This is a genomic window from Microbacterium testaceum (assembly GCF_006539145.1).
Taxonomy (GTDB): Bacteria; Actinomycetota; Actinomycetes; order Actinomycetales; family Microbacteriaceae; genus Microbacterium; species Microbacterium testaceum.
Genome location: NZ_BJML01000013.1, coordinates 1 through 53,263 on the forward strand (window position 1 = coordinate 1; position 53,263 = coordinate 53,263).

A 53,263-nucleotide genomic window follows, 5' to 3' on the forward strand; every position below is an offset into this window, starting at 1 on the left:
TCACGATCCCGTTCAGCGTGGCCACCAGTCCGTTCCAGCCGGCGCCGAGGCCGTCGCCGAAGCCGGCGGGGTCGGCGGCGACGGCGGGGGAACGCTCGACGAGTTGCACGCTCAGAGACGACATCGCGACCTGCGACTCCACCGACTGCAGCACCTGGCGGTCGGAGTCGAGCTGCGCCTGCCGCTCGGCGAGAGCGGACTCGGCGGTGATCAGGTCCGACACCGACCCGGCCTGCGCCAACAGCTGCGTCAAGCGCGCCACCGAGGCCTCGCCGGCCGCGACGCGAGCGCGCAGATCGACCGTCTGCTCGGTCACGTCGGAGCGGCTGACCGTCGTGGCGGTGACCTCACCGACCTGGCGCAGGTCGTCCATCGTGCTCGTGAGGGCGGCCGCCGGAACGCGCACGGTGATCCATCCCGAGGATGCCGTGGGGCCCGTCACCGCGCCCTCGTACGGCACCGCGCCGCTCGCGCCGCCCAGCTGCGAAGACTCGACGTACCCACCCGCCCCGGTCGCGGAGGCGCCGATCGCGGCGATCGCCGCAGCGATGTCGTCCACCTCGACGGTGCTCGACGCGGTGGCGACGATGTCTCGGGTCGCCGTGTCGCGCGCCGCTGCATTACCCGCAGCGGCCTCGGAAGACGAGGCTGACCCCCCGGCACCCTGACCCGGGTCCACCGGTACGAGGGGTGGGTTCTGGGCGGCTCCGCTCGAGTGCTGCTCGCTGGCCCCGACGATGGCGCTCGATCCGCTGGACCCCGGGGTGGCGGCCAGCGAGGGGCCCACGAACGCGGCGACCGCGACCACGGCGGCCGCGGCCCCGGCGCCCGTCCAGATCCCGCGACGACGGCGGCGCGTACGCTCGCGCTCGTCGGCGATCCTCCCGAAGACCGCGGCCTCGATGGCATCCATCCGATCGGCGGGGAGAGGGGGAAGAGTGTGCGCGGTCATGGGGTCTCCGTCTCGATCGCTGTGGCGCGCACCCGGGAGCGGATGCGCGAGAGCCGGTTGCGGACGGTGCCGTGCGAGACGCCCAGCGAGACGGCGGCGGCTTCGTATCCGTAGCCCTCGGCGGCGCACAGGCGGAAGATCTCGCGGTCGAGGTCGCTCAGGCGGTCGACCTCGGCGAGGATCGCCGACACCGTGTGCGCCTGCACGACCTGGGCTTCGACGTCGACGGCTGACGGGATCGCATCGCTCAGCGCGGCGTGCGAGCTGTGACGGCGGCGAGCGCGCAGACGGTTCTGCGCCTGCAGACGGCAGACGGTCGCGAGCCAGGGCAGCAGGGACTCGCCCTCGAGCCGCAGCGACGGGATCTTGCGCCAGGCGACCACGAAGGTCTCCTGCACCACGTCCTCGGCATCCGCGGGATTGCCGACCAGACCGAAGGCGATCCAGTAGACCGGCCGCGCGTACGCCCGATACAGCTCGCGATACGCGACCTCCGACCCGCCGGCGGCGCGCGCCACGAGGGCCCTGTCGTCGATGACTCCGTGAGTCATGGCATCCGTTCCGCCTTCCGGGTGAGCCCCGGAAAAGCACTCTCTCACTCAGGGGTGTCCGGGCGCGCCGGATCGTCTCACGGATGTACGCACGCAATGAGCTCTACGTGCACAAGCCCCTGTGCGAACGGGGCCGACGGATAAACTCGAGCGTTTCCCCCGATGAAAGGCCCCGCGATGGAGCTGCAGCTCGACCCCCTTTTCCAGACGATCACGCTCGTCGTGCTCGTGCTGATCCTGGTCGCCGACCTGCTGATCATCCTCAAGCGCCCGCACATCCCTGCGGCGAGGGAGTCGACGCTCTGGGTCGTGTTCTACGTGACGCTGGCGTTGATCTTCGCGGGTGTGCTGTGGATCGTCGCCGGGGGAGAGGTCGCCGGGCAGTTCGTCGCGGGCTGGCTGACCGAGTACAGCCTGTCGATCGACAACCTCTTCGTGTTCGTGCTGATCATGGGGCAGTTCGCGGTGCCGCGCCGGTACCAGCAGGAGGTGTTGATGGTGGGCATCATCATCGCGCTCATCCTGCGTGGCGCTTTCATCCTGGTCGGCGCGACCATCATCGAGAACTTCAGTCCGATCTTCTACCTCTTCGGCGCGTTCCTCGTCTACACGGCGATCCGCCAGGCGTTCCCGGGCGACGACCACGACGACGATTCGCAGAAAGAGAACCTCATCGTGCGGACACTGCGTCGGGTGCTGCCGATGAGCGATGCGTACGACGGCAAGAAGGTCATCACGCGAATCGGCGGGAAGAAGCTCTTCACCCCGATGATCATCGTGTTCGTCGCGATCGGTGTGACCGACCTGCTGTTCGCGATCGACTCGATTCCCGCGATCTTCGGCATCACGCAGAGCCCGTTCATCGTCTTCACGGCGAACCTGTTCGCGCTCATGGGTCTGCGTCAGCTGTATTTCCTGCTGGGCGACCTGCTCGACCGCTTGAAGTTCCTGCACTACGGGATCGCCTTCATCCTCGCCTTCATCGGCGTGAAGCTCATCCTGCACGCGATGCACGTCAACGAGTTGCCGTTCATCAACGGCGGCGAGCCGATCGAGTGGGCTCCCGAGATCTCGACGTGGGTGTCGCTCGCCGTGATCGTGCTGTCGATGGCGGTCGCGACGATGGCGAGCCTCATCGCCGCGCGCCGGGAGCCCGCGTCCGTCGAAGGCCCCCAGGATGCCGCGGCCGATGTCGCCGACGAGAAGGGGACGCCGCGCACGGTCGATCAGCCGAAGGGCGACTGACGCGTCGCCGCACACTCCGCTTGTCCCGGTGGATGCGCTGCGTGTCCCAGAAGTGGTTGCCTGTGCGGCCTGCGGACGACCATAAGTGGGACATGGCCGTCGTCTCGCCGCGCGACACCGCCCCTGTCCCGGTGGATGCGCTGCGTGTCCCAGAAGTGGTTGCCCGAGCAGCCCCGAGACAACCACGATTGGGACATGGGGGTGATCCGGCGTCGAGCCGTCTGCGCCGACCCCGGCATCCGGGAGCTAGAACGCGCGCAGGTTCGCCTGCAGACCGCCGTCGACGAACTCCTCGCGGAGGATTCCGCGTCGGCGGAGAATCGGCACGAGGTCGTCGAGCACGCGGTGCACGGTGACCGGGTGCAGGTCTCCCCACAGAAGGACGCCGTCGTTGCCCCACTCGCCCAGTTCCTCGATGCGGTCGGCGAACTCGTCCGCCGTGCCGACGAAGCCCGAGCCGTCGCGGAGGCGCCCCACGCGCGCGTGCGCGCCCAGAAGCGTCCGTAGCGGAGCGTCGGCGTCGTGCTTTCCGACGAGGCGGTTGATGCTGCCCTCCGACACGTGCTCGCCGAAGATCGACCGGTCGAGAGGCTTGTCGAGGTCGAGGCCGGTGAGATCGGTCTCGAGATCGCTCGACTGCTTGCGGGCGATGGCGACGAGCGCGTCCTCGGAGGGGTTGACGGATGCCGCGACCAGGCGATCGGCTTCTTCCGGGGAAGACACGAGCACGGGCTGGATCGCGAAGAGGATCTTGATGTCGGACGCGGCGCGTCCCGCGGCCTCGGCTGCCGCGTGGATGCGTGCGCGATAAGCCCGGATGCTCTGCTCGTCGAGAGGCGCGAGGGCCAACTGCACGTCGGAGTTGTGTCCCGCGAACGACAGGCCGCGACCGGATCCGCCGGGGGAGACGATCGCGGGCGCGCCGTCGGTGAAGGGGACCGCGTTCAGCGGCCCGTCGAAGCCGAAGTGCTCACCCCGGTGCTGTACCGCCTCGAGCTTCGTCCCGTCGGCGTAGATCCCCGTCTCTTCGTCGGCGACGAGGGCGCCCTCGCCCCAGCTGTCCCAGAGCTTCCGGATGCCGTCGAGCCACTCCTCGGCCCGGTCGTAGGCCGCGTCGTGCCCGAGCTGCGGCGCGGTCGAGAAGTGGCGCGCGCTGCCGGTGTCGGTCACGACGTTCAGGCCGAGACGGTGGCCGCTCAGGTGCTGCAGCGTCGCGAACTGCCGCGCCGCCGTGTACGGCAGGTAGGCGGCCGGGTTGACCGTCGGCACCACGCCCAGGTGCTGCGTCGCCGCGAACAGGTACGGCGCCAGCAGCAGCGGGTCGTGCTTGGGTCCGCCGAAGGCGTGACGAACCCGCAGGTCGATCGTGTCGGCGCTGCCGAGCGAGGGCGCGTCCTCGATGATCAGCAGGTCGAAGCCGGCCTGCTCGAGCGTCCGCGCCGAGTCCTGATAGAGCCCCGGCTCGGTCCAGCGGTGGTTCCAGCGCAGGTAGGGGTGCCCCCATCCGTGCGGACCGAAGCCGCGCGCGAGGAACCAGCCGAAGTGCTGCAGACGGCTCACAGCACGACCGTCTCGCGCTCGACGACGGGGACGCCCACGAGCGCCTGCTCGAGGTCGGCGAGCAGATCGTCGATGTCCTCGATCCCGATCGACAGCCGGATCGTGCCGGGGAACACCCCCGCCCTCTCGCGCTCGTCGACGGTCCGCGCGGAATGCGAGGTGCTCTGCGGGTGAAGCACGAGCGAACGCACATCGCCGAGGTGGGTCATGTGCGTGATCACCTCGACCGACTGCACGACGTGGCGCGCCGCCTCGAGGCCGCCGCGCAGGGTCACGGTGAACACCGACCCGGTGCCGCGCGTGAGGTACCGCCGCCCGAGGTCGAAGTCCGGGTGCGACTCGAGACCCACGTGGTCGACGCGCTCGACCTCGGGGCGCTGCTCGAGCCACCGAGCGACGGTGAGGGCGTTCTGCGACTGGCGTTCCACACGAAGGCTCAGCGTCTCGATGCCCTGACCGATGAGAAAGGCGTTCAGGGGCGACGGCGACGGGCCGAACCGCGGCGCGACGCTTTCGCGGATGTACGCCCCGCGGGCGCGCGGCCCGTGCTTCTCGGCGTAGCTCGCCCCGCCCAGACGGTCGGTCTGCACGAGATGCGGGAAGAGATGACCGGATGCCGCGGCGTCGAAGCGACCGTCGTCTACGATCACCCCGCCGAGCACTGCACCCTGCCCCGCGAGGAACTTGCTCGCCGAGTGCACGACGACGGCGGCACCGTGCTCGATCGGGCGAAGCAGGTAGGGCGTGGTGAAGGTGCTGTCGACGACGAGAGGAATCCCTCGCTCTCTGCCGATCGCCGAGACGGCGGCGATGTCGAGGACGTCGTTGCGGGCGTTCGAGAGCGTCTCGGCGAACAGGGCACGGGTGCGCGGGGTGATGGCATCCCTCCAGGCGTCGAGATCCCCCGTGGGCACGAAGGTGGCCTCGATGCCGAGCCGCGCGAGGTTGTCGAGGAGCAGGCCGCGCGTGCCCTCGTAGATGTGCTCCGAGACGACGACGTGGTCACCCGCCCCGGCGAGGGCCAGCAGAGCCACGGTCACGGCGGCCTGGCCGCTCGACACGAGGACGGCCTGGTCGCCGCCCTCGAGAGAGGCGAGACGCTCTTCGACGGCCTGGATCGTGGGGTTGCCCGTTCGGGTGTAGCCGAAACCGGCGCCGGTGCCGAAATGCGCTGCCGAGGCGTCGAGGTCGTCGAAGGTGAAACCCGCCGTGAGGTAGATGGGCATGGCCCGCGGCGAGGCGTGCGCGGTGGCCGAGCCCGCATGTACCTGGCGGGTGGAGAATCCGGTGTCGGCGTTCGCGGCCATGGGTCACGCTCCGTTTCGCGGGGGCGGGGCGGGCTCGCGGGGCGCGGGCCCGGTCCGAGGGGTGTTCGGGATCGGGCCAGGCTCGCACGGGGGAGTCGTCGACGACGAAATGTGCGGCGCTCTGTTACGGGCGGCACCCGCGTCGCGGACGCCGTGGCGCGGCTGGCACGGGCGTGCCCGGTGGTATCGTGACCGGGTGCGGATCGCTCGCCTCCTCCTTAGCGGCCGCGACGAGACCTTGTCCTAGGCCTTTCTCGTCGCGGAGTTCGTCGCGGGCCTCACACCCCTTCCGAGGAGAAACGCAAACATGAGCACCACCCCGATCGACGGCATCCGGATCCCGGACCGTCCGCGCACCCTGGCCGAGAAGGTCTGGGACGACCACCTCGTGGTCAAGGGTGACAACGGTCAGCCCGATCTCATCTACATCGACCTGCACCTCGTGCACGAGGTCACCAGCCCCCAGGCCTTCGACGGCCTTCGCGCCGAGGGGCGCCCCGTGCGGCGACTCGATCTGACGATCGCCACCGAAGATCACAACACCCCCACGCTCGACATCGACAAGCCGATCGCCGATCTGACCAGCCGCACGCAGATCGACACCCTGCGCCGCAACGCCGAGGAGTTCGGCGTGCGCATCCACTCACTCGGCGATAAGGAGCAGGGCATCGTCCACGTCGTGGGCCCGCAGCTCGGACTCACCATGCCGGGGATCACGGTGGTGTGCGGAGACTCGCACACCTCGACCCACGGTGCGTTCGGTGCGATGGCTTTCGGTATCGGCACGAGCGAGGTCGAGCACGTGCTCGCCACGCAGACTCTGCCGCTCAAGCCCTTCAAGACGATGGCGATCACGGTCGAGGGAGACCTCAAGCCCGGCGTCACCGCGAAGGACATCATCCTGGCGATCATCGCCAAGATCGGCGCGAACGGCGGACAGGGCTACGTGCTCGAGTTCCGCGGCAGCGCGATCCGCTCCCTCTCGATGGAGGGGCGCATGACGATGTGCAACATGTCGATCGAGGCGGGCGCCCGAGCCGGGATGATCGCCCCCGACGAGACCACCTTCGCGTACGTCAAAGACAAGCCGCACGCCCCGCAGGGCCAGGACTGGGACGACGCGGTCGCCTACTGGCGCACGCTGCCCAGCGACGAGGGCGCCGTCTACGACGCCGAGGTGTTCCTGGATGCCGCCGAGCTCGAGCCCTTCGTCACCTGGGGCACGAACCCCGGACAGGGCGTCTCGCTGTCCGACGTCGTTCCGACCCCGGCCGAGATCGCCGACCCCAACGAGCGCGCCGCCGCCGAACGCGCACTCGAGTACATGGACCTCCAGGCCGGTACGCCGATGAAGGACATCCCCGTGGATGCCGTCTTCATGGGCTCGTGCACGAACAGTCGCATCGAAGACCTCCGCGCCTTCGCCTCGGTCATCCAGGGCCGCACCAAGGCCGAGAACGTGCGGGTCATGGTCGTTCCCGGTTCGGCGCGCGTCCGGCTCGAGGCCGAGGCCGAGGGCCTCGACAAGGTCTTCACCGACTTCGGCGCGGAGTGGCGATTCGCCGGCTGCTCGATGTGCCTGGGGATGAACCCCGACCAGCTGGCTCCGGGAGAGCGCTGCGCCTCGACCTCGAACCGCAACTTCGAAGGGCGGCAGGGCAAGGGCGGACGCACGCACCTCGTGTCGCCTCTCGTCGCCGCGGCCACCGCCGTGCGGGGGACGCTCTCGAGTCCGGCCGACCTCGGCCCTGTCCCCGCAGAGTCCGTTTCGACCGGGGCGGAGGCCTGACATGGAGAAGTTCACGACGCACACCGGTGTCGCCGCGCCCTTGAAGCGCTCGGCGGTCGACACCGATCAGATCATCCCGGCCGTCTATCTGAAGCGCGTCACCAAGACCGGTTTCGACGACGCGCTGTTCGCCAACTGGCGCCAGGATCCGGACTTCGTCTTGAACCAGGACGCCTACCGCTCGGCATCCGTCCTCGTCGCCGGTCCCGACTTCGGAACGGGGTCGAGCCGCGAGCACGCCGTGTGGGCGCTGCGCGACTACGGCTTCCAGGTGGTGCTGAGCCCCAAGTTCGCCGACATCTTCCGCGGCAACTCCGGCAAGCAGGGCCTGGTCACGGGCGTGATCACCGAAGACCAGGTCGAGCAGATCTGGGCGGTGATCGAGGCGAATCCGGGCATCGAGATGACCGTGGACCTTACCGCGAAGACCGCCACGGTGGGCGACCTCCAGGTCTCGTTCGAGATCGACGATTACACTAGGTGGCGGCTTCTCGAAGGGCTCGACGACATCGGGCTCACGCTGCGTGACGAAGACAAGATCACGCAGTTCGAGGCGCGCCGCGAGGCATGGCGGCCGCAGACCCTTCCGGTCCGCTGAGCCCGATCGACCCGATCGGGTCGATCTGCCGCCCCTCGTCCACGAAGTGAGGTCCACCCCCCATGAGCACACTCGTCACCGACTCCGGAGACCAGAACCCCGGACAGCCCGATTGGGAGGCGGCAGAGACCCTCGCGATTCGCGGCGGTCGGCCCCTCCGAGGGACCGTCGAGGTCAAGGGCGCCAAGAACCTGGTGACCAAGGCCATGGTGGCGGCGCTCCTGGGCGAGACCACGAGCACGCTGCGCGACGTACCGATGATCAGCGATGTGAAGGTCGTTCGCTCGCTCCTCGAGGTGCACGGCGTCACCGTGACCGAGGGCGACGAGGAAGGCACGCTCCACCTCGACCCCTCGGGCGCGGTCGCCGCGCACTTCGAAGAGATCGACGCGCACGCCGGCGCGTCGCGCATCCCGATCCTGTTCTGCGGGCCGCTGCTGCACCTGCTGGGCGAGGCGCTCATCCCCGACCTGGGCGGATGCCGCATCGGCGACCGCCCGATCAACTTCCACATGGACGCGCTGCGCGCGTTCGGCGCCGTCGTCGACAAGAGCTACGAGGGCATTCGCATCACGGCCCCCAACGGCCTGCACGGCGCCAACATCACGCTGCCGTATCCGAGCGTCGGTGCGACCGAGCAGGTGCTGCTCACCGCTGTGCGCGCGAAGGGCGTCACCGAGCTGCGCAACGCCGCGATCGAGCCCGAGATCATGGACCTCATCGCGGTGCTGCAGAAGATGGGCGCGATCATCTCGTACGAGCCGAACCGCGTCATCTTCATCGAGGGCGTCGACAAGCTCGTCGGCTACGACCACCGCGCGATCTTCGACCGCAACGAGGCCGCCTCCTGGGCGTGCGCGGCCCTGGCCACCGACGGCGAGATCTTCGCCAAGGGCGCCCGTCAGCAGGACATGCTGACCTTCCTCAACGTGTTCCGGAAGGCCGGCGGATGGTTCGACGTCCGAGAGGACGGCATCCTGTTCCGTCGCGGTGAGGCCCTCAAGCCCGTGATGGTCGAGACGGACGTGCACCCGGGCTTCATGACCGACTGGCAGCAGCCGCTCATCGTCGCTCTCACGCAGGCTCCCGGCACCTCGACCGTGCACGAGACCGTGTACGAGAACCGCCTGGGCTTCACCGAGGCGTTGAACAAGATGGGGGCCGACATCGTCGTGCACCCGAAGGGCATCTCGAGCCCCGACCGCCGCGTTCCTCGACGCGACCTCGAGCAGGCTGCCGTCATCAACGGACCGACGCCGCTGCACGGCGCGGACGTCGAAGTGCCCGACCTCCGCGGCGGCTACAGCTACGTGATCGCGGCTCTCGCGGCCGAGGGCGAATCGACGGTGCGCAACATCGGCATCATCCGTCGCGGGTACGAGAAGTTCCTCGAGAAGCTCACCGCTCTCGACGCCGACTTCGACGTCGTGGGCTGACGCCGGTGGTCTCGAATCCCGAGAAGAGCCGCCCGAGCGCCTTCTGGCCGCTCGCGGCGATCATCGTCCCCCTCACGGGACTCTTCGCCCGGATCGAGATCCGCGGCGCCGAGAACCTCCCGCGCGAGGGAGCGTACGTGCTGGCGCCGAACCACAACTCGGAGTTCGATCCGGTGATCGTCGCGGTCGCCGTCTGGCGGCTGGGCCGCGCCCCCCGGTTCATGGCGAAGGAGAGCCTGTTCAAGGTTCCCGTGCTCGGGGCCGCGCTCCGCGCGACCGGAATGGTTCCGGTACCCCGAGCCTCGACGAGCGCGAACCAGTCGATGAAGGCCGCCGAGCAGATCGCGCGCGACGGGCGCGGCGTCATCGTCTATGCCGAGGGCACCCTCACACGCGACCCCGAGCTCTGGCCGATGCGCGGCAAGACGGGCGCGGTGCGCCTGGCCCTGGCCGCAGACCTGCCGCTCATCCCCATGGCGCAGTGGGGCGTCCAGCAGATCCTGCCGCGCTACGGGAAGCTGAGGTTCCCCCGCCGCTCGCACGTGATCGTCGAGTTCGGCCCCGCGATGGACATGAGCGCCTACGCGGCGACGCCCACGCAACCGGCCACACTGACGAAAGCGACCGACGCGATGATGAACGAGGTCACGGCGATGCTCTCCGGCATCCGGGGCCTTCCTGCCCCCGCAGAGCGCTGGAACCCGTCGCAGCACGGGCAGAACGAGACGGGCCGCCTTGAGCCGTAAGAGCGCCCTGCCCGTCGCCGGCCCCAGAGTCGCCGTCGTCGGCGCCGGAAGCTGGGGGACGACCTTCGGCAAGATCCTGGCCGACGGCGGTGCGTCGGTCGTCATGTGGGCGCGCCGCCCGGAGCTCGCGGCCGAGATCACCGAGTCCAAGCGCAACAGCCGGTACCTCTCGGGTATCAACCTCCCACGCACGATGACCGCGACGACGGATCTGGCCCAGGCGCTGAACGGTGCGGAGCAGATCTACCTCTCGGTGCCGAGCCAGTCTCTCCGAGAGAACCTCGCCGCCATCAAGCCGCTCGTCGAGCGCACCGACGTGCCGATCGTGTCGCTCATGAAAGGCGTCGAGAAGTCGACGGGCCTGCGCATGAGCCAGGTCATCGAGCAGGTGCTGCAGTGCGATCCTGCGCGCATCGCGGTGGCATCCGGCCCGAACCTCGCCCTCGAGATCGCGCGCGAGCAGCCGACCGCAGCCGTCATCAGCTCGCTCAGCCCCGAGACCGCCGAGGCCGTGGCCCGTCGCGCGCGCAACCGGTACTTCCGCTCGTTCGTGAACACCGACGTGATCGGCACCGAGTTCGGTGGAGTGCTGAAGAACCTCATCGCGGTGGCCATCGGCATCGTCGACGGCGTCGGGTACGGCGAGAACACGAAGGCCTCGATCATCACCCGTGGCCTCGTCGAGATGACCGACTTCGCGGTCGCGCAGGGCGCGCAGCCCGAGACGCTCCAGGGCCTCGCGGGACTCGGCGATCTCATCGCGACGTGCCAGTCGCCGCTCAGCCGCAACAACACCGCGGGGCGCCTGCTCGGACAGGGCTACGGCTACAAGGAGGTCGTCGCTCAGATGCAGCAGACCGCCGAGGGGCTGGCATCCGTGGCTCCCGTTCTTCAGCTCGCGAAGCAGGTCGGCGTCGACATGCCGATCGTGCAGCAGGTGAAGATGGTGCTCGACGGGACGATGGACCCGCGCGACATCGCACCGCACCTGACGACAGACGACGACCAGCCGCAGGGCGAGAGGACGCAGAATGACCAAACCGGTGGTGGTGGTGCTCTTCGGCGGGCGCTCCAGCGAGCATTCGATCAGTTCCGCCACGGCGGGCGGGGTGCTGCGGGCGATCGACCGTGACCGCTTCCGGGTCATCCCGGTCGGCATCACCCGCGACGGCGCTTTCGTTCTCGAAGACGACGATCCCGACAAGTTCGCGCTGATCCCCGACGCACTGCCCGAGGTGCGCGACAACGGCACGCGCGTTCGCCTGCCCGACTCGACGCTCTCACGCGAGTGGACGGTGACGGATGCCGAGGGCACTCGGTCGCTCGGCGACGTCGACGTCGTGCTGCCGATCCTGCACGGACGATTCGGTGAGGACGGTACGGTGCAGGGGCTGCTCGAGCTGCTCGGCATCCCGTACGCCGGCGGCGGTGTGCTCATGTCGGCGATCGGCATGAACAAGCACGTGACCAAGCAGGTGCTCCGCGCCGCGAACGTGCCCGTGGTGCCGTGGGTCGCGGTGACCCGCGCCGACCTCGCGCGCGACCGCTCGCTGTGGGAGCGCCGCATCCGAGCGCTCGACCTGCCCGTGTTCGTCAAGCCGAACGAGGCCGGCTCCAGCGTCGGCGTCACGAAGGTGTCGCAGTGGGATGACCTCGACGCCGCTCTCGACACCGCGTTCGCCGAAGACGGGCTGGTGCTGGTCGAGAAGGCGATCGTCGGCCGCGAGGTGGAGTGCGGCGTGCTGCCCGGGCGCGATGGCGGACCGGTGCGTGTCAGCGTCGCCGGCGAGATCGTCGTGACGGGGCGCGAGTTCTACGACTTCGAGGCCAAGTACCTGGGAGCCGCGGGCGTCGACCTCGTGTGCCCCGCCGACCTGCGCGAGGGCGAGCTGGGGGAGATGCAGCGCATCGCCGCCCAGGCGTTCGAAGCGATCGGCGGTCAGGGCCTTGCCCGCGTGGACTTCTTCTACACCGGCACCGAGTTCTATGTGAACGAAGTCAACACGATGCCCGGGTTCACCCCGATCTCGATGTTCCCCACCTGCTGGATCGCCTCGGGGCTGTCGTATCCCGACCTCATCACCGACCTGCTCGACGCGGGGCTCGCGAAGGCCTGAGTCACGGCTCGGTCCGTCGTGCACACCGGCGGGCCGGGTCGGCGGCGCGCCGTGGCCGGGGCCGGTGACGCCGGTGCGTCGGGGATCGTCCCGCGGCTGTGCACGCGGGGGTCGGACGCGGCGCGCGCTACGGCGTCGGACTCGGCGAGGGCGTGGCGTCGGATGCCGAGGTGCACACGGCGCCCGTCGACGGCAGGTATTGGCTGATCAGCGGTCCGAGGGCCTGCGCCACATCGGCGCTGCTGGCCTCCTTGTAATCCAGGTAGACCTGGACCGCGGGGCTGCGCCCGAACGTCGTCAGCGTGTACCGGTTCTCGGCTGCCTGCGACTCGTCGACAAGCCAGTCCACGCCGTTGAACGGGCGACACGGCAGGGTGGACGGGCCGGGGGTCTCGAGCCCGCACGTCATGAGGATCGCGGTGGGATCTCCCCACGCACCGGTCGACTGCGCATCGGTCCAGCGACGGTTCTGCCCCGAGATCGTCTGGGGCAGTCGCGAGGTGATCTCGGCGCACGCCGGGTCGTTCGCGTTCTTGGCCGGCTGCATCGCGACCGTGGTGCTGCACGCCGCGAGCCCGGGGAGGAGGGTGGCGGCGGCGAGGAGCGCGAGGAGGCGGGAGGAGCGGGGCACCCCTCCAGGCTAATAGCGTGGGGGAGTGACCGACGCCGAGACCACCCGTGCAACCACTGTGGGCGACCTGAGCGAGGGGCAGATCCTGCGCGGCATCCTGGACCGTCTTCCGCCGTCGACCGCCCCGGTCGGGCCCGGTGACGATGCCGCTGTGCTGTCTGTCCCGGACGGGCGGGTCGTGGCGACGACCGACACGCTCGTGCACGGGCCCGACTTCCGGCTGGCGTGGTCGTCGCCGTTCGATCTCGGCTTCAAGTCCGCGGCGGTGAACCTCGCCGATGTCGCCGCCATGGGTGCGCGCCCGATCGCTCTGCTCGTCGCGCTCGCGATGCCCGACGACACGCCGATCTCCTTCGTCCGCGGGTTCGCCGACGGTCTCGCCGCCGCCTGCGCGGAGCTCGCCCCCGACTGCGCGGTTGAGGGCGGCGATCTCACCGTCTCGAACACCCTGACGATCGCCGTGACGGCCCTGGGGAGCCTCGACGGGCGCGAGCCCGTGCGTCGCTCCGGTGCCCGCGTCGGAGACGGCGTCTACGTGATCGGCGAGCTCGGCGAAGCCGCGAGGGGACTCGAGGTGCTGTTCGGGCGGTTCCGGGATGCCGACGGCACTCCCCTCGTGATCACGCCCGAGGCCCGGGCGGCGCTCGGTGCCGACGACGCGCGCGGGCTGGCTCGCCAGCTCACGCCGCGACCGCCGATCGCGGAGGCGTTGCGCGCCGCGGACGCGGGGGCCACCGCGATGATGGACATCTCCGATGGTCTCGTCCTCGACGCAACACGCATGGCCGATGCCTCGGGGGTCACGATCGCCCTCGACTCCGCGACCCTCGGCGACGACCCCGACCGGGCGCTCGGCGGGGGAGAGGACCACGGGTTCCTCGTGACGTTCGCCGCCGAGGCGCGCCCGCTGGGCCGTCGCGTGGGAACGGTCGTGGCACGCAGGAGCGAAGCCGTCACCGTCGACGATCGGCGCTGGTCGGGCCGGGGCGGTTGGGATCCGTACCGCGACTGGGACGCCGGTCGCGGCTGAGGGATCAGACGCTCTGCGGTCGCCCCCACCACATCGTGGTGTCGCCGTAGGCGCGATCGCGCTCGGCCTCGAGTCCCGCGGCGGCCCACTCGGGAGCGGCGGATCGTTTCGCCCGCTCGACGATCACCGTGGCGTCGGGGTGCAGGCGCGGCGCGAGCGCGACGAGCGCTTTCGTGAGCTCGTCGTCGGCGAGGTCGTAGGGCGGATCGAGGAAGACGAGGTCCCATTCGAGGACGGATGCCGAGAGGAACGTCGTGACGTTCGCCTTGTGCACGCGCGCGGGGGCGGTGACGCCGGCCGTCTTCACCCGTTCGGCGTTCTTGCGGATGAGGGCCGCGGCGGGCGCCGACAGTTCGACGAGGTCCGCAGAGGCGGCGCCGCGACTGAGGCTCTCGAGCCCCAGGGCGCCGGAGCCCGCGAAGAGATCGGCCACGCGCGCGTCGTCGAGCAGGCCCGCGGATTCGAGAGCTCCGAAGAGCGACTCGCGGACGCGGTCGCTCGTGGGACGGGTGCCCTTGGGTGGGACGTCGAGGACCGTGCCTCCGGCCCGGCCCGAGATGATGCGCGTCACCTCTCCAGCCTAGGGTCCTCGGCGCGGCGGTCCCGTGCGCGCGCGCGAACGGCGATGTCCGAGGGCCTGCCTAGACTCGGAGCATGCCCGGATTCTCGCTCGCGTCGCGCCTGGACGGCGCCATCGGCGGCAAGACCGCGACGGCATTCGAGAAGGCGTTCGGCGTGAAGACGGTGGGCGAGCTGCTCGAGCACTACCCCCGGCGCTATGCCCGTCGGGGTGAGCTCACGCCCATCGATTCCCTCCCGCTCGGGGAGCCGGTCACGATCGTCGCCGAGGTGGTCAGCGCGAACGAGCGTCGCATGCAGAACCGCCGCGGCTCCCTGCTCGAAGTCGTCATCAGCGACGGAGACGGGCGCATGTCGCTGACCTTCTTCAATCAGCCCTGGCGCTTGAAAGACCTCACTCCGGGGCGCCGCGGCATCTTCTCGGGCAAGGTCGGCGAGTACCGCCGCCAGACGCAGCTGACGAACCCCGACTATGAGCTGTTCGACGACATCGCCGAGGCTCGTGCCGAGGCCGAGGTGACGGCGAAGCGGCCCATCCCGATCTATCCCGCGACGAGCTCGATCCCGAGCACGCTCGTGCAGAAGACCATCTCTCTCGTGCTCGACGGACTCGGAGAGGTCGAAGACCCTCTGCCCGACGACCTGCGAGCCCGCCGCGGTCTCCTCCCCGCGCGCGCGGCGCTCGAGCAGATCCATCGCCCCGAGACCGACGACGACATCCCGCCCGCGGTCGCGACCCTGCGCATGCATGAGGCTTTCGTTCTGCAGACAGCCCTGCTCCAGCAGCGGCAGTTCGTGCGGGCTCTGTCGGCGACGAAGCGGCCGGCGGAGGCCGGTGGTCTGCTCGAGCGGTTCGATGCCATCCTTCCGTTCGAATTGACCGCCGACCAGCAGAGCGTGGGAGCTCAGCTCGAGGCCGACCTCGTGGCCGATTGGCCCATGAACCGTCTCGTTCAGGGTGAGGTGGGTTCGGGCAAGACGCTCGTGGCGCTTCGCGCGATGCTGCAGGTCGCCGAGTCCGGCGGGCAGTCCGCCCTCATCGCCCCCACCGAGGTGCTGGCCGGTCAACACTTGCGCTCGATCGCCCGCATGCTCGGCCCCGAGCTCGCGCCCGAGATCATGCCGACGCTGCTCACCGGGCAGATGCCCGCCGCCGAACGACGCAAGGCGGCTCTGCGCGTCGCGTCGGGTCAGGCGCGGATCGTCGTGGGGACCCACGCGCTGCTGAGTGCGAGCACCACCTTCGCGGACCTCGGCTTCGTCGTCGTCGACGAGCAGCACCGATTCGGGGTCGACCAGCGCGAGGCGCTGCGCTCCAAGGGAAGCTCCCCGCACACGCTCGTGCTGACGGCCACTCCGATTCCGCGCACGGTGGCGATGACGGTGTTCGGTGACCTCGACGTCTCGACCATTCGCACCATGCCGGCCGGGCGTGCCGGCATCCAGTCCTTCGTCGCGCCGCTGGCCGAGAAACCCGCGTGGTTCGCCCGTGTGTGGGATCGCGTCGCCGAAGAGGTCGCGTTGGGCCGCCAGGCCTTCGTCGTGTGCGCCGCCATCGACTCCGACCAGCTCACCGCCGACGAGAAGACCGACGAACCCGCCGATGTGCCCGCTGCCGCGGCCGAGGGAGCGCGCACCCGGTGGGGTGTCGTTCAGGTCGAGGCGCTTCTGTCACGGTTGCCCACGTTCGACGGCATCCGCGTGCAGATCCTGCACGGCAAGATGCCCTCCGACGAGAAAGACTCCGTCATGCAGGCCTTCGCGCGCGGCGACATCGACGTGCTGGTCGCCACCACCGTGATCGAGGTCGGGGTCGATGTGCCGAACGCGTCGACCATGGTCATCCTCGAGGCTGACCGCTTCGGCGTCTCGCAGCTGCATCAGCTGCGCGGGCGCGTCGGCCGGGGCGGCCTCCCGGGCCTGTGCCTGCTGGTGACCGAGGCCGCGCCGGGTACGTCGGCGCGCTCTCGCGTCGAAGCCGTGGCTGCGACGCTCGACGGGTTCGCCCTCGCCGAGGTCGACCTCGAGCTGCGCGGAGAGGGAGACGTGCTCGGCGGCGCGCAGTCGGGGGCCCGTTCGTCGCTGCGTCTGTTGCGCGTCGTCACCGACGCCGATCTCATCACCGAGGCCCGCGCCGAGGGTGAGAGGCTTCTCGCCGACGATCCGGCTCTGCTTCGGCATCCCGGCCTCGCCGCAGCACTCGAACGGCGCGTGGGTGTCGAGGAGCGCGCCGCTCTGGCGAAGTCCTGACCGTCGGGTCGTTCCGAGGGTCGCATCGGTAGGCTGGCCGCATGGACCCCCGGATCGCCGTCGTTCCCGGCTCATTCGACCCGCCCACCCTCGGCCACCTCGACGTCATCCGCCGCGCGGCCGGGCTCTTCGACCAGCTGCACGTGCTCGTGGTCCACAACCCGGGCAAAGAAGCGATGCTCCCCATCGCCCAGCGGCAGAGCCTGCTCGAGCGGTCGATCGCCGAGGCCGGCGTCGAGGGCGACGTCATCGTCGCCGCGTGGAGCATGGGCTTGCTCGTCGATTACTGCACCGAGGTGGGGGCGAAGGTGCTGGTGAAGGGCATCCGTTCTCAGGTGGACGTGGCCTACGAGACGCCGATGGCGATCGTGAACCGCGACCTCGCGCACGTCGAGACGGTGTTCCTGCTGCCCGACCCCTCGCACGCGCTCGTCTCGAGCTCGCTCGTACGTCAGGTGGCCGGACTCGGCGGCGACGTGTCGCCCTACGTCCCGCCCGCCGTCGCGCGCTTCCTCGATACCGGCGCCCGCGGCATCTGACGCGCGCCGTCCCCCCACGCATAAACGCGCTCCTCGCGTTTGTGAGCGCTGAGAGCGCTTATGCGTGATGTGGGCTCTGCGAGTGCGGCACCGGCGCGTCCGCCCGGCCCTTGCTCAGGGGCGCACGGGTAGCATTGACCACCGTGAGAACTCGCCGACCCGGACCCTTCCAGCTCCCCGTACGCGACATCGAGCGCCACCCGGGCGAGATGCGCGAACACACCCTCGACATCCCGACCCCCGAGAAATGGGGGGAGGGCCTGCTCTCCGTCCCCGAGGCCGAGATGCTCGAACTCGATGTGCGTCTCGAGTCCGTCCACGAGGGGATCCTCGTGTCGGGCACGGTCGACACCAGCGCCACGGGGGTGTGCGGACGCTGCCTCATCGACATCGTCGAGCCTGTCGAAGTCGAGTTCCAGGAACTTTTCGCGTATCCTGGGGACGAAGCGAGTGACTTCGACGTTCAAGACGACCACGTGGATCTTGAAAATCTGGTCCGGGATGCCATTGTCCTGTCGCTTCCGTTCCAGCCGGTGTGTCAGCCGGACTGCCCCGGGCTCGACCCGAACACGGGCGAGAGGCTGACGGAAAGCCCCGGCACCACGGAGCAGGAGCCTGTCGATCCTCGATGGGCTGCGCTCCAGCAGTACACCCCAGACGACGGCGATGCGCTCCGCGCCGCCCCCAAGACAGAGAAGAGCTAGTCATGGCAGGTAACCCCCCGAAGCGGAAGGTCTCCCGCTCGAACACCCGCTCGCGTCGTGCGCAGTGGAAGGCTGAAGCCCCCGCGCTGGTCAAGACCATCGAGAACGGCAAGGTCGTCTACAGCCGTCCCCACCAGGCGAAGGTCGTCACCGACTCGCAGGGCACCGAGCTCTTCCTCGAGTACAAGGGCCGCAAGGTCGCCGACGTCTGATCGGCGATTCGTGACGCGTAAGAACGTCGAGCGCACAGCGCTCACCGAGAAGCTCGGGGTCGAGATCGACCCCGAGCTTCTTTCTCTTGCTTTGACGCACCGCTCGTTCGCCTACGAGAACGGCGGCATTCCGCACAACGAGCGTCTCGAGTTCCTCGGCGACTCGGTGCTCGGCCAGGCCGTCACGGTCCGGCTGTTCACACGGCATCCCGACCTCGACGAAGGAAGCCTCGCGAAACGTCGCGCGAGCGTCGTGTCGACGGTGGCGTTGGCTGAGGTCGCCCGCACGATCGGTCTCGGCGACCACGTGCGACTGGGTCGGGGCGAGATCCTCACCGGTGGGCGCGACAAGGATTCGATCCTCGCCGACACCATGGAAGCCCTCATCGGGGCGACGTTCTTGTCGGCCGGCCCCGATGCGGCGACCGACATGGTGCTTCGCCTGGTCGAACCGCTTCTCGCTGACCCGGAGCGCTACGGCGCGGCGATGGACCCGAAGACGAGCCTGCAAGAGATCGCTGCCCGCCTGGGACTGGCGGCACCCGCGTACGTGGTCGAGGCCACCGGCCCCGACCACGACCGGCGGTTCACCGCCACCGTCACGACGGGCGACGTCGTCACCACGGGCGTCGGCTCGAGCAAGAAGCACGCCGAGATGGCAGCGGCGCTGACCGCGTGGCGCGAGCTCGACGCACGTGCCTGAGCTTCCCGAGGTCGAGGTCGTCCGCGCCGGGCTCGAGCCCGCCGTGACGGGGGCCCTCATCGCGTCGGTCGACGTCCGTGACGAGCGTGCCCTGACCCGCCACACGGGGGGAGCTGCGCATTTCGAAGCGGAGCTCACCGGGAGGCGCATCTCGTCGGCCGTGCGGCGGGGCAAGTTCCTGTGGATGCCGGTGGCCGACGACGAGGCCATCGTCACCCACCTCGGCATGAGCGGGCAGATGCTGCTGCGTTCCCCCGGGGCGCCGGAGGAGCGGCATGAGCGCATCCGCATCGAGTTGGAGCATCCGGTGCACGGGTCGCTTTCGGTCGTCTTCGCCGACCAGCGCACCTTCGGCTCGCTCGCCGTTGACCGGCTCGTCGATACGCCCGATGGAGCAGCGGGCGGCCGCGGCTCGGAGCTCGCCCGCGTGCCGACGCAGGTCGCGCACATCGGTCGAGATCCCCTCGACCCTGCGTTCGATGTCGCGCGATTCCGCGCGCGAGTGGCGCGGACCTCCTCGGGGATCAAGCGCGTGCTGCTGGATCAGACAGTGGCGAGCGGTATCGGCAACATCTACGCCGACGAGTCGCTGTGGGCCGCGCGTATCCACCCCGAGACCGCAGCATCCGATCTCTCGACGCGCGCCGTCAACCGTCTGCTCGGTGAGATCCAGGCGGTGCTCGAAAAGGCCCTCGCTGAGGGCGGGACGAGCTTCGACGCGCAGTACGTGAACGTCAACGGTCAGGCCGGCTACTTCGCCCACTCGCTGAACGCCTACGGGCGCACCGGCCAGCCGTGTCCGCGGTGCGGGCGACCGATCGTGCGGGTGTCGTTCATGAACCGGTCGAGCCACTTCTGCCCGCACTGCCAGAAGCGGCGCTGAAAGGACCATGGGCCGCGCGCTCCAGAGCGGCTGATTCGTCGGGTGATTTCTGTCGTCGTGCTCGTCGGTAACGTTGCGTAATCGGTACAGTGTTGGCGATGAACGAGTGGTCGGTGGATCCGGAAGGACTGCGTTTCGCGGCTTCGGTCGTCCGGTACGCCGTACAGATCACTGAGCCGGAGACGGCAACGGCGGCGACCGCACGTGTCGGCGATGCTGAGCTCGCCGCGGCCTTGTCGGCGTTCATGCAGGCTCTGACAGGTGGGTGGATGCAGCGGGTGTCCGCGACCGAGGGTGTGTGTCAGACATTGGCGGCCTCGGCGACGTTGTATGAAACAGCCGATGAAGAAGGTGTTCGTGACGTGCGCCAGGCGGATAATTTCTGATGGCGGAACTGGGGCAGACCTCCGATCCGATTTCCTTGGTGCCGGGCTCGGTCGGAGACGTCCAGGCAATCGTCGAGCTGTGCGCCCGGCGCTCGCGTGTCGCACGGCAGGCCGCCGAGACGGTCGGCAGGAAGAAGAACATCGACGACTGGGTGGGGCAGTCCGCCGACGCCTACACCGCCCGCGTGACCCGGGTGGCGACCGCGTGGTCCGACGCGGACGAGGCGCTGGCCCGTGTCGGCGCCGCGATGCGCGCATACGCTTCGGCGTTGGCGGGGGCACAGGCGAGAGCTGCGACCGCGATCGAGGGTTGGGATTATGCGCGGTCCCTTCAACGCACGGAGCAGACGGCCGGTGCGGAGTTGCCGGGCTTCGTCGAGCCGTTCTCCGGCGCGTGGCCCCTCGTGTTCGCCGGGGGCGCCGACACGACTCCGCCGCGCACGAGTGCGGAGGCGTTCGCAACGGCTGACAGCTGGCTTGCCGAGGGGCGGAGATGGGTAGCCGATGCGGCACGCACCGCAACCGCGGCTGTGGCTGTTGCGACCGCGGTGCTCCGAGCCGACAGCGGATCCGTGTGGGCGTCGTCGAGCGCAGCCCTCGGAAGCGGGCCGGTGACGTCGGCGACGGCGCTCTCGGTCCTGAAGTCGTTGCGCGGCGACGACCTCACGTCGCTGCTGTCGGCGCGTCCCGACCTTGCCGCTCTTCTCTCGCAGGCGTCGCCCGCCGATGTCGCGAGCTGGTGGTCGGGTCTCGACGGTGGCCAGCAGGAAGCGCTGGTCCACGCTGCCCCCGCCGTCATCGGCAACCTCGGCGGAGTGGCCTACCGCGCGCGTGATGAGGCCAATCGCATCGTGCTCGACCAAGCGATCGCGGATGCCAAGCGCAGCCCCCTCGACAAGTCGGAGCAGATCGCGGCGCTAGAGGCGTTGAAGAAGTCGGCCCAGAGTCACACGTTGGTGTCGGTTGTGCTTGACGAACCTCCGCTCGCGCAGGTCGCCGTCGGCGACCTGGATGCCGCGAGGAATGTGTCGTTCATCGTGCCGGGGATGAACTCGAACGTGGCGGGTGACATGGCGACTTACGTCGATGCTGCGAAGCAACTCCAGTACGCGCAGCGCCGTGCGGGCGGCGGAGAGCTCGGCGACTACGCCGTTATCGCGTGGCTGGGCTACCACCCCCCGACGAACGATATGCCGGTGGACGTGGCATTCAACGGGAAAGCCGAGGCGGGCGCACCCGCCTTATCGAAAGACCTCACGTCGATGGCTGCTGTTCACGAAGCATCGGGCATCCCTGCCTCGGTTTCTGTCATCGCCCACTCTTATGGCACCAATGTCGCGGCACTCGCACTCACCGACGCTCACGCGGACCACGTCGTCCTGCTCGGCTCGGCCGGTGTAGACAATCAAGTAGACAACGTCGCGGACCTGAATGTGCCTCCCGGACAGGTGTTCGCATCTCAAGCCCGTCACGACGGCTGGGCGCCTGTCGGGCAGATCACCTCGTACGTCGTCCTAGACGGACGCGTCGACCCGACAGCGACATCGTTCGGGGCGCGCGAGTTCTCCTCGGAAGCGGGCATCGCCCCCGGCGGCGAGACGCTGCGCGCGGTTGACAAACACGGACCGTTCGGCGATGGCTCGGAGACATTCAGCTACTTCGATGCGAACACGACCGCGCAGTTCAACACGGCGTTGGCAACGACGGGCCGCGGGGACGAGGTCATCGTCGACAAACCGCTGACAGAATCAGACCTCATCGGGCCGCATCACTCGAGCGGATCGAATGAGTACCCGGTCGGGTGGAACGGCATTCGTTGACTATGAACAGACGCACTTACATCGCAGTCAGCGCGCTGCTCGTCGTCCTGCTCACCGCTTGCTCACCCGGTGGCGACCAGAACTCGAAGGGACCCGACGTGACCCCAGAAGATGTCAAGGCGCAGATCCTCGATCTCTACGAGGCGAGCGCAGCCGCGGTCGCGGCTGAGGGCTGGAAAGTAGATGACGCCTCGTGGCTAGCTTGCGCCGACGACTCTGCGGGACCGCGCGTGAAGTTGTCGTTTGCCGCGTCCCGCTCCGAGCCATTGCCGAGCGCTGCCGCTGATCTCATCGCAAACGCGCAGAAAGTGTGGCAGGAGCGAGGACACGACGTGACGGTCGAGCGCGACACGAACCTGACTCCGCCACGGTGGATTCTTTCTGATCCGCCTTACCTCACGGGCACCGAACCGGATGGCAGCTACTATCTGCTGGACGTCAGCGATCGCGCTGTATACTTCCAGGCCACCAGTGCCTGCGTACCCGGCGACATCTTCGAACTCACGAGCCCCACGCCGACCCCATGACCCTCAGATTCGATCCCCAGCGGCACGCGGAGACGATCGCCGCTTTGCGACGGGTGATCGCTGGCATCCAGGATCAGCTGGACGGCCTCGATCGGGAGGTCACCGTACTGCGTGGGCAGTGGTCGGGTGCCGCGCAGGCTGCGTACGAGCGTACTCACCGAGAATGGGCGGACTCCATCGGTCGCTTGCATTCCGCGCTGGGTGATGCGACGGGAGCGGCGCAGCACGCCGGTGACCGTCTCACCCAGACCGAGTCAGATGTGACCGCACTGTGGTCGTGACGCGAGAGGGGGACGGGACGCTAGACCCGTCCCCCTCTCGGGTCACAGCACCTTCTTCCACACTCCCTCGTACGAGATCGGGGCGAAGCCGATGGCTTCGTTGATCGAGAGCATGGGGCGGTTCTCTTCGGCGTTGTAGGTCAGCACGCGGGGTGACTCCGGTGCGACGTCGTGCCACGCGAGGAGTCCCGCGCACTTCACGAGCATGCCGAGCCGGTGGCCGCGGTGGGCGGCGACGACGAGGGTGTCCTCCTGGCTGGTGGCAGCGGTGCGGTCCTTGCCGATGACGAGCTCGTTGAAGGCCGCAAGCTCACCAGTGTCGACGTGCTGGGCGGCGGTGACGAGCATGTGCCGTCCGGCGTCGATGTAGCCGGCTTCGTAGCGGCGCACCCGACCGGCATCCCACACCTCCTCGTCGAACTCGAGGTCCGCCGAGGGGGCGTCGGTCACCATACGCGACTTCATCCACGCGAACGCATCGACGAACTCGTCGGGCGTGGGCAGAGTCCACTGCACGATCCGGTAGCCCGAGGCCGCCTGTTCGGCGTCCGCGAGCAGTTGATCAAGACGTGGTCGTGCCCCGGCGAGATCGAGCGAGCTGACGCGCACGATCTGTTCGAGCGAGAATCCGGATGCCAGGAGGAACCGCGCCGCGTGATCCCGCGGGATCGAGCCGAATCCCGTCGGCGCGTCGAGGCGCGGTCCGTCCGCGGCGGGATGCTCGGCCCACGACTGCAGGACGGTACGTCCGTGCTCGCGCGCCGTGCTCTCGATGAGCGCATAGGCGGCGCGTCCGATGCCGTGGCCCCACGCGGAGCGGCGCAGTTCGATGAGCCAGAATCCGGTGCGGGCGCCTTCTTCCTGCGGGAAGTCGAGGCCCACCCGCCCGACGACCTCGCCGTGGAAGACGGCGATCCACGCGTACCGCTTCATCTCGGGCTGGGGTTGGTACAGGGGGAGGAGCTCGTCGGCGGGCATGAACGAATCGTCGTGCCCCGAGATCTCGGCGTAGACCAGGTTGCGGAGGCGGACCATCTCGCGGAAGTCCGCGGCATCCGGATCGTCGATGCGGGCGGGGATGTGAAGCGGGCGCAGCTCGAGGCCGGCGGGGAAGGAAGTCATTCGAAGGTCTTTCGTCGGATGAGACGGGGGAGGGGCGGGGCCGGCCGAGAGGCCGACCCCACCGGGATCAGAACGGCGGGCGGCTGAATGCTGCGGTGCTCTGCCAGGCCCGCTCGCGGCGGTCCCGCTCGGCGGCCGCGTCGCGAGCTCGCAGGGCTTCGACCGCGCGGTGGTCGAGGGCGCGCGCCCGGTTGGCATGGCGGTTCAGCAGCCACAGCCCCAGGCGCAGCGACAGCCGGTCGAAGAGGCCGAGAGGTCGGTACGCCGTCGTGTCGAACGTGACCGTGGAGGGAGTGGGAGGGGTGGAAGGCGCGGCCGAGGAGTGCTGCGGCGCGCGCGTGAACAGGGCGTTCATGCGGAAGCTCCGTGAAGAAGATCTAGCGAGGAGGAATCGCGTCGAGCAGATAGCTCACGCGGGGGCGGACGCAGAGGGTCCGGATGGCCGACGTCGAGGAGACGGGCTCACGGGAAGCGGAGACGACAAGGCGTCTCGACGCGGCGAACTAGCCCTGACGAGGGGGCATGCCGACGGCGGTGGTCACTCCCGTGGCGTATGCGGAGAGCACGGGGACGGCGTTGAAGCCAATGGCGGTGAAGCCGGTCGTGGTGCGAATCATGGAAGTAACCTCCTTTCGACGTCGGTTGCGACCTCAGACGCTAGCGAAGGCTGTCAGCGAATGTCAAGCTCCCGCTCAGATTGGGGCGCGTGCCGGGCGCGTCGAACCGCGCCCACCGGCCCGCCGCCGCGGAATCCCGCGGTTTCTCGGATACCGTGAACACGCGGGTCGATCGAGCGGAGGGCGGGTGACATGCACCTGAAGAGCGTGACGCTCAAGGGCTTCAAGTCCTTCGCGCAGTCGACCACCTTCGCCCTCGAGCCGGGCGTGACATGCATCGTCGGACCGAACGGGTCGGGCAAGTCCAATGTCGTCGACGCCCTGGCCTGGGTGATGGGGGAGCAGGGGGCGAAGACCCTTCGCGGCGGCAAGATGGAGGACGTCATCTTCGCCGGCACCTCGACGCGGGGACCCCTGGGGCGCGCCGAGGTCCAGCTGACGATCGACAACGCCGATGGTGCTCTGCCGATCGACTACAGCGAGGTGACGATCAGTCGCACGCTGTTCCGCACCGGCGCGAGCGAGTACGCCATCAACGGGCAGACGTGCCGCCTGCTCGACGTGCAGGAGCTGCTGAGCGATTCGGGCCTCGGGCGCGAGATGCACGTGATCATCGGGCAGGGCCGCCTCGACACCGTGCTCCAGGCATCGGCGGAGGACCGTCGCGGGTTCATCGAGGAAGCCGCAGGAATCCTCAAGCATCGCCGACGCAAAGAGAAGACCGTCCGCAAGCTCGAGGCGATGGAGACGAACCTCACTCGCTTGAGCGATCTCGCCGGCGAACTGCGCCGGCAGCTCAAGCCGCTGGGCAAGCAGGCCGAGATCGCCCGAGAGGCAGCGACGATCGCCGCGGTGGTCCGCGACGCGAAAGCGCGCCTCTACGCCGATGAGCTCGTCCGTCTACGCGCGGAACTCGCCGACGCCGCTCGAGCCGAGAGCGAGCGCCACACCGAGCGGCTGGGCCTGCAGGAGCAGTCGGAGGGGCTGCGCGGCCGGGTGGAGCGCCTCGAGAAGGATCAGCGCTCGGACGCCGTCGACCGCGCGCGCGGTGTCGCCTTCGCGCTCGAGCAGGTGCAGGAGCGACTGCGAGGACTCTACACACTGGCCGGCCAGCGCCTGACGCTTCTCGGCGACGACGAGACGGACGGGTCGGGCTTCGCCCCGACGGTGACACAGTCGATGATCGACGACGTCCGCGCCGAGATCGACGACATCGCCGGGGGTCTCGGCGAGGCTCAGGATGCCGCGGCAGAGGCGTCCCGAGCGGTGGCGCGTGCCCGCGCCGACCTCGACGCGCTCGACGTCGACATCGCTGCGCAGAGCGCGCTGGTGTCGGAACACGACATGAAGATCACGAGTCTGCGGGGAGCGGCGGATGCGGCGAGCTCGGCTCTTGCCGCCGTGCGCGCCGGTGTCGACCGGCAGCAGCGGGCGCTCGACGCCGCGCTGATCCGACGGGCGGAAGCCGAGCAAGCCGTCGCCGAGCTGGATCCCGACGTGGTCCCCGAGGCCTCGACGGCCGAGCACGCGGCCGCCTACGAGCGAGCTCAACGCGACGCCAACGACGTCGAGGCGCGCGTGTCCGGCCTGCGCGAACGCTTGCACGCCGCCGAGCGCGAGCGCGACGCGCTCACCGCGCAGACCACGGCTCTCGGCCGCGCTCTGGACGTCCGCAACGCGGCCGCCGATCTGATCTCGGCCGGGGGTTCCGGCATCCGGGGTCTCGTCGGCGACGATCTGAAGGTCAAGGCCGGATACGAAGCGGCGGTTGCCGCGGTGCTCGGCACCCTTGCGGAAGGGTTGCTCGTCGACGACGCGGAAGCGGCGTTCACCGCGGCCCGCACGGCCGCCGAGGCCGACCTGGGTCTGGTCGAGATCGCTCTGGCCGACGCCCCCGGGCCGGGGGAGTCCCCGCCGGCTCTCGACGGTGCGGTGCTCGCAGCGGATGTCGTCACGGCCTCGCCCGGGGTGCTCGGCATCCTGGCTCGCGTCCTCATCGTCGACGACCTCGACGCCGCGAGATCGGCGCAGTCGAGTCTGTCGGACGGGCTCACGGTCGTCACTCGCGCGGGCGAGGTCGTGACCGCACGGACCGTTCGCGCCGGCTCGGGCTCGGGCCGGTCGCGCCTCGAACTCGCCGCCGAGCGCGACGCCGCCGTGGAACGGCTCGACGAGGTCGTCGTGATCGTGGATTCGCTGAGAGAAGCCCTCGCCGACGAACAGCGTCTGCAGGTCGATGCGCGCCAGCGCACGAAAGACGCTCTTTCGACCCTTCGCGCGCATGACGCAGCCCTGGCCGCCCACGCGGAGAAGGTCAACCGCGTGACCGTACGCCATGAAGCCGCGGTCGCCGAGTGCGACCGGCTTGTCGCCGGGCTCGCGCAGACCGAGAGCGCGGTCGCCGAGGCGGAGGACGCGGCACGTCGGGCCGACGACGCGCTGGCCCGGGCCCTCGACGCGCCACGCCCGCTCCTCGACGCCTCAGCGCGCGAAGGAATGGCGGCAGAGGTCGACGCCGCGCGCGAGACCGAGATGCGCGCCCGCCTCGACATCGAGACGCTGAAAGAACGCGTCCGTGCCGGTGAGGCGCGCGTCGTGCAACTCGAGCAGCAGCGGGATCGCGAGCGAACCGCGGCCGCCGAGGCGGCCCGCCGTGCTGTGCTTCGCCGCGCGCAGCGTGAGATCGCGGCTGAGGTCGCGGGCCAGCTCCCGACCCTGCTCGACTCGGTCGATCGCTCGGTCAGTCAGGCGCGCGTCGAGCTGACGGCCGCAGAGTCCGCCCGCACGGCGATCACGGAGGAGCTCTCTCGTGCTCGAGCCGACGAGTCCCTCGTCCGAGAGCGTCTGGCACGGTTGACCGAGAGCGTCCACGGGCTCGAGCTGCAGATGCATGAGAAGAAGCTCCACGTGACCGGACTTCTCGAGCGTGCTCAGTCCGAGCTCGCGTTGGACGAGCACATTCTCGTTTCGGAATACGGCCCCGACCAGCCGATCCCCACCGAGAACGCGGAGGAGGGCGTGCCCTTCGAGCGCGCCGCTCAGAAGCGTCGGCTCCAGGATGCCGAGCGCAAGCTGTCGCAACTCGGTCGCGTGAACCCGCTGGCCCTCGAGGAGTTCGCCGCACTGGAACAGCGACATGCGTTCCTCACCGAGCAGCTCGCCGATCTGCAGCAGACGCGTGCCGATCTTCAGACGATCATCGCCGATCTCGACGAGCGCATGCAGACGATCTTCGTTGCCGCCTTCGAGGACACGCGTGCGGCTTTCACCGAGATCTTCCCGATTCTCTTCCCGGGTGGGGCGGGCAGCATCTCGCTCACGGATCCCGACAACCCGCTGACCACCGGCATCGAGGTCTCGGTGCGCCCGGTCGGCAAGAAGATCGAGCGACTGTCGCTCCTGTCGGGAGGCGAGCGGTCGCTGGCGGCGGTGGCGTTCCTCACCTCGATCTTCACGGCCCGTCCCAGCCCGTTTTACATCCTCGACGAGGTGGAGGCGGCGCTCGACGACGCGAACCTGGGGCGCCTGCTCGGCGTCTTCGAGAAGCTTCGAGCGAGCAGTCAGCTCATCGTCATCACACACCAGAAGCGCACGATGGAGATCGCCGACGCGCTCTATGGAGTGTCCATGCGTCAAGACGGTGTGTCGGCTGTGGTGGGTCAGAGGGTCGGCGATCGAGCGACGGTGCGCGCGTCGCGAGCGCCGGCCGAGAAGGCCCCCGACGAGGCCGCCCCCGTAAGCTGAAACAATGTCTGAGAACTCCTGGTCGCTGGGCCGCGCTCTTCGCGGACTGTTCGTCAAACCCACGATCGACGAGACCACGTGGGACGACCTCGAGACGGCCCTGTTGACCGCCGATTTCGGTCCAGACGTCACCGAGCGTCTGGTCGACGAACTCCGTGAGAAGGTCGAGCGCTTCCGTACGACTGACCCGCGCGACCTGCAGCGCATGCTGAAGGAGACCCTCGAGGAGCACTTCGCGAAGTTCGACACGACGCTGCGCCTCACCGAGCGTCCCGCGGTCGTGCTCGTCGTCGGGGTGAACGGTGTGGGCAAGACCACCACCATCGGGAAGTTCGCGAAGTTCCTGCAGCGTTACGGCCGCACCGTCACGGTCGGGGCGGCCGATACCTTCCGCGCCGCGGCCGTCGACCAGCTGGCGACCTGGGCCGAACGCGGGGGAGCGACCATCGTCCGCCCCCAGCACGAAGGCCAGGATCCGGCATCCGTCGCCTTCCAGACCGTCGCGCACGCGAAAGAGACGGGCACGGAGATCGTTCTGGTCGATACGGCAGGTCGGCTCCACACCAAAGGCGGGCTCATGGACGAGCTCGGCAAGATCAAGCGCGTCATCGAGAAGCAGGCGCCGATCTCCGAGGTCCTCCTCGTGCTGGATGCCACCACCGGCCAGAACGGCCTCATGCAGGCGCAGGCGTTCCTCGACAGCGCCGGGGTGACGGGCCTCGTGCTCACGAAGCTCGACGGTTCCGCGAAGGGCGGCTTCGTGCTGGCGGTCCAGGAGCGCACCGGCATCCCGGTGAAGCTCCTCGGTCAGGGCGAAGGCATCAACGACCTCACGGGCTTCACCCCGCACGTGTTCGCCGCCTCGCTCGTCGATTGACTTCTCTCGCACGCATCGACCCGGGCGGGTCGTCTTCCCGAACACCGGGCGGAATGCTTACATGGAGTCATGGCCATCGAGCACGACTTCTTCGGACTCCTCGAGTCGGGCCCCGACGGGTCGATCTTCTGGAGTGAGAACGTCGAGTTCGGCGATCAGAGCGTCACGGTCGATCTGACGGCCCCCGACCAGGACGACGTGTCGGCCGAGGCGCTCGACGTGGCGGCATCCATGGTCTCGTCGCTCGAGGCCATCGACCTCGCCGCGCGGAACGCGATGGTGAACGAGCTCGACTCGCGCACGAGTGAGGTGACCGAGTACATCCTTCAGCAGCAGGCCACCCTGGGCGAGGAGCTCGAAGACCTGCTGACGGATGTCTCGGGCGACACGCACATCGACGTCATCAAGGCGCTGCAGCTGATGAGCATGACGATCCTCGCCGACGAACACGGGGGAGCCGACCCCTTCGCCGTCCTCGAGTATGCGCTGGACCCCGACGCGACCGACGACGTACTCCTGGTGAACCTCGCCTCGGACGGCAGCGTCCAGTCGGTCACTAGCGCCGACTGAGCGCGTGCAAACCTTTCTGCCGTACCCCTCGTTCACGGCATCCGCCGCCGCTCTCGACCTCAAGCGCTTGGGCAAGCAGCGCGTCGAGACGTTCCAGCTGTTGCGCGCGTTGACCGTGCCCGACCATGGCTGGCGTCATCATCCGGCGGCGAAGATGTGGGACGGACATCTGCCGGCGCTCGTGTCGTACGGCCTCGTCGTGACGGACGAGTGGATCGCCCAGGGCCGGGCCGACACCGTCCGAGAGAAGATCCGCGTCTTCGCGCCCGAGGTCGACGGCCTCACGCAGAACGAGCTCGACCTCCCGCCCTGGATCGGAGACGAGGCGTTCCACCTCGCCCACCGCTCCAACCTCGTGCGCAAGGACCCCGAGTTCTACATCCCCCGTTTCGGGGACGTCCCCGACGACCTGCCGTACGTCTGGCCGGTCTGATTCACTTTCCGTGGAAAAGCGGGATCACCAGGTAGATCCCGTAGACCACCGCGGCGGCGACGCCGGCGAAGCAGACGAGACCGGCCATGGTGGCGGGCAGCGGTCGCGGCGTCTCGCGCGGCGCGACCACCGCGGTCGGTCCTTCGGGGTCGTCTCCATCCGGCACTCGAATGTCGGGGGCGCCGACGGCGAAGAATCGGATGCCGAGGGCGTACAGCCCCACGATGATGAGGGTGGCGGCCAGGCCCACCACGAAGACGAGCAGAATCGACCCTGCTTCGGTGCCGAGCCAGCCCGAGGCGCCGGCGCTTTCAAGGGGAGTGATCACGCGCGTTCTCCTTCGGTCTGGCGCTGGCCGATGCGATCGGCATCCACCGCCTCATCGTTGACGTTCTCGGCCGACACCGGGCGGCGGCGGGCGAGCAGGAACAGGCCCACGCAGACGGCCAGGCCGCCCACCAGCACGACCACGAGGCCGGCGATGCCCGACGAGGCCGCCCATGCGGCGCCTCCGCCGACGACGGCGGCCGCGGGCAGCGTGACGACCCACGCGAAGGCGATCCGGGTGACGACGTTCCAGTGCACCGACGCGAGGCGCTTGCCGAGCCCCGAGCCGATCACGGCGCCGGAGGTCACCTGCGTGGTCGAGAGCGGGAAGCCGAGGGTCGACGAGATGAGGATGGTCGAGGCGGCGCTGGTCTCGGCGGCGAAGCCCTGCGGAGGTTTCACGTCGGTGATGCGCTTGCCGACCGTGCGCATGATGCGCCAGCCGCCCAGGTAGGTGCCGAGGGCGATCGCGAGCCCCGCGGACAGGATGACCCACAGCTGCGGGCCGGTGCCCGCCTCTTGGAAGCCGGCGACGATGAGGGTCAGCGTGATGACGCCCATCGTCTTCTGGGCGTCGTTGGTGCCGTGCGCGAGCGAGACGAGCGAGGCCGAGACCGTCTGGCCGTGACGGAAGGCGGTGGACGATCCGGCGACGGTCGCCATCTTCGTCACGCGGTACACGAGATAGGTCGCGGCGAGGGCCACGATCCCGGCGATGAAGGGCGAGAGCAGAGCGGGCAGGACGATCTTCGACAGCACCCCTCCCCACTCGACGGCCTGAAAGCCGACGCCGATGACGGCCGCCCCGATCAGTCCGCCGAAAAGCGCGTGGGTGGAGCTGGAGGGCAGCCCGAGCCACCAGGTCAGCAGGTTCCACACCACGGCGCCCATGAGCCCCGCGAAGATCATCGGCGCGGTGATCTGCGGAAGCCCCTGGTCGTTCTGGGCGAGAATCCCCTCCGACACCGTCTTGGCCACCGCGGTCGACAGGAACGCGCCGACGAGGTTGAGGATCGCGGAGATGAGCACCGCGACTTTGGGTTTCAGCGCGCCCGTGGCCACTGACGTCGCCATGGCGTTGGCGGTGTCGTGAAAGCCGTTGGTGAAGTCGAAGAAGATCGAGAGGGCGACGACGAGAAGGACGGGGACGAGGACGGTGAGATCCACCGCGACTCCGATCGAGAAGTGATACCGGAAGCGGGTCGGTTGGCCCGGCGACACGGTAGACCTCGGCGGTGAACGAAGTGTTCCCTATCCCGTGGGAGCGGAGAGGTCTACTCTCCGCTCTGCGCGCTCACACCGCCTGCGCGAAGCCCGCGTCGGCGGACGCGATGTCCTTCGCGAGGTGCGCGAGGTGCGGCGGAATCTCGCGGCCCTTGGACACCATCGACTGCGCCCACAGGCGTCCGGCGCGGTATGACGACCGCACCAGGGGCCCGGCGAGCACGCCGAGGAAGCCGATGCGCTCGGCCTCTTCCTTGAACTCCACGAACTCGGCCGGCTTCACCCAGCGCTGCACGGGGAGGTGGCGGGGGGTGGGGCGCAGGTACTGCGTGATCGTGATGATGTCGGTGCCCGCAGCGTGCAGGTCTTCGAGGGCCTGGACGACCTCTTCGGGCTCTTCGCCCATGCCGAGGATGAGGTTGGACTTGGTGATGAGCCCCGCCTCTCGCGCGGCGGTGAGCACGCCGAGGGAGCGTTCGTAGCGGAACGCCGGGCGAATGCGCTTGAAGATGCGGGGGACGGTCTCGACGTTGTGCGCGAAGACCTCGGGTCGCGACGAGAAGACCTCTTCGAGGTGTGCCGGGTTACCCGAGAAGTCGGTCGCGAGGATCTCGACCCCGGTACCCGGGTTGTCGGCGTGGATGCGGCGCACGGTCTCGGCGTGCAGCCACGCGCCCTCGTCCGGCAGGTCGTCACGGGCGACGCCGGTAACGGTGGCATAGCGCAGCTGCATCCGGGTGACGCTCTCGGCGACGCGGCGAGGTTCGTCGCGGTCGTAGTCGGCGGGCTTACCGGTGTCGATCTGGCAGAAGTCGCAGCGGCGCGTGCACTGCGAACCGCCGATGAGGAAGGTCGCCTCGCGGTCCTCCCAGCACTCGAAGATATTGGGGCAGCCCGCCTCCTGGCAGACCGTGTGGAGTTCCTCGGTTTTCACGAGGTTCTGCAGGGCGGTGTACTCCGGGCCCATCTTGGCCTTGGTCTTGATCCACTCGGGCTTGCGCTCGATCGGCGTCTCGGCGTTGCGCACCTCGAGGCGCAGGAGCTTGCGGCCGTTCGGAGCAGTGGATGCCGGCACCCCGGCGCTCCCGGTTCCGCAGGCGCTCACGCGGCCACCACCGCGTCCTCGGCGCGGAAGACGCGCTCGATCGCAGGGACGAGATCGGCGGGGGAGACGTCGGCGCCGAGCACCTCGCTGACGGTGGTCACTCCGGCATCCGAGATCCCGCAGGGGACGATGTGGCGGAAGCCCGCGAGGGTGTTGTCGCAGTTGACGGCGAAGCCGTGCATGGTCACTCCTCTTTCGACGCGGACTCCGATCGCCGCGACCTTGTCCACACCGAGGGGGCGCCGTACCCAGACGCCGCTGCGTCCCTCGACGCGGAAGCCGTCGACGCCGAGGGCACCGAGAGCGTCGATGAGCAGGGCTTCGAGGCGGCGGACGTGCGCGACGACGTCGATGGGTTCGGGGAGCCGCACGATCGGATACCCGACGAGCTGGCCCGGGCCGTGCCACGTGATCTTCCCGCCGCGGTCGACGTCGATCACGGGGGTGCCGTCGTCGGGGCGTTCGTGCGCCTCAGTGCGCTTTCCCGCGGTGTACACCGCCTCGTGCTCGAGAAGGAGCAGGGTGTCGACGCGGGCTCCCGCGACGACGTCTGCGTGTATGCGACGCTGATGCGCCCAGCCGTCGAGGTAGGGAACGTAGTGCGGGGACAGGCCCACCTGTTGGATGTCGATCATCGACCGCCTCCGATGTTGGATCGCGTCCAACAATACACGCGAGGCGCCCCCGTAGGCTGGGGCGGTGACCCCCGAGCCTCGAAGCGGACGACCGCGCGCCTCCTCGCGCGAAGTGCTCTCCGAGGCGGCCTGCGAACTGTTCCTGGAGCAGGGCTATGACGCGACCAGCGTGTCCGACATCACCCGCCGCGCGGGAGTGAGCCGTTCGAGCTTCTTCAACTACTTCTCCGCCAAGAGCGACGTGCTCTGGTCGGGATACGACGAGCAGGCGGATGCCGCGATCGAGCGCCTCCGCGAAGGCCAGCCGGTCGCCCAGTGCCTGACGGCGATCGGCGCGGGTCTCGCACCCGACGCACTCGCCCTCGCGATCACCAACGCCGACGCCATGGGCATCTCCGTCGAGCTCGACCGCGACCGGGCCGTCCGGCAATTCCGGCTGCAGCGAGAACTCGCGACGCGGTTCATGCGGGATGGCACGCCGGAGCTGGCCGCCCAGGTTCGCGCGGGCGCGCTCTCGGCCGCCGTCCTGGCCGCCGTGTGGGCGTGGGCGGACCGCACCGCCGCCGGGCGGCCCCTCGCCGAAGTGCTGGACGCCGCGCTCGCTCTCGCGTGACGCGACAGGGTCGTCCGCCCCACCCCCGAGACATGGCCGGGGTCAGCGGCATCCCTCCGAATCGGGTCGAGGTTCGGCGAATCGCCCGCGTCGGGCCACCGGCGGGTGAGTGCGCGGCGGCGAACGCGGCGCACCCCGCGTAAACTCGTCACATCATGGCGACTTTCGGCACCCTCTCCGACCGGCTCACAGAGACCTTCCGCAACCTCCGGAAGAAGGGCCAGCTCACGCCCGCCGACGTCGACGGGACGGTGCGCGAGATCCGCCGTGCCCTTCTCGACGCCGACGTCGCCCTGCCCGTGGTCAAGGAGTTCACGGCTGCCGTGCGCGAGCGTGCGCTCGGCGACGAGGTCAACCGTGCGCTCAACCCGGCGCAGCAGGTCGTGCAGATCGTCAACGACGAGCTCATCGGAATCCTGGGCGGACAGCAGCGTCGTCTGGAGTTCGCGAAGAACCCGCCGACGGTCATCATGCTCGCCGGCCTCCAGGGGTCGGGTAAGACCACTTTCGCCGGCAAGCTCGCCAAGATGCTCGAGAAGGACGGACACACGCCGCTCCTGGTCGCGTGCGACCTCCAGCGCCCGAACGCCGTCAACCAGCTCCAGGTCGTCGCCGAGCGCGCCGGTGCCACCATCTACGCGCCGGAGCCGGGCAATGGCGTCGGCGACCCGGTCAAGGTCGCCCGTGACGGCGTCGCGTACGCCACGCGTCAGCAGCACGACATCGTCATCATCGACACCGCCGGCCGTCTGGGTGTCGACGCCGAGCTGATGAAGCAGGCCGCCGACATCCGTCACGCGACGAACCCCGACGAGGTGCTGTTCGTCATCGACGCGATGATCGGTCAGGATGCCGTGAACACGGCCAAGGCGTTCCAGGACGGTGTCGATTTCACCGGCGTGGTGCTGTCGAAGCTCGACGGCGATGCCCGCGGAGGTGCGGCGCTCTCGGTCGCCTCGGTGACCGGACGCCCCATCATCTTCGCCTCGACAGGTGAAGGACTCGACGACGTCGAGCCCTTCTACCCCGACCGCATGGCATCCCGAATTCTCGACCTCGGCGACATCCTGACCCTGATCGAGCAGGCGCAGTCGGCTTTCGACGAGGCCGAGGCGATGAAGGTCGCCGAGAAGCTCGCGACGGAGACCTTCACTCTCGAGGACTTCCTCGAGCAGATGCAGCAGATGAAGAAGATGGGCTCCATGAAGAAGATGCTCGGGATGCTCCCGGGCATGGGAAACATGAAGCAACAGCTCGAGAACTTCGACGAGCGCGAGATCGACCGCACCGAGGCCATCATCCGCTCGATGACGGTCGCCGAGCGTCGGAACCCCAAGCTGCTGAACGGCTCCCGTCGTCTGCGTATCGCGCGCGGTTCGGGAATGACCGTCACCGACGTCAACCAGCTCGTGCAGCGCTTCGAGCAGGCCGCGAAGATGATGAAGACCGTCGCTCGCGGAGGTGTGCCCAACATCCCCGGCATGGGGCCCGTCGGTGGCAAGCCCGGTGCGTCGTCGAAGCGCGGCAAGCAGCAGAAGGCGAAGGGCTCGCGCTCGGGCAACCCGGCCAAGCGGGCGGCCGAGAACGCCGGCATCGCGGCTTCCGCTCCGGCCACGGGTTCGGGCTTCGGCCTGGGCGGTCAGGCGGCGCCGAGCGAGGCCGACCTCGCCGAACTGCAGAAGATGCTCGGTCGCGGCTGACCCGTCTTCCGGGGTGCACCGGTTGCGATGTCAGGGCAGGACGTCGGCGTCCTGCAGAGCCGACATGACCGTCTGTTCGATCGCGCGCTGACCCCGCGGAGTGGGGTGGACGTCGTCCTCCTGCATCCACTCGGGATGGCCCGCGAGCGGCTGACCGACGTCGATGAACGACCCTCCGACTTTCTCGACGGCGTTCTTCAGCGCGTCGGAGGTGACTGTGGTGTCGCCGGGAACATCGGGGTCGTCGTTCCAAATGGTGCTCAGGCCGATGATCCGCGCGTCGGGGGCGGCTGAGCGCAACTGGTCCACCGTGTCCTCGGTGTCGGCGCGGATCTCGTCCTCGTCCTCCCAGAAGTCGTTGCTCGACGACTCCACGATGAGCAGCTGAGGTTGCAGGGCCGCGACCGCGGGAACGAGCCCGGCGTAGGTCGTGCCGCAATCTCCTTGGACGACGAAGCCCATGCCCGGACAGGCGAGGTTCGTCAGCCAGAGGTGCGCACGTCCAGCGAGCAGCGTCGGCCACGCCTGCTGCGGCTCCAGGCCGAAGCCGGACATGAGCGAGTCTCCGAGGGTCACCACGCGCAGCGGCGTCCCAGGGCTGGGTGAAGGCGATGGTGTGGCCTCGAGAACGGGAGCCGCGAAGGTGGGCACGGTTGCGGGCTGTGAGGGATCGGACGCGCACCCGGCGACCATCGCGATGACGCCCGCGGAGAGCGCGACCATCGAGGCCCCCCTGATACCGCGTCCGAACGTCATGACGCGATCCTAAGATCGCGCACCTATGAACGAGCGCCGAGCTCGACCCCTAGACGCGGAGCGCCGCGAGATGCTCTCTCAACGTGGGGCCTCCGCGGAACTCGCGAATGAGATGCTGAACGACCTCGCGCAGATCCCCGTCTGCGGCCTCGGCCACCGCGATCTGACGTGCCGAGCTGCCGCCCGTGGCCAGAATCGTCTCGAGGCTCGCGAACTCCTTCGCGCACTTGAGCTCTAGTGCGACGTCGGCGAGCTCTTCCATCGTCTCGCGCAGGTGATCGACCACCGGGCGCTGCGTACCCTCGCGGTCGACGATCACACGGGCGTCGAGGCCGTAGCGCGCGGCGCGCCACTTGTTCTCGCGGGCGTACCACGCCGGGATGCCGGGAAGCTCGCGCCCCTCGTCGAGCAGGCGCGAGAAATGCTCGACGAGCGTCTGCGCGAGAGAGGCGACGGCGGCCAGCTCCGGCAGGGTCGACATCCCATCGCAGGCGCGGATCTCGACGGTGCCCCACTTGGGCGCCGGACGGATGTCCCAGCGCACCTCGCTGGCATCCGCCATCACCCCCGTCCGAACCATGTCGTCGAGGTAGCTCTCGAAGTCGCCCCAGGAGTCGAGCTGCCAGGGGAGCCCCGCGGTCGGCAGCTGCTGGAAGACGAGAGCACGGTTGGAGGCGTAGCCGGTGCGCTCGCCCGCCCAGAAGGGACTGGATGCCGACAATGCCTGCAGATGCGGGAGATACACGTTCAGCGCATTGACGATCGGCACGACCTTCTCGACGTCGTCGACGCCGATGTGCACGTGGATGCCCCAGATCATCATGTTTCGCCCCCACCACTGCGTGCGCTCGATGAGCGAGTGGTATCGCGTCTTGTCGGTGACCTCCTGGTCGAACCACTGCGCGAAGGGGTGGCTGCCGGCGCAGAGGATCTCCACGCCGCGCGGCTCGGTCTCGTCCCGGAGGGCGCAGATGGCGTCGGCGATGTCGTCGACGGCTTCGGCGACCGTGTGACCCACGCCACTGGTCACCTCGACGGTGTTGGTGAGCAGCTCACCGGTGACCGTGAACCGCTCGAGCGCGGTCTTGTCTTCGAGCTGGTCGAGGATCTCGGGCGCGCGGGGGACCAGATCGCCCGTCTCGCGGTCCGCGAGCATGAGCTCCCATTCCAGACCCACGGACGAACGCGTCGATGCAGCGAACGGCAGCCTCATGCGGCTCAGTCTGACACGGGGGTCGGATGCCGGGATCCTCCGCTACCCTCCGAGACACCGCGTGTCGCGGTGCGTCGCGTGTCAACGTGGGGCCTGAGTATCTGGCAGAATAGAGGGCTGGACCCGCCACTCGACCCTCTATCCAGTGTCGGTCCACCCTTTTGAGCTTCCGCCGGGTGTGCACCCCACTCTCCAGGCGTTCGGTTCGTTCGTTTTCATCATTTGGAGTCATCGTGGCTGTCAAGATCCGTCTCAAGCGCCTCGGAAAGATCCGCGCGCCCTACTACCGCATCGTCGTCGCCGACTCGCGCACCAAGCGCGACGGTCGTGTCATCGAGGAGATCGGCAAGTACCACCCGACCGAGGAGCCCTCGTTCATCGAGGTCGACTCGGAGCGCGCGCAGTACTGGCTGTCCGTGGGCGCCCAGCCCACCGAGCAGGTTGCCGCCATCCTCAAGCTGACGGGCGACTGGGGCAAGTTCAAGGGCGACAAGAACGCCGTCTCCACCGTCAAGGTCCGCGAGCCCAAGGCCGCGTTCGAGGCCGACGCTTCGAAGAAGTCCGTCGTCAAGCCCAAGGCCGAGAAGAAGGCCGAAGCTCCCGCCGAGGCGCCCGCTGAGGACGCCGCCGAGACCTCGGCCGAGTAATTCCCGTGCTGTCTGCCGCGCTCGAACACGTCGTCAAGGGGATCGTCGATCACCCCGACGCCGTGACCATCCGTTCCAGCTCCTCGCCTCGCGGCGACGTGTTGGAGGTTCGCGTGCACCCCGATGACCGGGGTCGCGTGATCGGGCGCGGCGGACGCACCGCCAAAGCACTGCGTACGCTCGTGTCGGCTTTGGCCGACGGCCGCCGTGTGCGCGTCGACGTCGCCGACGACTGATGGCGAACGGCGACATCGCGGGTGCTCAGCCCGCCAAGACCCAGCTCCGCGTGGGACGCCTCGTCAAGGCCCACGGCCTGAAGGGCGCGTTCAAGCTCGAGCTGTACACCGACGATCCCGATGGGCGTTTCACGCCGGGGAGCACCTTCACCCTGCAGGTGCCGGAGTCCTCTCCCTGGCACGGCCGCGAGCTGAAGGTCCGCGAATTCCGGTGGATGAACTCTCACCCGGTCGCGTTCTTCGAGGGTGTCGACGACCGTAATGCGGCCGAGGAGCTCGTCAAGGCGATCCTCTGGATCGACCAGGACTCCGAGGCCGCCCCGGCCGAGGACGACGCCTGGTACGACCACCAGCTGGTGGGCCTCGATGTCGTGCGCGACGGAGCAGTGATCGGCCGCGTCGCCCGCGTCGACCACTTCCCCGCTCAAGACCTGCTGATCGTGCGTATGGCCGGTGAGGACCGCGAGGTGCTCGTGCCCTTCGTGGGTGCGATCGTGCCCGAGGTCGACATCGACGGCGGCCGCGTCGTCGTCACGCCCCCTGCGGGACTGTTCGAGGAGCTCCCGGCCGAGGCCGACGACGAGCCCGAGCCCGCCTCGTCGTCGGACGACTCCGACGATGAGACCACTGACGCCCCCGAGGACTGACGTGCGCATCGACGTCGTCTCGATCTTCCCGGCGATCTTCGACGCTCTCGAGTTGTCTCTGCTGGGCAGGGCTCGACAGAGCGGCCTTCTCGACGTTCGCATCCGCGACCTGCGCGACTACACGCACGATCGTCACCGCACGGTCGACGACACCCCCTACGGTGGCGGCGCCGGCATGGTGATGAAGCCTGAGCCCTGGGGCGAGGCGCTTGACGACGTCACGCGTGACGCCGCGAGCCGGCCTGTCATCATCTTCCCGTCGCCCGCGGGAGAGCGGTTCACGCAGGCGACGGCCCGCGAGCTCGCCACCGCCCCGCACCTCGTGTTCGGCTGCGGCCGGTACGAGGGCATCGACGAGCGCGTCTTCGACTACGCCGCCGAGCTCGGCGACGTGCGCCTGATCTCCCTGGGTGACTACGTCTTGAACGGCGGCGAAGTCGCCGTGATGGCGATGGTGGAGGCGATCGGCCGTCTGATCCCCGGTGTGGTCGGCAATCCCGAGAGCCTCGTCGAGGAGTCTCACGAAGACGGCCTCCTCGAGTACCCCTCGTTCACCAAGCCCGCGGTGTGGCGGGAGCGAGAGGTCCCGCCCGTGCTGCTCAGCGGCAACCACGGAGCCGTGGCGACCTGGCGGCGAGAGCAACAGCTCGAGCGTACGCGCCAGCGTCGGCCCGACCTGCTCGCCGACTGACGCACGGCATCCGGCGTTCGGCAGGCGGGGGTACCTCGGTGCCTCACGACGAAGGCGGGCTGCCGGGAAGTCGTGCTGCGGGGAGGAGATTCCAGGAGCGGAGGATGCCGGAACCCCTGGCGGTCCTCCCGTCGCGAAATCTCCTCCCGTTCGGCGAGCACCTCACCGAGCGGCGGCATAAGGATGCCGCGACCTCGAGGCCGCGGCATCCGGAACCGGTCTTCAGTCGACGCCGAGGAACGAGCGGTCGGTCAGAATGATGGGCCCGTCGGCGGTGATGGCCACCGTGTGCTCGGAGTGCGCGCCGCGCGAGCCGTCGGCGCTGCGGAGTGTCCAGCCGTCGGGGTCGGTGACGAGCTCGTCGGTGGTCTGCAGGAACCACGGCTCGAGAGCCAGCACGAGGCCTGCGCGCAGGGGGTAGCCGCGCCCGGCCTTGCCGTCGTTCGCGACGTGCGGGTCGCCGTGCATGGTGCGGCCCACCCCGTGACCGCCGAAGTCGAGGTTGATGCGGAGGCCGTCCGCGCGGGCGATTGACGCGATCGCGGCGGAGATGTCGCCGATCTTGTGGCCGACGGTCGCCGCCTCGATCGCTGCGGCCAGGGCGCGCTGGGTCGTGTCGATGAGCGCGAGATCTTCGTCGCGGGGGGTGCCGACGACGAACGAGACGGCTGAGTCGGCCACCCAGCCGTCGACGGATGCCGCGAAGTCCAGCGAGACGAGGTCGCCGTCGCGCAGCACGTAATCGTGGGGGAGTCCGTGCAGCACGGCGTCGTTGATCGAGGTGCAGAGCACCTTGCCGAACGGGCTCGCGCCGAACGAGGGGTGGTAGTCGATGTAGCACGACTCCGCGCCGGCCGAGCGGATCATCTCGTGCGCGCGTCGGTCCAGCTGCAGCAGGTTCGTCCCCACCTTCGTCTCGGCGCGCAGCGTGGCCAGCACCTCCGCGACGAAGCGTCCGGCGGGGCGCATCGCGTCGATCTCGGCCGGGGTGCGCAGTTCGATCATGGGTGGTTCCTCTCGCGTCGAACCCCCATTCTCCCCGATCCGCGGTGCGACCGCCCGACCGAACGGCGCCATAGCTTTCTCAGAGGCGGAGCACATGGTCGAGCCGTAGCATCGGGTCATGGCGCTGCGAAGACTGTTCCTCCACTGGCTGTTCCCGGCCGCTTTCGTTCTTCCGCTGTGGTTGTTCGTCGGGTGGATCGTGTTCTCGGGAGGCATCGCCTGGGGTCTGTTGTGGCTCTTCGTCGCCGTGCCCGCCGTGTTCGTCTCCCAGCTCGTGCTGTCGTTGCTCATCCGCGCGCGCGGGAGCGTGCGCGAGAACCGCGCGGTGTCCTGGCGCGATCTGCTCGGTCTCGGTGCCTGGCACCTGGTGATCGTCGTGCTCGGCCTGTTCGATTCGCGGGTTTTCTTCCCCCTGCTCGTGCTGTCGATCGCGGGCGCGCTCGTCCTTTTCTGGTCGACGCTCGCTCAGCTCTGGAACGAGGCGCGCGGTGCGGTGACCGTGCTGCACGCGACCGACGGAACGGCCTACATCCCGCCGGTCCGTGAGCGGCCGACGCAGCCGGTAGATGCCGAGGTCATCGTCGTCTCGGAGTCCCCCCGCCCCCGATGACGCCGCGCGGGCGGATACCGCCGACGGTACCGTTTTGGCCCGTCGGTGCGGGCGTGGCACAATAGACGATTGTGCCCTGACCGGCTCTGCCTCAGGGGAGTCATGCCGCATCCGCGGCCGCGGGCACGCCTCACCTTTTTCCCTCTTATCGTGCGATCGACCTGTGGCGGTCGCAGGAAGTGATGATCATGCAGATCCTCGACTCCGTCGACGCGGCTTCGCTCCGCTCCGACATCCCCGCCTTCGGCCCCGGCGACACCGTCAAGGTGCACGTCAACATCACCGAAGGCAACCGCTCGCGTATCCAGGTGTTCCAGGGCGTCGTCATCGGCCGCTCGGGCGACGGTGTCCGCGAGACCTTCTGCGTCCGCAAGGTCAGCTTCCAGGTCGGCGTCGAGCGCACCTTCCCGGTCCACAGCCCCGTGATCGACCACATCGAGGTCGTCACCCGCGGTGATGTGCGTCGCGCCAAGCTGTACTACCTGCGCAGCCTCCGCGGCAAGAAGGCCAAGATCAAGGAGAAGCGCGACCGCTGAGTCCGCTCTCTCGAACGCCCCGTGGGTCACACCCGCGGGGCGTTCGGCGTTCTCACGGCGAGGTCGGTCACGGGGCGGCTCCGCGATGTGCGACCCTGGTTCGTGCGGTTCGGTCGGTGTGCGTCGAACCCGGTGAAGGAACATATGAGCGATCAGACCGCCTCGACCTCGGATGCCGTGGCATCCCGCTCCGCCGGACGGCGTCGACGCGGATGGGGGGCGTTCTTCCGCGACCTCCTCGTGATCGTGCTGATCGCGCTCGTGGTGTCGTTCGTGGTGAAGACGTTCGTCGTCCGGTCGTTCTACATTCCGTCCGCATCGATGGAGAACACGTTGATGATCAAGGATCGGATCCTCGTCGACGAATTGACTCCGAAGTTCGGACAGTACTCGCGCGGTGACGTCGTCGTGTTCCGCGACCCGGGTGGGTGGCTTCCCCCCAGCCCCTCTGAGCAGCGGTCACCCATCGTCGAGGGCGCGGACTGGGTGCTCTCGCTCTTCGGCCTGTCGGCGCCCGACAGCGACGACCACCTGATCAAGCGAGTCATCGGCACGGCGGGCGATCATGTCGTCTGTTGCAACGCTCTGGGACAGACGACCGTCAACGGCGTGCCGCTCGACGAGAGCTACGTCCGCCTCGCCCCCGGCGCCACCGCGCCAGAACCCGTCCCGTACGACATCACCGTGCCCGACGGCTCGCTGTGGGTGCTCGGCGACAACCGCAACAGCTCGCGCGACTCGCGCTTTAACCAGGATCAGCCGGGGCAGGGTTTTGTTCCCGTCGACAACGTCGTGGGTCGTGCCTTCCTCATCACCTGGCCGTTCACGCGCTTCGGGATGATCGACTTCCACCACGAGGTGTTCGCGGGCGTTCCCGCGCCGGCGGCGAAGTGATCGAACCCACCCTCACCCTCGAGCGTCGCCTGCTCAAGGAGCACGCGATCGTCATCGCGTGCGACGAAGTCGGACGAGGAGCCCTGGCGGGCCCGGTCGCGGTGGGTGCTGCGGTGATCGACCCGGCTCGCTCGCGGAAGCGGGTCCCCCAGGGGCTTCGGGACTCCAAACTGGTCCCCGAGGCTCGCCGCCCCGAGGTCGCCGCGCGAGCGGCCGCCTTCGTGCAGCACAGTGCCGTGGGCTGGGCGAGCTCCGTCGAGGTGGACGAGATCGGCATCATCCGCGCGCTGGGCCTCGCCGCGGTCCGGGCTATCGCCGATCTGCGCGCTCACGGCGTGGTGCCCGAAGAGGCCCTGGTCATCCTCGACGGCAACCACGACTACATCACTCCCGCGGGGGAGTCGGGTCTGACGGTGCGGCCGATCATCAAGGCCGACCGTGACTGCGCGAGTGCGGCGGCGGCATCCGTCATCGCCAAGGTGGCGCGGGACACGCTCATGACCGGCCTGCACGACGATCACCCCGCCTACGGGTGGGCCCGGAACAAGGGGTACGCGAGCCTCGACCATCGCGACGCGATCAGCGCTCACGGGATGAGTGTGCACCACCGGCACTCCTGGGCGATCGCGGCCGCACCGACCCTTTTCTGAGCTTTCGCGGGCGCAGTCGGACGGACGCGCCCGAGGTGTCCTGCCGTGCGGCCGGGACGACAGCGCGCGCCTAGGATGGAACAACCATGGATGACGACGTCTTCGAGGACTACGACCGCGAACTCGAGCTGGCCCTGTACCGCGAGTACCGCGATGTCGTTCGCCAGTTCACCTACGTGATCGAGACCGAGCGCCGGTTCTATCTCGCGAACGACGTCAACGTCGTCCGCCGCGACACCGAGCACGACTTCTACTTCGAGATCTCGATGACCGACGTATGGGTGTGGGACATCTATCGCGCCGACCGGTTCGTGAAGTCCGTGCGCGTGCTCACCTTCAAGGACGTCAACGTCGAAGAGCTCTCGCGCCACGACTTCCAACTGCCCGACGAGCTCTCCCTCGACAACTGAGGGTCCTCCCCAGCCGGTCGGTTCCCGCCGCTGTCCCCGGATAGCGGTCTCCGTTCCTCGGGCGGGGTGGGACGGATGCCACGCTCTCGGGCATGGCAGCGAAAGACGAACTCGGCAGAGCCGGCGAAGACCGCGCCGTCGCGTACCTGACGGACGACGGCTACCGCATCCTCACGCGTAATTGGCGATGCGCCCAGGGCGAGATCGACATCGTCGCCGTCCGTGCGGACACGCTCGTCGTGGTCGAGGTCAAGACCCGACGCAGCGAGGACTACGGACACCCCTTCGAGGCGATCGACGCGCGCAAGGCGCAGCGGCTCTGGCGTCTGGCGATGGCGTGGCTCGCAGCCCACCCTGACGAGGCGCGCGGGCGAACGCTTCGCGTCGACGCGATCGGTTTGGTCGGATCCGATCCTGCGCGAGCTCGCCTCGAGCACCTCGAGGACGCGCTGTGACCCTCGCGCGCACCTGGGCCGTCGCCCTGTCGGGCCTCCACGGCGACCTGGTGGAGGTCGAGGCCGATGTGTCCTCTCAGACTCCGGAGTTCTCGATCATCGGCCTCGCCGACAAGGCTCTGGGCGAGGCGGGACGACGCGTACGCGGCGCTTGCACCAACCGCGGGCTCGACCTGCCGAAGCGTCGGATCACCGTGAACCTCTCTCCGGCGAGCCTTCCCAAGCGCGGGTCGGGTTTTGACGTGGCGATCGCCGTCGCCGCTCTCGCCACGTCGATACGGATGGATGCCGTCCGCGTCGCGCAGACCGTGCACATCGGCGAGCTGGGGCTCGATGGGCGCCTTCGTCCCGTGCCCGGAGTGCTCCCGGCGGTGGTCGCGGCCCAGCGTGCGGGGTATCGGCGCGTCGTGGTCCCGGCAGCGAACGCCGCGGAGGCGGGGCTCATCGGCGACATCGAAGTGTTCGCGGCTTCGTGCCTCGCCGAGGTGGTGCGGTGGCACGGCGGGGCGAGCGATGCTCCAGACCTCGAGCCGGTCGCGGCACCGGCTCTCGGCGGCGGCGAGGACGAGCCGCTCGAACTGGCTGATGTCGTGGGGCAGGGGGATGCGGTCGACGCGTTGGTGGTGGCAGCAGCGGGTGGGCACCACCTCTTGATGAGCGGGCCACCGGGGGCAGGGAAGACGATGCTGGCCCGTCGGCTTCCCGGCATCCTGCCACCCCTCGACGACGAGGCGGCATTGTCGGTCGCCTCTATCCGTTCCTTGTCGGGCGAGGCCGTGACACGCCTGTCCCGTACGCCTCCGTTCGAGAGCCCGCACCACGGGGCGACCGCCGCAGCGCTGATCGGCGGGGGATCCGGCGTCGTCAGGCCCGGGGCCATCGCACGCGCCAGCGAGGGAGTGTTGTTCCTGGACGAGGGCGGCGAATTCCCGGCGTCCGTTCTCGATGCTCTTCGACAGCCGCTGGAGAACGGCGTCATCCAGCTGCACCGTTCCGGAGTCGCGGCGACGTATCCGGCGCGGTTCCAGCTCGTCGTGGCGACCAACCCCTGTCCCTGCGGTCAGTACGGGGTACCGGGCGGTTCGTGCGAGTGCGCTCCGCAGGCGATTCGCCGGTATACGCGACGCCTGTCCGGGCCGTTGCTCGATCGCATCGACATCGATCTGCGGCTGCAGCGTGTGTCGACAGCGCGTCACGAGGGCGGTGCGCGATCGGTGTCGTCGGAACGGGCACGGCATATCGTCGCCGAGGCGCGTGCGCGCGCGACGCGGAGGTGGGCCGCGACGCCGTGGCGCCGAAACGCCGACGTGCCCGGAACCTGGCTGCGTGGACCGGCGGCACCGTCCCCCGAGGTCGTGCGGCCCCTCGACACGGCCCTCCGTCGTGGAGCCCTGACGTTGCGCGGGTACGACCGGTTGCTGCGCGTCGCGTGGACGGTCGCCGATATCGCCGGGCATGACGAGTTGCGTTCCGACGATGTCGGTCGCGCTCTGTACCTGCGCCGGGGAGCGGGCGTATGACGGGCTTCGTCGTCGATCGCGACGAAGCCCGGAAGGCGCTCCAGGGACTCAGATCGACCGATGGAGCGGCCGCCGAGGCATATGCCCGGGCGGTGTGGAGCGTTCTCGTCGAGCCGGGCGACGGGGCGGCGGGTGAGCTCATCGCCGCGCACGGGGCGGCCGGGGCCCTGCATGTCGCGACGTCGGCTCAGGACGAGGAGGTCCGGGTGGCGCGCGCTCGCTGGCTTCCTCGACTGCGGCCTGAGGCGATAGACGCGGTGCTCGACGCCGCGCGTCGAGCGAGTGCCTCGCTGATCGTACCGGGGGATGACCAGTGGCCGGAGCGGCTCGACGATCTCGGCGTTCATGCGCCCGTAGCTCTCTGGCGACGTGGGGGAGGGGGCACGAGCGATCGTCCGACAGTGGCACTGGTGGGCGCGCGGGCGTCCACGGCCTACGGCGAGGGCGTGGCGGCCGACCTCGCGGCGGATCTCTCGGCGTCGGGCGCCGTGATCGTCTCGGGGGCGGCGTACGGAATCGACGGGGCGGCTCATCGCGCGGCGCTGTCGACGGGAGGCATGACGGTCGCGTTCCTCGCCGGCGGCGTGGATCGCGCGTACCCCCGCGGGCACGAAAGCCTGCTCGCGAGGATCGCGAGCACCGGTGCGGTCTGGAGCGAGACGCCCTGCGGCGCGGCACCCACCAAGTGGAGGTTCCTCGCGCGCAATCGTCTCATCGCCGCGATGGCCGACGCGGTCGTGGTCGTCGAGGCAGGGTGGCGCAGCGGTTCGCTCAACACCGCCGCTCATGCCGCGAGCCTCGGCCGAGCGCTCGGGGCAGTACCCGGCCCGGTGACGAGCGCGGCATCCGCGGGCTGTCACCGCATCCTTCGCGACTACGGCGGGGTGTGCGTGACCTCCGCGGCGGATGTCCTCGAGATGCTCGGCAGGGACGCGCGGGAGCCGGAGCGTCTCACGGATCGCACAGACGACACGACGAGGGTGTGCGATGCCCTTTCCCCGAGGTCGGCTCGTTCGACGGCAGAGGTCGCACGCCGGAGCGGCCTGTCCGTCGCGGAGACCGGAGCCGTCCTCGGGTTCGCCGAACTCGAGGGGAGAGCCCGTCGCGATGACGACGGTCTCTGGATGGCGATGCATTCGAGATCAGAGTGACGGGGGAATGCATGGGCGTCGCGCGTCGTCCCGCCTCCGTTGGTGATCAGCGGGCACTCTGGGTGAATGCACCTGTCGGAGGCCGTGGAGGGCTACCTCGCCCATCTCGCCGACGTGCGTCGGCTGTCCGCCGCAACGGTGCGCGCATATCGGTCCGATCTCGCCGACCTCGTCTCGGCTCTGGGCGATCGGCCCCTCGCTGACGTCGATGTGGAAGACCTGCGCGAGTGGCAGTGGCAGGCAGCCCGGTCCGGTCGGTCGAAGGCGACATCGGCGCGTCGAACCTCGACGCTGCGAGGACTCTTCGCATGGGCGGTCGAGCAAGAGATCGTCGTCGCCGACCCGTCGCAGCGACTGGTGTCGCCGAAGCGCGGGCGAACACTCCCCGCTGTGGCGACTGCGGAAGCACTGGAGGGGGTGCTCGCCGCCGCGGCCCAACGCGCCGACGGCGGAGATCCGGTCGCTGTGAGAGATCACGCCCTGCTCGAGATCCTCTATGGTTCGGGCGCGCGCGTCTCCGAGATCTGCGGTCTGGATCTCGACGACGTCGATCACGAGCGACGAACCCTTCTGCTCCGCGGCAAGGGCGACAAAGACCGGGTCGTTCCGTTCGGGCTGCCGGCGTCGCGGGCGCTGGAGGCGTACCTGGTGCGGGCGCGGCCGGTATTGCGGGCTCGCGCGCTCGAGGCGACCGTATCGATCGGAAGCGCCAGGAACGGGGGCCCTTCGGAGGGGAGCGGGCCAGCTCGAGGCGAGCGACACGCCGCCCGCGCGCGCACCGACGCCGCGGGTCGCGCCGTCTTCCTCGGCGCGAGAGGGGCCCGGCTCGGTCCGCGAGCCGTTCACGAGCTCGTCTCGAGGACCGTCGCCCCGAGTGTCGGCGAGGAGGTGCTCGGTCCGCACGCGCTCCGCCACTCCGCGGCGACGCACCTGCTCGACGGCGGCGCCGACCTGCGCGCGGTCCAGGAGATCCTCGGTCACGCGAGCCTGGGGACGACGCAGATCTACACGCACGTCTCGGCCGAACGACTGCGCGAGGCCTACCGCCTCGCGCACCCGAGAGCCTGACGGACGGGTCGCCGGGTGGTGTTTCGCGCCCGCGTCCCCGCGACCGGATGACCGCCTGCCGTGCCGACGGTGAAACGCGTGCGAACCTGCGCGTGACGCCCTAGCGTGGAGCCGTGAACCTTCACCGCTCGGTGCCTGCCGCTCTCGGCGTGCTCGCCCTCGCCGGTGTGCTCAGCGCCTGCAGCATGACTCCCGAGCCCGTCGAGACCCGACTCCCTCCGGAACGAGCGGCGTCGAGCGCTCCGTCCTCGGCCGCGGTCCCGTCCCCGTCGGTCGTGACCATCTCTCCCGCCCCCGTCTCGACGGGCGCCCCCAGCGGTCCCCCCGCGAATGCATCGGGTGACACCGTGTCCTGCGGTGACGGCGGTACGCAATCGGTGTCGGGGTCCGAGCAGACCGTCCGAGTCGTCGGGACCTGTGCCGAACTCACGGTCTCGGGCTCCGCCCTCACGGTCGACGCCTCGGCGGCATCCATCGGCACCCTGCGAATCTCGGGAGACCGCGCGCGCGTGGACGCCGCCGCGATCGACGCGCTCGTCGTCCAGGGCAACGACGGCTCGGTCCATTCCGCGGGTGCCATCGGCAGCGTCGACGTGAGCGGAGACCGCTCGACGGTCGACGCCAAAGGCGCGGTGTCTTCCGTGACCGTCCGCGGGCAGGACAACGTCGTGCGAGCCTCGGGCGGCGTCGGGACGCAGACCGTCGAGGGCCGCGGCAACCAGATCGGTTGAGCCCACTCAGCAGCACGGCAGAAGCACGGCCCGTGGCACGCCGCCCAGCAACCTCAGCGGGTTGACGTACTCGCCCCGTAACCGCACGCCGAAGTGGACGGTACCGGGCCGGGTGTGGCCCTCGTCGGAGACCGTGCCGACGGGCGCACCGCGGGCGACCGGGTCGCCCGCGGCGAGATCTGTGCTGACGGGCTCCAACGTCGTCACGAGACCGCCGCCGTGGTCGATCGTGACGATGCTGCGACCGGCCACCATCCCGACGAACGCCACGCGTCCGTCCGCGGGCGAACGGACCGCGTCCGCTCGCAGATCGACGCCCCGGTGCCCCGGACCGTACGCGTGCGCGGGCGCGATGAACGGTCGTGTCACCTCGACGGGCGTCACGGGCCACACCCATCCGAGATCGGCGAGTCGATCGCCTTCCACGGCGTCGGCTCGCGTCACGGCGAGCATCACCGCGATCAGCGCGATCAGGCTCACACAGCGGAGGGATGCCGAGATCATCCGGGAAGTCTTGCGCGCGGGCGTCTCGTCCGCGGGCGAAGCAGCGGCACCGGGGAAAGGTCGCCCCCGGCATGCGGGTGGGGAGGACCGGTCCTGTATGCTGGACCTTGCATCTCGCTTGTCGGGATGACTCCGCGTGCCCACAGCGCACCGCGTGGCCTCTCGGGGCAGCGCACCGCGCGGCATCCACACCCCCTGGTCCTTCGCTTCGGCGAGTGGCGGGTGTGCGCCGGGCACCAGGCTCGTCAGACGGACCGTCTGGCGCGAACAACCACAACCACGGCGCGAAAGCGCCCAGAAACAGGAGTACGACCATGGCCGTCGTCACCATCCGCCAGCTGCTCGACAGCGGCGTTCACTTCGGACACCAGACCCGCCGGTGGAACCCGAAGGTGAAGCGCTTCATCCTCACCGAGCGCTCCGGCATCCACATCATCGACCTGCAGCAGTCGCTCGGGTACATCGACAAGGCGTACGAGTTCGTCAAGGAGACCGTCGCGCACGGCGGCACCATCCTCTTCGTCGGCACCAAGAAGCAGGCGCAGGAAGTCCTCGCCGAGCAGGCGACCCGCGTGGGCCAGCCCTACGTCAACCAGCGCTGGCTCGGTGGCCTTCTCACCAACTTCCAGACGGTGTCGAAGCGCCTCGCCCGCATGAAGGAGCTCGAGGAGCTCGACTACGAGAACCCCGCCGAGAGCGGCTTCACCAAGAAGGAGCTCCTGCTCAAGAAGCGCGAGCTCGACAAGCTGCACAAGTCGCTCGGTGGTATCCGCAACCTGCAGAAGACCCCGTCGGCCATCTGGGTCGTCGACGCCAAGCGCGAGCACCTCGCCGTCGACGAGGCCAAGAAGCTCGGCATCCCCGTGATCGGCATCCTCGACACGAACGCCGACCCCGACGAGTTCCAGTACCCGATCCCCGGCAACGACGACGCGATCCGCTCGGTGAGCCTGCTCACGCGCATCATCGCCGACGCCGCCGCCGAGGGCCTGATCCAGCGTCACCAGCCCGCCGGTGAGGAAGAGGCCGCCGAGCCTCTCGCCGAGTGGGAGCGCGAGCTCCTCGAGGCGCCCGCCGAGTCGACCGAGGCTCCGGCTGCCGAGTCGGCCGAGGCGCCCGCCGCTGAGTCGACCGAGGCCGCCGAGACCGAGGCTGCTGACGCCGAGGCCACCGACAGCAAGTAAGCCGCGAGGCATTCCGTTCGCCTTCGCGTGATCGGTGCGCCACCCGCACAGGCTACGATCCGGCGGGGTCGTGACGGCTCCCTCTTGTGGGAGCGACACGGCCCCGCCGGGCTCACATCTAGAACGCAAACGACAAGGAGACGCCACACCATGGCAAACTTCACGATCGCCGACATCAAGGCTCTGCGCGAGCAGCTCGGCACGGGCATGGTCGACACCAAGAAGGCGCTCGAAGAGGCCGACGGCGACGTCGAGAAGGCCGTCGAGATCCTGCGCCTCAAGGGTGCCAAGGGCAACGCCAAGCGCGCCGACCGTTCGACCAGCGAGGGCCTCGTCGCCGCGCGCGAGAACGACGGATCCGTGACCCTGCTCGAACTCGCCTGCGAGACCGACTTCGTCGCAAAGAACGAGCGCTTCATCGCTCTGGCCGACAAGGTCGTCGACGCGGCTGCCGCCGCCGGTGCGGACTCGGTCGAGGCCGCCCTGGCCGCCGACGCCGACGGCAAGACCGTCGAGCAGCTCATCTCGGACGAAGCCGCCATCATCGGTGAGAAGGTCGAGCTCCGTCGCGTGCGCACCATCTCGGGCGACAAGTTCGAGGTCTACCTGCACAAGACCAGCAAGGACCTGCCCCCGCAGGTCGGCGTGGTCCTCGCCTACTCGGGCGACGACGCCGAGACCGCTCGCTCGATCGCGCAGCACATCTCGTTCGCGAACCCCTCGTACCTCACTCGTGACGCCGTGCCCGAGGCAGACGTCGAGAAGGAGCGCGAGATCGTCACCGAGATCTCGCGCAACGAGGGCAAGCCCGAGGCCGCCCTGCCGAAGATCGTCGAGGGACGCGTCAACGCGTTCTTCAAGCAGGTCTCGCTGCTCGACCAGGACTACGCGAAGGACAACAAGCTGTCCGTCGCAAAGGTCGCGTCCGACGCCGGTCTCACGCTGACCGACTTCGCCCGCTTCAAGGTCGGCGCGTAACCCTTCGACAGGCTCAGGGCCCGTCATGAGGCCCGGGATGCCACGGCATCCCGGGCCTTTTCCCTGCCCGCGCCTCGTGCCGCCTCCGGCATTCCGGTGGCGGGAGGCGGGGGATAGTTTGTTCAAGACGAGAGGACATCACACGTGATCGATGAAGCCACCAAGCGCCGCCGAGTTCTGCTGAAGCTGTCGGGGGAGGCGTTCGGCGGGGGCCAACTGGGCGTGAATCCCGACATCGTGGGACAGATCGCCCGCGAGATCGCCGAGGCGGTCGACCGCGTCGACGTCGCCATCGTCGTCGGCGGCGGCAACTTCTTCCGTGGCGCCGAGCTCAGCCAACGCGGCATGGACCGCGGTCGCGCCGACTACATGGGCATGCTCGGCACCGTGATGAACTCGCTCGCACTGCAGGACTTCCTCGAGCAGGCCGGCGCGGCCACGCGCGTGCAGTCCGCCATCTCGATGACGCAGGTCGCCGAGCCCTACATCCCGCGCCGCGCTGTGCGCCACCTCGAAAAGGGCCGCGTCGTCATCTTCGGTGCGGGCGCGGGTCTTCCATACTTCTCTACCGACACCGTTGCCGCCCAGCGAGCTCTCGAGATCGGCGCGACCGAGGTTCTGGTCGCCAAGAACGGGGTCGACGGCGTCTACACCGCCGATCCGAACGTGGACCCGAGCGCGACCAAGCTCGACCACGTGACCTACGGCGACGCCCTGCAGAAGGGGTTGAAGGTGGTGGACTCCACCGCGTTCAGCCTGTGCATGGACAACGGTATGGACATGCGAGTCTTCGGTATGGAGCCGGCCGGAAACGTCACCCGGGCCCTGCTCGGTGAGACGATCGGTACCCTCGTCACCGCATGACGCGCCGCGCGAGCCCGGGAAGCCGGGCTCGCGCGCGACTAGACTCGACACTCAGTCCCAACGAATGGAGTCACCGTGATTTCCGATGTCCTCGCCGATGCCGGAGCGCGCATGGATCGCGCCGTGGAGGCCGCCAAGGAGGACTTCGCGACCGTCCGTACCGGGCGCGCGAACCCCCAGATGTTCCAGAAGGTGCTGGTCGACTACTACGGGTCGCCCACCCCTCTCGCTCAGCTCGCCTCGCTGAACAACCCCGAGGCCCGCACCCTCGTCATCAACCCGTACGACAAGTCGGCGCTGAAGGCGATCGAGCAGGCGATCCGCGACATGCCGAACCTCGGGGTCAACCCGACGAACGACGGCACCATCGTTCGAGTCACCATGCCCGAGCTCACCCAGGACCGCCGCAAAGAGTACGTGAAGATCGTGCGCGGTAAGGGCGAGGACGCCAAGGTGCAGGTGCGCAACCTTCGACGCAAGGCCAAGGACGACCTCGACGCCCTGAAGAGCGATGTCGGCGAAGACGAGCTCGTCCGCGCCGAGAAGGAGCTCGACACCGTGACGCGCACGCACGTCGACTTGATCGACGAGGCGCTCAAGCGCAAAGAGGCCGAGCTTCTCGAGGTCTGACCCCCCATGCCCGAAGCCCCTGAGATCGGCGAGGGCGAGCCGGTCGATCCGACCGCCTCGCCTCGCCGGG

At 69.2% G+C, this 53,263-nt stretch carries 58 protein-coding genes; 42 read left to right on the top strand and 16 right to left on the bottom strand.

Annotation, left to right across the window (positions count from 1 at the left end):
- Together MTE01_RS15415 and MTE01_RS15420 are read right to left on the bottom strand one after the other, a co-directional pair.
- Window positions 1-952 (bottom strand): DUF4349 domain-containing protein (locus tag MTE01_RS15415; protein ID WP_141378293.1); only part of this gene is annotated, 952 nt, incomplete at its 3' end.
- Window positions 949-1,503 (bottom strand): RNA polymerase sigma factor, encoded by a 555-nt coding sequence (locus tag MTE01_RS15420; protein ID WP_141378294.1) that lies wholly within the window; start codon window positions 1,501-1,503, stop codon window positions 949-951. The genes MTE01_RS15420 and MTE01_RS15415, both read right to left, overlap by 4 nt.
- Before the next feature lie 177 nt (window positions 1,504-1,680).
- Here MTE01_RS15420 and MTE01_RS15425 point away from each other — a divergent pair, with 177 nt between their 5' ends.
- Window positions 1,681-2,748: a TerC family protein gene (locus tag MTE01_RS15425; RefSeq protein WP_141378317.1), complete on the top strand. Its 1,068-nt coding sequence runs from the start codon at window positions 1,681-1,683 to the stop codon at window positions 2,746-2,748.
- Between the two features lie 246 nt (window positions 2,749-2,994).
- Here the strand turns inward: MTE01_RS15425 and MTE01_RS15430 are convergent, their stop codons facing one another.
- Entirely contained in the window at window positions 2,995-4,308 is a 1,314-nt protein-coding gene (locus MTE01_RS15430; RefSeq protein WP_141378295.1) for an LLM class flavin-dependent oxidoreductase, read from the bottom strand.
- On the bottom strand, window positions 4,305-5,615 hold the full coding sequence (locus MTE01_RS15435; protein ID WP_103208860.1) for an O-acetylhomoserine aminocarboxypropyltransferase/cysteine synthase family protein: 1,311 nt from the start codon (window positions 5,613-5,615) through the stop codon (window positions 4,305-4,307). Before MTE01_RS15435 ends, MTE01_RS15430 begins: the two co-directional genes overlap by 4 nt.
- A 307-nt stretch (window positions 5,616-5,922) precedes the next feature.
- Between MTE01_RS15435 and leuC the strand changes: the two genes are divergently transcribed.
- The 6 genes from leuC to MTE01_RS15465 all read left to right on the top strand — a co-directional run bounded on the left by leuC (window position 5,923) and on the right by MTE01_RS15465 (window position 12,301).
- On the top strand, window positions 5,923-7,404 hold the full coding sequence (gene leuC / locus MTE01_RS15440) for a 3-isopropylmalate dehydratase large subunit (protein ID WP_103208862.1): 1,482 nt from the start codon (window positions 5,923-5,925) through the stop codon (window positions 7,402-7,404).
- A gap of 1 nt (window position 7,405) precedes the next feature.
- Window positions 7,406-8,002: a 3-isopropylmalate dehydratase small subunit gene (gene leuD, locus MTE01_RS15445; RefSeq protein WP_103208865.1), complete on the top strand. Its 597-nt coding sequence runs from the start codon at window positions 7,406-7,408 to the stop codon at window positions 8,000-8,002.
- Between the two features lie 62 nt (window positions 8,003-8,064).
- Complete coding sequence (gene murA / locus MTE01_RS15450) at window positions 8,065-9,438, top strand: UDP-N-acetylglucosamine 1-carboxyvinyltransferase (RefSeq protein WP_103208867.1); 1,374 nt, start codon at window positions 8,065-8,067, stop codon at window positions 9,436-9,438.
- Between the two features lie 5 nt (window positions 9,439-9,443).
- Window positions 9,444-10,184, top strand: a complete 741-nt coding sequence (locus tag MTE01_RS15455) for a lysophospholipid acyltransferase family protein (protein ID WP_116239928.1) — start codon at window positions 9,444-9,446, stop codon at window positions 10,182-10,184.
- Window positions 10,174-11,316, top strand: a complete 1,143-nt coding sequence (locus MTE01_RS15460) for an NAD(P)H-dependent glycerol-3-phosphate dehydrogenase (protein ID WP_141378296.1) — start codon at window positions 10,174-10,176, stop codon at window positions 11,314-11,316. The genes MTE01_RS15455 and MTE01_RS15460 overlap by 11 nt, the downstream gene beginning before the upstream one ends.
- Window positions 11,216-12,301, top strand: a complete 1,086-nt coding sequence (locus MTE01_RS15465) for a D-alanine--D-alanine ligase family protein (RefSeq protein WP_141378297.1) — start codon at window positions 11,216-11,218, stop codon at window positions 12,299-12,301. The genes MTE01_RS15460 and MTE01_RS15465 overlap by 101 nt, the downstream gene beginning before the upstream one ends.
- A gap of 127 nt (window positions 12,302-12,428) precedes the next feature.
- Here the strand turns inward: MTE01_RS15465 and MTE01_RS15470 are convergent, their stop codons facing one another.
- Window positions 12,429-12,932, bottom strand: coding sequence for a DUF3515 family protein (locus MTE01_RS15470; protein ID WP_103208875.1), 504 nt, complete (start codon window positions 12,930-12,932; stop codon window positions 12,429-12,431).
- A 25-nt stretch (window positions 12,933-12,957) separates the two neighbouring features.
- Between MTE01_RS15470 and thiL the strand changes: the two genes are divergently transcribed.
- Window positions 12,958-13,962 carry a thiamine-phosphate kinase gene (gene thiL / locus MTE01_RS15475; protein WP_141378298.1) on the top strand — a complete coding sequence of 335 codons (1,005 nt, stop codon included), beginning with the start codon at window positions 12,958-12,960 and terminating at the stop codon, window positions 13,960-13,962.
- Between the two features lie 4 nt (window positions 13,963-13,966).
- Here thiL and rsmD read toward each other — a convergent pair whose 3' ends face one another.
- Window positions 13,967-14,533, bottom strand: coding sequence for a 16S rRNA (guanine(966)-N(2))-methyltransferase RsmD (gene rsmD, locus MTE01_RS15480; RefSeq protein ID WP_141378299.1), 567 nt, complete (start codon window positions 14,531-14,533; stop codon window positions 13,967-13,969).
- 83 nt (window positions 14,534-14,616) lie between these two features.
- Here rsmD and MTE01_RS15485 point away from each other — a divergent pair, with 83 nt between their 5' ends.
- From MTE01_RS15485 to MTE01_RS15530, 10 genes are all read left to right on the top strand, one after another.
- Window positions 14,617-16,791, top strand: a complete 2,175-nt coding sequence (locus tag MTE01_RS15485) for an ATP-dependent DNA helicase RecG (protein WP_103208880.1) — start codon at window positions 14,617-14,619, stop codon at window positions 16,789-16,791.
- 41 nt (window positions 16,792-16,832) lie between these two features.
- Window positions 16,833-17,330 (top strand): pantetheine-phosphate adenylyltransferase, encoded by a 498-nt coding sequence (gene coaD / locus MTE01_RS15490; RefSeq protein WP_103208883.1) that lies wholly within the window; start codon window positions 16,833-16,835, stop codon window positions 17,328-17,330.
- A gap of 209 nt (window positions 17,331-17,539) precedes the next feature.
- Window positions 17,540-18,034 carry a YceD family protein gene (locus MTE01_RS15495; protein ID WP_103208886.1) on the top strand — a complete coding sequence of 165 codons (495 nt, stop codon included), beginning with the start codon at window positions 17,540-17,542 and terminating at the stop codon, window positions 18,032-18,034.
- A 2-nt stretch (window positions 18,035-18,036) separates the two neighbouring features.
- Complete coding sequence (rpmF, locus tag MTE01_RS15500; protein WP_013586329.1) at window positions 18,037-18,246, top strand: 50S ribosomal protein L32; 210 nt, start codon at window positions 18,037-18,039, stop codon at window positions 18,244-18,246.
- A 10-nt stretch (window positions 18,247-18,256) separates the two neighbouring features.
- Window positions 18,257-18,949 carry a ribonuclease III gene (rnc, locus tag MTE01_RS15505; RefSeq protein ID WP_141378300.1) on the top strand — a complete coding sequence of 231 codons (693 nt, stop codon included), beginning with the start codon at window positions 18,257-18,259 and terminating at the stop codon, window positions 18,947-18,949.
- A complete protein-coding gene (gene mutM / locus MTE01_RS15510) occupies window positions 18,942-19,832 on the top strand; it encodes a bifunctional DNA-formamidopyrimidine glycosylase/DNA-(apurinic or apyrimidinic site) lyase (RefSeq protein ID WP_141378301.1) in 891 nt (296 codons plus the stop codon). Before rnc ends, mutM begins: the two co-directional genes overlap by 8 nt.
- A 98-nt stretch (window positions 19,833-19,930) precedes the next feature.
- Window positions 19,931-20,218, top strand: a complete 288-nt coding sequence (locus MTE01_RS15515; RefSeq protein ID WP_141378302.1) for a hypothetical protein — start codon at window positions 19,931-19,933, stop codon at window positions 20,216-20,218.
- The gene (locus MTE01_RS15520; protein ID WP_141378303.1) at window positions 20,218-22,038 is read left to right on the top strand and encodes an alpha/beta hydrolase; all 1,821 of its coding nucleotides are present in this window, start codon (window positions 20,218-20,220) and stop codon (window positions 22,036-22,038) included. The genes MTE01_RS15515 and MTE01_RS15520 overlap by 1 nt, the downstream gene beginning before the upstream one ends.
- A 98-nt stretch (window positions 22,039-22,136) precedes the next feature.
- Window positions 22,137-22,565 (top strand): hypothetical protein, encoded by a 429-nt coding sequence (locus MTE01_RS15525; protein WP_147301882.1) that lies wholly within the window; start codon window positions 22,137-22,139, stop codon window positions 22,563-22,565.
- Window positions 22,562-22,846, top strand: a complete 285-nt coding sequence (locus MTE01_RS15530) for a WXG100 family type VII secretion target (RefSeq protein ID WP_141378304.1) — start codon at window positions 22,562-22,564, stop codon at window positions 22,844-22,846. Before MTE01_RS15525 ends, MTE01_RS15530 begins: the two co-directional genes overlap by 4 nt.
- Window positions 22,847-22,888: 42 nt before the next feature.
- On the opposite strand, the gene MTE01_RS15535 is transcribed toward MTE01_RS15530, so the two are convergent.
- On the bottom strand, window positions 22,889-23,968 hold the full coding sequence (locus MTE01_RS15535) for a GNAT family N-acetyltransferase (RefSeq protein ID WP_141378305.1): 1,080 nt from the start codon (window positions 23,966-23,968) through the stop codon (window positions 22,889-22,891).
- 67 nt (window positions 23,969-24,035) lie between these two features.
- Complete coding sequence (locus MTE01_RS15540; protein ID WP_103208911.1) at window positions 24,036-24,323, bottom strand: reeler domain-containing protein; 288 nt, start codon at window positions 24,321-24,323, stop codon at window positions 24,036-24,038.
- Window positions 24,324-24,777: 454 nt separating this feature from the next.
- Between MTE01_RS15540 and smc the strand changes: the two genes are divergently transcribed.
- The 4 genes from smc to MTE01_RS15560 all read left to right on the top strand — a co-directional run bounded on the left by smc (window position 24,778) and on the right by MTE01_RS15560 (window position 30,209).
- Window positions 24,778-28,329: a chromosome segregation protein SMC gene (gene smc, locus MTE01_RS15545; RefSeq protein WP_141378306.1), complete on the top strand. Its 3,552-nt coding sequence runs from the start codon at window positions 24,778-24,780 to the stop codon at window positions 28,327-28,329.
- A 4-nt stretch (window positions 28,330-28,333) separates the two neighbouring features.
- A complete protein-coding gene (gene ftsY / locus MTE01_RS15550) occupies window positions 28,334-29,206 on the top strand; it encodes a signal recognition particle-docking protein FtsY (RefSeq protein ID WP_141378307.1) in 873 nt (290 codons plus the stop codon).
- Window positions 29,207-29,275: 69 nt separating this feature from the next.
- A complete protein-coding gene (locus MTE01_RS15555) occupies window positions 29,276-29,776 on the top strand; it encodes a DUF2004 domain-containing protein (RefSeq protein WP_103208919.1) in 501 nt (166 codons plus the stop codon).
- A gap of 4 nt (window positions 29,777-29,780) precedes the next feature.
- The gene (locus MTE01_RS15560; protein WP_103208921.1) at window positions 29,781-30,209 is read left to right on the top strand and encodes an MSMEG_6728 family protein; all 429 of its coding nucleotides are present in this window, start codon (window positions 29,781-29,783) and stop codon (window positions 30,207-30,209) included.
- A 1-nt stretch (window position 30,210) separates the two neighbouring features.
- On the opposite strand, the gene MTE01_RS15565 is transcribed toward MTE01_RS15560, so the two are convergent.
- The 4 genes from MTE01_RS15565 to lipB all read right to left on the bottom strand — a co-directional run bounded on the left by MTE01_RS15565 (window position 30,211) and on the right by lipB (window position 33,500).
- Window positions 30,211-30,537 carry a hypothetical protein gene (locus MTE01_RS15565; protein WP_141378308.1) on the bottom strand — a complete coding sequence of 109 codons (327 nt, stop codon included), beginning with the start codon at window positions 30,535-30,537 and terminating at the stop codon, window positions 30,211-30,213.
- Window positions 30,534-31,703, bottom strand: a complete 1,170-nt coding sequence (locus MTE01_RS15570) for an inorganic phosphate transporter (protein WP_103209911.1) — start codon at window positions 31,701-31,703, stop codon at window positions 30,534-30,536. Before MTE01_RS15570 ends, MTE01_RS15565 begins: the two co-directional genes overlap by 4 nt.
- A 127-nt stretch (window positions 31,704-31,830) precedes the next feature.
- Window positions 31,831-32,835, bottom strand: a complete 1,005-nt coding sequence (gene lipA / locus MTE01_RS15575) for a lipoyl synthase (RefSeq protein WP_103208924.1) — start codon at window positions 32,833-32,835, stop codon at window positions 31,831-31,833.
- 26 nt (window positions 32,836-32,861) lie between these two features.
- Window positions 32,862-33,500: a lipoyl(octanoyl) transferase LipB gene (gene lipB / locus MTE01_RS15580; RefSeq protein ID WP_141378309.1), complete on the bottom strand. Its 639-nt coding sequence runs from the start codon at window positions 33,498-33,500 to the stop codon at window positions 32,862-32,864.
- A gap of 64 nt (window positions 33,501-33,564) precedes the next feature.
- Between lipB and MTE01_RS15585 the strand changes: the two genes are divergently transcribed.
- Both MTE01_RS15585 and ffh read left to right on the top strand, forming a co-directional pair.
- Window positions 33,565-34,113, top strand: coding sequence for a TetR/AcrR family transcriptional regulator (locus MTE01_RS15585; protein ID WP_103208929.1), 549 nt, complete (start codon window positions 33,565-33,567; stop codon window positions 34,111-34,113).
- Between the two features lie 155 nt (window positions 34,114-34,268).
- On the top strand, window positions 34,269-35,813 hold the full coding sequence (gene ffh, locus MTE01_RS15590; RefSeq protein WP_103208932.1) for a signal recognition particle protein: 1,545 nt from the start codon (window positions 34,269-34,271) through the stop codon (window positions 35,811-35,813).
- A 30-nt stretch (window positions 35,814-35,843) separates the two neighbouring features.
- Here ffh and MTE01_RS15595 read toward each other — a convergent pair whose 3' ends face one another.
- Both MTE01_RS15595 and MTE01_RS15600 read right to left on the bottom strand, forming a co-directional pair.
- Entirely contained in the window at window positions 35,844-36,569 is a 726-nt protein-coding gene (locus tag MTE01_RS15595) for an SGNH/GDSL hydrolase family protein (protein ID WP_141378310.1), read from the bottom strand.
- A 49-nt stretch (window positions 36,570-36,618) separates the two neighbouring features.
- Window positions 36,619-37,782 carry a glutamate--cysteine ligase gene (locus MTE01_RS15600; RefSeq protein WP_141378311.1) on the bottom strand — a complete coding sequence of 388 codons (1,164 nt, stop codon included), beginning with the start codon at window positions 37,780-37,782 and terminating at the stop codon, window positions 36,619-36,621.
- A gap of 233 nt (window positions 37,783-38,015) precedes the next feature.
- Here MTE01_RS15600 and rpsP point away from each other — a divergent pair, with 233 nt between their 5' ends.
- Genes rpsP through trmD form a run of 4 tightly spaced genes read left to right on the top strand, consistent with a single transcriptional unit; the run spans window position 38,016 to window position 40,003 of the window.
- Window positions 38,016-38,429 (top strand): 30S ribosomal protein S16, encoded by a 414-nt coding sequence (gene rpsP, locus MTE01_RS15605; protein ID WP_056230889.1) that lies wholly within the window; start codon window positions 38,016-38,018, stop codon window positions 38,427-38,429.
- A gap of 5 nt (window positions 38,430-38,434) precedes the next feature.
- A complete protein-coding gene (locus MTE01_RS15610; protein WP_094736438.1) occupies window positions 38,435-38,665 on the top strand; it encodes an RNA-binding protein in 231 nt (76 codons plus the stop codon).
- Window positions 38,665-39,312 carry a ribosome maturation factor RimM gene (gene rimM, locus MTE01_RS15615; RefSeq protein WP_116239913.1) on the top strand — a complete coding sequence of 216 codons (648 nt, stop codon included), beginning with the start codon at window positions 38,665-38,667 and terminating at the stop codon, window positions 39,310-39,312. Before MTE01_RS15610 ends, rimM begins: the two co-directional genes overlap by 1 nt.
- Window position 39,313: 1 nt before the next feature.
- Complete coding sequence (gene trmD, locus MTE01_RS15620) at window positions 39,314-40,003, top strand: tRNA (guanosine(37)-N1)-methyltransferase TrmD (RefSeq protein WP_116239912.1); 690 nt, start codon at window positions 39,314-39,316, stop codon at window positions 40,001-40,003.
- Between the two features lie 222 nt (window positions 40,004-40,225).
- On the opposite strand, the gene map is transcribed toward trmD, so the two are convergent.
- Window positions 40,226-41,008, bottom strand: a complete 783-nt coding sequence (gene map / locus MTE01_RS15625; protein ID WP_103208945.1) for a type I methionyl aminopeptidase — start codon at window positions 41,006-41,008, stop codon at window positions 40,226-40,228.
- 118 nt (window positions 41,009-41,126) lie between these two features.
- Between map and MTE01_RS15630 the strand changes: the two genes are divergently transcribed.
- From MTE01_RS15630 to MTE01_RS15675, 10 genes are all read left to right on the top strand, one after another.
- Window positions 41,127-41,618 carry an MFS transporter permease gene (locus MTE01_RS15630; protein ID WP_246078336.1) on the top strand — a complete coding sequence of 164 codons (492 nt, stop codon included), beginning with the start codon at window positions 41,127-41,129 and terminating at the stop codon, window positions 41,616-41,618.
- 188 nt (window positions 41,619-41,806) lie between these two features.
- A complete protein-coding gene (gene rplS, locus MTE01_RS15635; RefSeq protein WP_103209916.1) occupies window positions 41,807-42,154 on the top strand; it encodes a 50S ribosomal protein L19 in 348 nt (115 codons plus the stop codon).
- A 144-nt stretch (window positions 42,155-42,298) separates the two neighbouring features.
- Entirely contained in the window at window positions 42,299-43,048 is a 750-nt protein-coding gene (gene lepB, locus MTE01_RS15640) for a signal peptidase I (protein ID WP_103209919.1), read from the top strand.
- A complete protein-coding gene (gene rnhB / locus MTE01_RS15645; protein ID WP_141378312.1) occupies window positions 43,045-43,698 on the top strand; it encodes a ribonuclease HII in 654 nt (217 codons plus the stop codon). Before lepB ends, rnhB begins: the two co-directional genes overlap by 4 nt.
- Before the next feature lie 86 nt (window positions 43,699-43,784).
- Window positions 43,785-44,108, top strand: coding sequence for a DUF2469 family protein (locus MTE01_RS15650; RefSeq protein WP_055836674.1), 324 nt, complete (start codon window positions 43,785-43,787; stop codon window positions 44,106-44,108).
- Window positions 44,109-44,200: 92 nt separating this feature from the next.
- The gene (locus tag MTE01_RS15655) at window positions 44,201-44,563 is read left to right on the top strand and encodes a YraN family protein (RefSeq protein WP_141378313.1); all 363 of its coding nucleotides are present in this window, start codon (window positions 44,201-44,203) and stop codon (window positions 44,561-44,563) included.
- Window positions 44,560-46,083, top strand: coding sequence for a YifB family Mg chelatase-like AAA ATPase (locus tag MTE01_RS15660; protein WP_103208954.1), 1,524 nt, complete (start codon window positions 44,560-44,562; stop codon window positions 46,081-46,083). Before MTE01_RS15655 ends, MTE01_RS15660 begins: the two co-directional genes overlap by 4 nt.
- Window positions 46,080-47,234 carry a DNA-processing protein DprA gene (dprA, locus tag MTE01_RS15665; protein WP_141378314.1) on the top strand — a complete coding sequence of 385 codons (1,155 nt, stop codon included), beginning with the start codon at window positions 46,080-46,082 and terminating at the stop codon, window positions 47,232-47,234. Before MTE01_RS15660 ends, dprA begins: the two co-directional genes overlap by 4 nt.
- 66 nt (window positions 47,235-47,300) lie before the next feature.
- On the top strand, window positions 47,301-48,302 hold the full coding sequence (locus MTE01_RS15670) for a tyrosine recombinase XerC (RefSeq protein ID WP_141378315.1): 1,002 nt from the start codon (window positions 47,301-47,303) through the stop codon (window positions 48,300-48,302).
- A 113-nt stretch (window positions 48,303-48,415) separates the two neighbouring features.
- Window positions 48,416-49,033: a DUF3060 domain-containing protein gene (locus MTE01_RS15675; protein WP_141378316.1), complete on the top strand. Its 618-nt coding sequence runs from the start codon at window positions 48,416-48,418 to the stop codon at window positions 49,031-49,033.
- Between the two features lie 6 nt (window positions 49,034-49,039).
- On the opposite strand, the gene MTE01_RS15680 is transcribed toward MTE01_RS15675, so the two are convergent.
- The gene (locus MTE01_RS15680) at window positions 49,040-49,537 is read right to left on the bottom strand and encodes a murein hydrolase activator EnvC family protein (RefSeq protein WP_174799715.1); all 498 of its coding nucleotides are present in this window, start codon (window positions 49,535-49,537) and stop codon (window positions 49,040-49,042) included.
- Window positions 49,538-49,851: 314 nt separating this feature from the next.
- Between MTE01_RS15680 and rpsB the strand changes: the two genes are divergently transcribed.
- The 4 genes from rpsB to frr all read left to right on the top strand — a co-directional run bounded on the left by rpsB (window position 49,852) and on the right by frr (window position 53,193).
- Window positions 49,852-50,721, top strand: coding sequence for a 30S ribosomal protein S2 (rpsB, locus tag MTE01_RS15685; protein WP_103208964.1), 870 nt, complete (start codon window positions 49,852-49,854; stop codon window positions 50,719-50,721).
- Between the two features lie 150 nt (window positions 50,722-50,871).
- Complete coding sequence (gene tsf / locus MTE01_RS15690; protein ID WP_103208967.1) at window positions 50,872-51,699, top strand: translation elongation factor Ts; 828 nt, start codon at window positions 50,872-50,874, stop codon at window positions 51,697-51,699.
- Between the two features lie 144 nt (window positions 51,700-51,843).
- On the top strand, window positions 51,844-52,563 hold the full coding sequence (gene pyrH / locus MTE01_RS15695) for a UMP kinase (RefSeq protein ID WP_116239906.1): 720 nt from the start codon (window positions 51,844-51,846) through the stop codon (window positions 52,561-52,563).
- 75 nt (window positions 52,564-52,638) lie between these two features.
- Window positions 52,639-53,193, top strand: coding sequence for a ribosome recycling factor (gene frr / locus MTE01_RS15700; protein WP_094736471.1), 555 nt, complete (start codon window positions 52,639-52,641; stop codon window positions 53,191-53,193).
- The last annotated feature ends 70 nt before the right edge of the window (window positions 53,194-53,263 follow it).

Bases quoted from the DNA above. Each gene is read 5' to 3' on its own strand.
- MTE01_RS15420 (WP_141378294.1), bottom strand. From the start codon at position 1,503: ATGACTCACGGAGTCATCGACGACAGGGCCCTCGTGGCGCGCGCCGCC.
- MTE01_RS15425 (WP_141378317.1), top strand. From the start codon at position 1,681: ATGGAGCTGCAGCTCGACCCCCTTTTCCAGACGATCACGCTCGTCGTG.
- MTE01_RS15435 (WP_103208860.1), bottom strand. From the start codon at position 5,615: ATGGCCGCGAACGCCGACACCGGATTCTCCACCCGCCAGGTACATGCG.
- leuC (WP_103208862.1), top strand. From the start codon at position 5,923: ATGAGCACCACCCCGATCGACGGCATCCGGATCCCGGACCGTCCGCGC.
- leuD (WP_103208865.1), top strand. From the start codon at position 7,406: ATGGAGAAGTTCACGACGCACACCGGTGTCGCCGCGCCCTTGAAGCGC.
- murA (WP_103208867.1), top strand. From the start codon at position 8,065: ATGAGCACACTCGTCACCGACTCCGGAGACCAGAACCCCGGACAGCCC.
- MTE01_RS15465 (WP_141378297.1), top strand. From the start codon at position 11,216: ATGACCAAACCGGTGGTGGTGGTGCTCTTCGGCGGGCGCTCCAGCGAG.
- MTE01_RS15485 (WP_103208880.1), top strand. From the start codon at position 14,617: ATGCCCGGATTCTCGCTCGCGTCGCGCCTGGACGGCGCCATCGGCGGC.
- coaD (WP_103208883.1), top strand. From the start codon at position 16,833: ATGGACCCCCGGATCGCCGTCGTTCCCGGCTCATTCGACCCGCCCACC.
- MTE01_RS15495 (WP_103208886.1), top strand. From the start codon at position 17,540: ATGCGCGAACACACCCTCGACATCCCGACCCCCGAGAAATGGGGGGAG.
- rpmF (WP_013586329.1), top strand. From the start codon at position 18,037: ATGGCAGGTAACCCCCCGAAGCGGAAGGTCTCCCGCTCGAACACCCGC.
- MTE01_RS15515 (WP_141378302.1), top strand. From the start codon at position 19,931: ATGAACGAGTGGTCGGTGGATCCGGAAGGACTGCGTTTCGCGGCTTCG.
- MTE01_RS15520 (WP_141378303.1), top strand. From the start codon at position 20,218: ATGGCGGAACTGGGGCAGACCTCCGATCCGATTTCCTTGGTGCCGGGC.
- MTE01_RS15530 (WP_141378304.1), top strand. From the start codon at position 22,562: ATGACCCTCAGATTCGATCCCCAGCGGCACGCGGAGACGATCGCCGCT.
- MTE01_RS15535 (WP_141378305.1), bottom strand. From the start codon at position 23,968: ATGACTTCCTTCCCCGCCGGCCTCGAGCTGCGCCCGCTTCACATCCCC.
- MTE01_RS15540 (WP_103208911.1), bottom strand. From the start codon at position 24,323: ATGAACGCCCTGTTCACGCGCGCGCCGCAGCACTCCTCGGCCGCGCCT.
- smc (WP_141378306.1), top strand. From the start codon at position 24,778: ATGCACCTGAAGAGCGTGACGCTCAAGGGCTTCAAGTCCTTCGCGCAG.
- ftsY (WP_141378307.1), top strand. From the start codon at position 28,334: ATGTCTGAGAACTCCTGGTCGCTGGGCCGCGCTCTTCGCGGACTGTTC.
- MTE01_RS15555 (WP_103208919.1), top strand. From the start codon at position 29,276: ATGGCCATCGAGCACGACTTCTTCGGACTCCTCGAGTCGGGCCCCGAC.
- lipB (WP_141378309.1), bottom strand. From the start codon at position 33,500: ATGATCGACATCCAACAGGTGGGCCTGTCCCCGCACTACGTTCCCTAC.
- ffh (WP_103208932.1), top strand. From the start codon at position 34,269: ATGGCGACTTTCGGCACCCTCTCCGACCGGCTCACAGAGACCTTCCGC.
- MTE01_RS15595 (WP_141378310.1), bottom strand. From the start codon at position 36,569: ATGACGTTCGGACGCGGTATCAGGGGGGCCTCGATGGTCGCGCTCTCC.
- MTE01_RS15600 (WP_141378311.1), bottom strand. From the start codon at position 37,782: ATGAGGCTGCCGTTCGCTGCATCGACGCGTTCGTCCGTGGGTCTGGAA.
- rimM (WP_116239913.1), top strand. From the start codon at position 38,665: ATGGCGAACGGCGACATCGCGGGTGCTCAGCCCGCCAAGACCCAGCTC.
- map (WP_103208945.1), bottom strand. From the start codon at position 41,008: ATGATCGAACTGCGCACCCCGGCCGAGATCGACGCGATGCGCCCCGCC.
- MTE01_RS15630 (WP_246078336.1), top strand. From the start codon at position 41,127: ATGGCGCTGCGAAGACTGTTCCTCCACTGGCTGTTCCCGGCCGCTTTC.
- rplS (WP_103209916.1), top strand. From the start codon at position 41,807: ATGCAGATCCTCGACTCCGTCGACGCGGCTTCGCTCCGCTCCGACATC.
- lepB (WP_103209919.1), top strand. From the start codon at position 42,299: ATGAGCGATCAGACCGCCTCGACCTCGGATGCCGTGGCATCCCGCTCC.
- MTE01_RS15650 (WP_055836674.1), top strand. From the start codon at position 43,785: ATGGATGACGACGTCTTCGAGGACTACGACCGCGAACTCGAGCTGGCC.
- MTE01_RS15655 (WP_141378313.1), top strand. From the start codon at position 44,201: ATGGCAGCGAAAGACGAACTCGGCAGAGCCGGCGAAGACCGCGCCGTC.
- dprA (WP_141378314.1), top strand. From the start codon at position 46,080: ATGACGGGCTTCGTCGTCGATCGCGACGAAGCCCGGAAGGCGCTCCAG.
- MTE01_RS15670 (WP_141378315.1), top strand. From the start codon at position 47,301: ATGCACCTGTCGGAGGCCGTGGAGGGCTACCTCGCCCATCTCGCCGAC.
- MTE01_RS15680 (WP_174799715.1), bottom strand. From the start codon at position 49,537: ATGATCTCGGCATCCCTCCGCTGTGTGAGCCTGATCGCGCTGATCGCG.
- rpsB (WP_103208964.1), top strand. From the start codon at position 49,852: ATGGCCGTCGTCACCATCCGCCAGCTGCTCGACAGCGGCGTTCACTTC.
- tsf (WP_103208967.1), top strand. From the start codon at position 50,872: ATGGCAAACTTCACGATCGCCGACATCAAGGCTCTGCGCGAGCAGCTC.